Below are 57,383 nucleotides of genomic sequence, written 5' to 3' on the forward strand. Positions count from 1 at the left end.
ATGCTGGCCGGGATCGCCCTTCGGCCCTTGAGGCCCGGCGGGACCCACCGGCCCTTGCTGGCCGGGATCGCCCTTCGGCCCTTGAGGCCCGGCGGGACCCACCGGCCCTTGCTGGCCGGGATCGCCCTTCGGCCCTTGAGGCCCGGCGGGGCCCTGCGGCCCGGCGGGGCCCTGCGGGCCGGGAGGTCCAGGCGGACCGGGGCGACCAGGGCGGCCGTGGTGGCCGGAGCAGTATCCGGGAAGCCCCGGGATGAAGAAGCACGGGTCGCCGGAACTGTTCTGGGCGCCGGGTTTCGCGACGTCAGCGTGGCCACCGTCCGCATACGCCGCACCCGTCACTGCGCAGGACGCCAGGGCCACGCTCGCGGCCACCGTCCACGCCCGCATACGGCCTTGGCGCCGCCGTGTAGACGCCTGAGGCTCGGCTATTCGGGACAACACGTCACCTCCAGGGAGGGGTTCGCGATCGCGGCCGACCCCGTTTCCAGGGAGCGGCGCTGTCATGGGCAGCAGCGAACCCAACGCAAGAATCGCCCAGCGTGGCGACTCAGGCACGCTCGGTAGCCGAATGGGTGATGCTCGGTCCTCACGGCAGCGAGCGGCTGGTCCTCGGTGAGGGTCATGCGGGCCGCGACCGCCGGCCATGTCACGGCGGGCACGGTCCAGGCGCGGGCCGTGGGCACCCTCACCCCACTGGCGGGCGACCGGTACCGGCGCGGTTACCGCGACGGCCGGGACGACGAACGCCACGACGCCCGCTCACGCCCGCGCTGCCGGAACCAATGGGACTCCTACCGCCCCCAGAGCTGGAACTCCTACTGCTGAGCCCGACCTATCATGATCCCCTCAGAACCTGGGCGCGGGGGGACGAGAGTTGACCACTGGGGACAACGACCGGGTCTTCACCGGGAGCTGGGTCATCGAGACCAACCTGCGGCCCCTGTGCGAGTCGGTGGCGCACTTCACGGGGTACGGGTTCGACGACCGGGACTGGCAGGCGATCGACGCGGCCCTCCCGCCGACGGACGTCGAGCGGCACGACGGCTGGTACGCGTACCCGCTGTCGGGCCGTGTGCCGCTGACGCTGCTCGTCGCGGGCGACCCCGGTTCCTCCGTGGTGTTCGTGCGGTTCGCGGGCGAGCCCGGCGAGGGCGAGAGGGCCCGGATCGAGGCGGCGCTCCACATCTTCGCGACCTGGGCCGTGCGATGACGGCCGCTACTGGCACACGCGCTTGAAGTCGTCCGCCCCCACCCGTGCGCGGAAGCGCACCTCGTGGCCCGCGGAGTCGGTGAAGACCGCCGACGTCGGTGACAGCAGCGTCATCGTGCCCCGCTGCGTGGGGTTGTCCCAGTCCGGCGGGGGGTTGAAGGCGCCGCCGGAGAGCGGGGTCTCCGCCTCGAAGTACGTCGAGCCGATGAGGGCCTCGTCGATCCCGCAGTGGGTGTACAGCTCGTAGGGGATGGAGGTCGGGGCCGGGGCGGTCGGGAACCGGACGGACGGAGCAGGGGCAGTGGGGAGCGCCACGCGGGGGGCGTCCCGGTCGGCGCAGCCCGCGAGGGCGGCGGCGAGGGCGGCGGCAGCGGCCGCGAGGGCGGCGGTGCGTGCGAAGTGCCTGGTGGTCATGGCGGTTGGACGTGGTTGCCGCAGGGTGGGTTCCGTCGGCGCCGCCCGTTCAGGGCGCCGCCGCCCGCGGGCTGCCGCGCCCGACCGGGACGCAGGTCGCGGCGACCAGGAGCGCGGCCGCGACGCCCGTCACGAGGACCGGGGCAGGGGTGAACGTGGCGGCGAGGATCGCCGCCGCGGCGAGCGCGTGCACCACGTCGGGCGCGGTGGGGTGCACGGCGGTCCGGCGGTGCAGGAGCCACACGGACAGGACGAACCCGGCGACGGGCACCGTGTAGGCGGCCGCCGCGCCGTGGGCGCCCAGATGGCCGTGCCCGGTCGCCTGGGCGACGTTGACGGCGAGTCCGGCACCCACCGCCGCGGCGCAGGCGAAGACCGCGTAGTGGCCGTAGCCCCACAACGTGGCCGTGGTGAAGCTGTTGAGGCGGCGGGAGGCATTCTGGGCGAAGTACAGCCACCACAGGGCGCAGACGGTGAGGGTGCCGCCCAGCACCAGCGTGGCGATGTCGCCGAACGTGGCGTCGGTGTCGAGGGCGGTACGTACCGCCCCGGCGGCGGCCGTGATGGACTCGCCCAGCACGATGAGGGTGAACAGGCCAAAGCGCTCGGCGATGTGGCGCGGGTGCCAGGTGGTGTGGGCCGCCCGCTCGGCCCACACGGGAACGGCGAGTTCGGCCAGGGCGAGTACGGCGTGCGCCGGGAGGCGGATGTCGCCCGGCACCACCAGGTGCGCCAGCCAGCCGGTCTGCACCACCAGGATCCCCGCGGCGTACCGCAGACAGCACCGGCGCCGCTCGGGGTCGGAGCCGGCGGCCCGCAGCCACTGGCTGACCATGGCGAGCCGCATGACGACGTAGCCCCAGGTGATGACGGTGTAGTCGCCGTGCTGCAGGGCGGCCGCCGTGCCCGCGGACATGACGAGGGCGCCGCTGATCTGCACGACGGTGAGCAGGCGGTACGGGACGTCGTCCGTGTCGTAGGCGGAGGCGAACCAGGTGAAGTTCATCCACGCCCACCAGATCGCGAAGAACACCAGCGCGTAGCCGAGGACACCGCGCCCGACGTGCCCTCCGGCCAGTTCCTCCTCGAACGCGGCGGACGTCTGCGCGACGGCCACCACGAAGCAGAGGTCGAAGAAGAGCTCCAGCGCGGTGGCGGTGCGGTGCTTCTCGTCGGCGACGCGGGCGACCATCCGCCGCCGCCACGCCGTGGCGGTGTTCTGCGGCGCGCTCACGCCGCTCCCGTCCCCGCAGCGCACGCCGTGCCGCGCCGTCCGGGAACCGCTTCCTCGCTCACGGCACGCTTCCTCACATTCCCGGGGACAGGGCTCTGCTTCCTCCACTGAGACCGGACGTCCTGCGCGCGTGTGACACACCCCGGGGAACGGGGCGTCACCGGGCGCGCCGCCCCGTCCCGCGGTGCCGGGGTTGTCACACTTCGCGGGCGGCGCCGGTCGGAAGCGGTGGATGCCCGGTCGTCCTCGCGTGACCGCCTCCGGTTCCCGAGGCCGTCTCCCGTTCACCCCCGAAAGGTTTCTCATGGCAGGCCATGGCGTTCCCGAACCTGTCGGCGACGATCCCCTGGCGCGGTCGTCCACCGCCGGGGAACCGGCTCCCGCGACGGGCGCCAGTCGTACGAGCGTCGACAAGTACGGGGTGCTCGTCGGGTACAGCGGCTCAGCCCCCAGCAGGCGGGCGCTGTCGTACGCGGCCGGAATGGCGCGGCGCACCGGCGCGGCGCTCCTCATCGTCCACGTCGCGAAGGAGAACCCCGTCGCGTCGCTGCTCGGCTACGAGAACCCGGGTGGCGGCTGCGGGCCGCACGCCGGCGGCACGCACACGCTGCTGGGGCAGCTCGCCTGCGAGGACCATCTGTCGGGGCTGCCGTGGACGCTCATCCACCGCAGGGGCGCCGTCGCGCAGGAGCTGGAGAAGGCCGGCCGAAAGTACCGGGCGAACGCCATCATCGTCGGCCGCAGGCGCGGGGCCGGCATCCGGCTCTTCCGCCCGATCTCCGACCGGCTGGCGCGCAGCGCCCAGCGGCCGGTCATCGTCGTCCCCTGACGGCGGCCCCCGGAACCCTCTGCGCGGCCGCCCGGCCGGGGGCCGGCCTTCCTTCGGGAAGGCCGGCCCCCGGCTCGGCATGGAACGGTCGGCACCTCGGTCTGCGGTCAGCGGGAACTGATCAGCAGGCCGGGTACGACGGTTCGGCCGGTGCGGAACTCGGTGTACGCCCACTGCTCGACGTCGGGCTGCGGACCCACGGGGTTCAGTGTCACCTGCGCGTTCCCGCCCCGCTGCACCGCGGACGGTGTGGTCAAGGTGGCGTTGCGCCGGTCGGCCTTCTCAGGGATGACGGTCACCCCGAGCCGGTAGGGAATGTCGGGTGACGTGGCCGTCTGGGCGTGCACGTAGGCGGTGTAGACGCCGGGTTCGGGGAAGAACCGGACGCTGCGCTCGTTGCTGTGCCACGACGCCCAGCTCCGGTCGACCAGCTTGCCGTCCTTGTAGAGGTACAGGTCGAGATTGGTGTTGGGGTCGTCCGAGGCCGTCTGCACGACGAGTCCGGCCGCGCCGCGCGGCACGGTGATCTTCGTGCCTTGGGTGCCCACCCCGCCGGGGGAGAAGACGCCGCCGCTGACGGAGGTCGTGAGCTTCTTGTCCGTCCAGGTCACGGGGGTGTACCCGGTGGTGCGGCCGGCCAGCGGGCCGGTGAAGCCCGGTTCCAGGAAGCCTTGGCCCTGGCCGCCGGTGCGGCCGAACTCGATTCCCGTGTCGTCGTACGGCCGCGGCGTGAAGCCCCACGGACGGCCGGCGACCGTCAGGCGCACGCGGTGCTTGGCGCTGCTGAAGACCAGTGAGCCGGTGGTGTAGCGGTCCCAGGTCGCGGTGCCGCGCTCCAGGGTGATGGTCACCGTGGCGGTGGCACCGGGCTTCACCGAGATCGTCCGGGGGCTGACCGTCACCTTCATACCGGCCAGTCCCTCGACGCGCGCCGTGTACGTCTCGGTTCGCGTGCCGACGTTGGTCAGCCGACGCGTGAGGCGCACCGGCTTCGTCCCGTCGTACTCGCGCAGCGCGATCGAGGGCAGGTTGATCTCCTTGCCGTCCGGAGTCGCCGCGGAAGCGAAGGCGGTCAGTTCGGCTGCGGAAGGCTCGATCACCAGGCCCGGGTCGTCGGCGGACGAGGTACGGGGCATGCCGGAGCCCTGCTGCAGCGGGCTGGCCGTGCCCTTGGTGTCGGTGGCGGTGGTGCGCAGGGCCGAGGCGGTCGCGCCGGGCGACCACTTCGGGTGCCGGGTGCGCAGCAGCGCGGCCATGCCGGCCACGTGCGGGGCCGCCATGGAGGTACCCGAGTACGCGTCGAAGAGACGCCCGCCGTCCATCGGCGACACCGCCGCCACCACGTCGATGCCGTCCGCGACGAGGTCGGGCTTCTGCAGTCCGGTGTGGACCTGGTCGGGGCCGTACGACGAGAGGCCGGCCACGCTCGGCAGTCCCACGAGGCTGCTGCCGTCGCCGCCCTCGACCAGCGACGCGGTCCCGTCCGTACGGTGCGCCCACAGGTAGTTGAAGAGCTTGCCCGCCTGTTCGGCGCTCCATAGGTAGACGGTCGGGAAGTCGTAGATCACGTTGAGCCGGGTGTTGCCGGTCGACTGGAACAGCACCACGCCGACACCGCCGGCGGCCTTGACCGTCGCCACCGCGTCGACGGGGTCGATGAAGTCGCAGGCCACGATCTTGCCCTTGACCTTGGCGGGGTCGAGACTTCCGGACCAGCAGTACTGCGCGCCGTCGTCGAGCGATCCGGCCTGGTCGGCGAAGACGATGGGGGTGCTGCGACGGGACGGCAGCTGGTCCATCGACGTGCCGACGATGCGGGTGCCGTCGCCGAGCCGCACGGTCGCCTCGTGGGAACGCTCCACCGTCGCGCCCACCGTGGTCACCCACGGTTCGGCGTTGCTGACCATTCCGGACATGCCGTCGTTGCCGGCCGCCGCGGCGACGAAGACGCCGGCGAGGTAGGCGTTGAGGAAGGCGTCCCCGATCGGGCTGTTGGGCTGGTAGTCGCCCATCGAGTTGCCGATCGAGTAGTTGATGACCTGGACACCGTCGGCCACGGCCGCGTCGATCGCCGCGATGATGTCTGCGTCCGTGCCCGAGCCGCCCCAAAGGGCCTTGTACACGGCGATCCGCGCGTCGGGCGCCACTCCGGAGATCGCGCCGTAGTCATGCCCGAGGACCATCGCGTGCTTGACGGGAAGACCCGCCGCGGTGGAGGCGGTGTGGGTGCCGTGTCCGTTCATGTCTCGCGCCGAGAGGGTCTCCCCGTCGGGGAGCGAGCCGTAGGCGCTGAGCCACCCGTCGGCGAAGTACCGGGCGCCGACGATCTTGCCGTTGCAGGCGCCGGCGGGGAAGCCCTCACCGGTCTGGCAGGTGCCGTGCCAGCCCGCCGGCCGCGGCATGGTGGCAGCGAAGGAGGCGCTCTCCGGCCAGATGCCGGTGTCGATCACGCCGATGACCACATCGGAGCCGTGAGCCGGCTTGGTCTGCGTCGCGGTCTGCGGAGCCCTACCCGTCGGCGCCTGTGCCGGGGGCTGCGCCGCCTGCGTTGTCCCGGTCGTCGCCGCGTCGGCCTTCACGAGACGGGCCGGGGTGACCGCCGCGACGCGCGGGTCCTTGGACAGCTTGCCGGCCTGCGCGCCGGTCAGTTTGACGGCGAAGCCGTTGAAGGCGGTCGTGTAGGTCCGCTGAGCCCGCACACCGAAGTCGCCGAGTACGTCACGCTGCGCTTCGCCCAGGTGCTGCCGGTACTTCTCGGCCGCGGCCGAATGGGGCTGGAGTTCCTGCCCGGCCACCGGCCTCGTCGCCGCGAGGCCCTTGACGCCGCCCGTGTACGAAGTGACGGGCGCTTCCCGCAGCCGCACGACGTACTGCCCCTTGATGGTGCCGGGCTGCGCGGCGGTGTGCAGGGCGCCACCGCCCGTGAGGGCGGCTCGGGAGTGGTCGTACTGGCCCAGCCTCAGGTCCGGCAGCGGAGCGCCGGTCTGTGCCGCGGCCGGCCCGATGTTCCCCAAGCCGCTGAATATGGTGGCGAAAACGGTGATTGCCGACGCCGCGACGATGCGGCGTCGTCGTCGTCGAAGGCTCGCGCTCGTGACCACGAGTCTCCTCCCATGAAGTGAACGGTGTGAATGTCCGTCACACCCAACCTCCGACCGATTACGAGAAGATCACGTTCGAATGACGATCCGTCCCGCCCGGCGTTGCCACGCCCGCCTGTTGGGGGCATTTCACCGCCGCGGGCGCGGTGGGTTCCCCGCGACGGGAACGGCGCCCGGTCGCTCGCCGAAGTGCGGGTGACCGAGCCTCGCAAAGCCCTGAGCAGCGCGAACTCGGATACGGGTGGTGGCGGTTCGGTCCGCGCTCCTGGGTGCTGATCGCGGGGTTCCCGGGAGGCGGCACGTTGCCGCGGCCCTGAGCGACGTCCGCACCCAACTGCCTGTCGTTTTGCAGACAGGTGTCGGGATGCCGACACCGCGAGCACCTTCACGGGTGACCGAGTGAACCAGCAGAGCGCCTGATCTAGCTCATCTGACGCCGGACCAGCTCGTGCAGCCGGCCGCCGGGGTCCGCCAGCAGGTCGGAGGGGCGGCCCTCCTCGACGACGCGGCCGTCCTCCATGACGACGACGCGGTCGGCGTCCATGACGGTGGAGAGCCGGTGGGCGATCACGACACGGCTGGCGCGCAGCCGCCGGGTGCTGTCGATGACGGTGCGCTGGGTCTCGTTGTCGAGGGCGCTGGTGGCCTCGTCGAGGAAGAGGATGCGGGGCCGCCGGATCAGGGCCTGGGCGATCATCAGGCGCTGGCGCTGGCCGCCGGAGATGGTGCTGCCGCCCGCGATCATGGTGTGCAGGCCCATGGGCATGCGCTTGATGTCCTCGGCGAGACCGGCCATGGCGGCGGCCTCCATCGCCTCCTCCTGGGTGTGGACCTCGGCGCCGCAGATGCAGTCGAGGATCGAGCCGGTGAACGGCTGGGCGTTCTGCAGCACCACGCCGCACTGCCGGCGGACCGCGCCCTGGTCGAGCGCGGCCAGGTCCTGGCCGTCGTAGAGGACGCTGCCGGACGCGGGTCGGTCGAAGCCGATGAGCAGGCGCAGCAGGGTGGACTTGCCGCAGCCGCTGGGGCCGACGATCGCCACGAACTCGCCGGGCCCGACCCGCAGGGAGACGTCGTCGAGGACGAGCGGGCCGTCGCCGGAGTAGCGGAAGGAGAGGTTGCGGGCCTCGATCGCGCCGGACAGGACGCCCGGCTGGGTGCTGCCGCCGCGCACCTCGGGGGTCTCGTCGAGGATCGGTTTGACCTGCTCGTACATCGGCAGCACCGCCGCGGCCGACAGCAGCGCCCCGGTGAGCTGGGTGACCGAGGTCAGCAGCATCGTCATGGCGGTGCTGAAGGTGAGGAAGCCGGACGCGGACAGCGAGCCCCGGGCCGGGCCGGCCAGCAGCATGAACATGATGAGGGAGCACAGCGGCAGGTAGACCGCGTTGAGCACGGTGGTGATGTTCTTGATGCGGCCCGCGCGCTGCTGGAGTTCGCGGCTGCGGGCGAAGCGGCGGGCCCAGGCGGCGTAGGCGAAGCTCTCGGCGGCGGCGACGCGGAGCTTGGGCAGGCCGCGCAGGGTCTGGAAGGCCTCGTTGTTCAGCTTGTTGCCGAGCACCACCAGCCGTCGCTGCCAGCGCAGTTCCCACAGCCCGAGGCCGAGGAGCAGGGCCCCGATGACGACGAGCATGCCGAGGGCGGCGAGCGCGAGCGGGACGCTGTACAGGAGCAGGAGGACGAGGTTCATCGCGCCGACCGTCGTCGCCTGGACGGCGACCGGGCCCACCCCGGCGAGCACCCGGCGGATGGCGCTGATGCCCATCGCGGCACTGGCGAGCTCGCCGGTCGAGCGGCCGGCGAAGAACCCGGTCGGCAGGCGCAGCAGACGGTCCCACACGGCGGGCTGCAAGGTGGCCTCGATGCGGCCCTCGATGCGCAGCACGGTGAGGTTCTGCATCAGCATGAAGACGGCGCAGACCAGGCCGGTGACGACGACGGCCAGGGCGGCCTGGACGATCAGCCCGGTCTCCGCGTCGGGTACGTACGTGCCCAGCACCTGCCCGGTCGCGATGGGCACGAACGCACCGAGGCCCACGGTGACCAGACTGCTCAGGACGAGGTTGCGCAGATCGCCCGCCGAGCCCCGAAGGCTGAAGCGCAGCAGCCGCGTCAGCCCGGTGCCCCGTTCGGGGAGCGGCCGGTAGAGCATGACCGCGCGCTCATCGAAGTCCTCCGCGTTGTGGTCGGCGACCCGCACGCGGCTGCTGCCGCCGGGCCCCACCGCCTCGTAGCCGCCGCGCCGCCACAGCAGGGCCACCGGCGCGCCGGACGCGGCGCGCCGGCCGACCAGGGGGCCGGTGTTCTCCCGCCACCAGGCGCCGTCGAGGCGTACCGGGCGGGTGCGGATGCCGGAGGTGACGGCGACCCGCTCGACCGGGTCCATGCGGTCGCTGACCGCGCCGCTGCGCGACGGCGGGGTGAGGGTGATCCCGGCGGCCTCGGCGACCTGCCGGCAGACGGCGTACGTCGTGTCGTCGGAGGCCTCGGCGGTACGCGCGGGGGCCTTGCGGGAGGTGGCGATGGAGGCCAGCAGATCGCGGTCGGCCTGCTCGCGGACGGCCTCCCCGGCCCTGATGCCCGCGGCCGTGCGGTCCTCGTGGGCGCGCTCCAGGCCCTCGATCCAGCCGTCCAGCGTCGACAGCAGCCGGTACTGCTGGTTGACCATGCTCTGCCACATCGCGCCGTCGAGGAGCAGGTCGCCCGCCGCCTCCGCGGAGTACGCGGCGCCGTACTGCACGCTGCCCGGCAGGACCGGCAGCCACAGGATGTCGTCGTCGGCGACGTGCTCGCCGTCCGTGGTGCGGCCGGTCAGCGGGGCCTCGTAGAGCACCCGCTGGCTGCGCCCGACACCGAGTGCGAAGGCGTGCTCGAGGAGGCTGAGGGCGAGCTCCTGGGTGTCGTGGCCGGCGCCGTACGGGCCCTGCTGCGCCCAGCCGTCGCCGTGCGCCGTGTGGTGCGGGTGGGGCGGCCGATACAGCTCGCGCAGCGGGACGCGGCGCAGGAAGCAGCCCTGCAGCGGGCGTCCGACGAGGGTGTGCCGGGGCCCCTCGACCGGGCCGAGGAGGAGGGTGCCGGGTTCCAGGCGGCCCAGGTAGTGCCAGTGGCCCTGCTGGGCGGCGTCGACCGCGAACAGGTCGAGGGCGCCGGCCACCACGAGCCACAGCACGTGCGGGCCCTCCAGGGGCAGGCTGCGCAGGCCGGTGCAGTCGACGGGGCCGCCGAGCCCGCCGAGGGCGGTCAGGACCGGATCGCCGGCGGCGGTGCCGGGCTGTACGGGGATCACCTCAGTGCTCCTTGACCAGGGCGGCGTACGCGCCGCCCGCCGCTATCAGCTCCTCGTGACGTCCGCGCTCGACGACCGTGCCGTGGTCGAGGACCACGATCTCGTCGCTGTCGCGGACCGTGCTGAGCCGGTGCGCGATCACCACGCAGGCGCAGCCGCGGCGCCGCAGGTTGTCGATGATGACCTGCTCGGTCTCCGCGTCGAGGGCGCTGGTCACCTCGTCGAGCACCAGCACGCTGGGCCGCCGGACCAGGGCCCGGGCGATCTCCAGCCGCTGCCGCTGCCCGCCGGAGAAGTTGCGGCCGTCCTGCTCGACGTGGCTGTGGACGCCGCCGGGGCGGCGGGCGACGACCTCGTACAGGCAGGCGTCGCGCAGCGCGGCCTCGACGTCCCCGTCGGGGATGGAGGGGTCCCACAGCGCGACGTTGTCGCGCACCGTGCCCTCGAAGAGGAAGACGTCCTGGTCGACGAAGGAGACGGAGGCGGCCAGGGACCCGCGCGGGATGTCCTCCAGGCGCTGCCCGTCGATGCGGATCGTGCCCTCCCAGGGGATGTAGAGACCTGCGATCAGCCGGGAGACGGTGGACTTGCCGCTGCCGGAGCCGCCGACGAGCGCGACCTGGCGGCCGGGCGCGACGGACAGTGAGAACCCGGACAGCAGCGGCTTGTCGAGGGGGCTGTAGCCGAAGGTGACGTCCTCCAGCGTGACGTGGCCCTTCAGCCGGCGGGTGCTCGCCCCGGACTCGGGGCGCGCGTACAGCGAGTCGACGGGGAAGTTCTCGACGTCCTTGAGCCGCACCACGTCGGCGGCGAAGTCCTGGATGCGGCCGGCGACGCCGTTGAGCCGGGTGATGGGCGCGGTGAACCGGACGACCAGGGACTGGAAGGCGACGAGCAGGCCGATCGAGATGTGCCCCTCCACCGCCCGCAGCCCGCCGATCCACAGGATGAGCGCGCTGTTGAGCGTCGCGAGGGTCGGGGCGACGACCGACAGCCAGGCGCTGGGCACGCCGAGGCGCTGCTGCTCCTCCAGCGTGGCGGCGTGCTGCCCGGCCCAGCGGCGGAAGTAGCCGTTCTCGCCGCCGGTGGCCTTCATCGTCTCGATCAACTGCAGGCCGGTGTACGAGGTGTTGGTGAGCCGGGCGCTGTCGGCGCGCAGCTTCTGCGTCCGGGTGGCCCGCAGCCGTGTCACCACGCGCATGGCGACGGCGTTGAGCAGGGCGATCCCCACCCCGAGGACGGTGAGTTGCGGGTCGTACGTCCACATCAGCAGCGCGTAGAGCACGACGACGACGCCGTCGACGGCCGCGGCGGCCAGGTCGCGGGCGAGGGTCTCGGCGACCGCGTCGTTGGACTGCAGGCGCTGTACGAGGTCGGCCGGATTGCGCTGGGTGAAGAAGGTGACCGGCAGCCGCAGCAGGTGGCGCAGGAAGCGGGCGCTGCCGAGGGTGGAGGAGATGATGCGGCCGCGCAGCAGGTTGGACTGCTGGACCGCGGTGAGCGCGGCGGTGAGCGCCACCATCGCGGCCATCGACGCGAACAGCGTGCCCAGCAATGAGGTCTGGTCGCCGATCAGGAACAGGTCGATGTACGTGCGGCTGAGCGCGGGCAGCGCGGCCCCGACCGCGACCAGCAGGAGGCTGGCCACCAGCGCGGCGAGCATGGTGCCGCTGGTCCCGCGCAGCCGGGCCGGGAGGGCGCCGAGCACGCCGGGCCTGCGGCCGCCGCGGTGGAAGTCCTGGCCCGGCTCGAAGGTCAGCACGACTCCGGTGAAGCTGGTGTCGAAGTCCTCCAGGGGCACGAACCGCCGTCCCTTGTCGGGGTCGTTGACGTGGACGCCGCGCCGGCCGAGGCGGCGGCCCATGCCGTCGTAGACGACGTAGTGGTTGAACTCCCAGAAGAGGACGGCCGGGGCGCGCACCTCGGCGAGGGCCGCGGTCTCCATCTGCATGCCCTTGGCCTGCAGGCCGTAGCCGCGGGCCGCCTTCAGCAGGTTGCTGGCGCGGGAGCCGTCGCGGGAGACGCCGCAGGCGATGCGCAGTTCCTCCAGCGGTACGTGCCGGCCGTAGTGGCCCAGCACCATCGCCAGGGAGGCCGCGCCGCACTCCACGGCCTCCATCTGCAGCACGGTGGGGGTGCGGACGCTCCGGGGCCTGCGGCCCGGCCGCTGCCGGCGGGTGCGTGCGGGCTCGGGGCGGTGTCTGCGGCGGCCGGCGGGCGGCAGCGGCCGCTGCTGGGGCCGGGCGGGCGCGGTCAAGGGAGCAGCCAATCGATCGGGCGCTGTGCGGCCAGGTGGACGGCGCCGGTGGCCAGGGTCATGGAGTCCAGCTCGTACGAGGGGCCGTCGCCCTTGGACCAGCGGTAGCCGGTCGGAGTGCGGGAGGAGGCGTCGAGCGTCACGACGACGGCCACCGGGCGTCCCGCTCGGGTGAGTTGCGCGGCGAGTTGCGGGTCGCCGAGGTCGGCGGCGATCTGCCGGGTGGTGCGCGAGGTGCGGCCGACGGCCCGCACATGGCCGCGCAGCACCCCGTACCGGGCCTGGGGCGCGGACTCGACGGCGAGGTCCACCGCGGCGCCCACCGGCACCGAGGAGGCGCCGGTCGCCGGGACGTAGAGGGTCGCCACGAGCGGGTCGCCGGTGCGGGCGGCGCGTTCGACGGTCGCCACGTCCGCGCCGACGGTGACGACGGTGCCGATGGAGGCCACCAGGGCGCTGACCCGGCCCGCGGCCACGGTGCGGACGACGGTGTCGCCGCGCGGGGTGCGCACGCTGAGCAACGGGGCGTCGGCGGGCAGGCGCTCCCCTTCCTCGGCGAGGACCCGGGTGACCTGTCCGGCGACCGGACTCTGCAGGACGTAACTGCCCTGCCCGTAGCCGATGATTCCGGGTGCGCTCAATTTCGAGGACACGGAACCGTTTACCGCCCAGGAACTCGCGGCGGCCATCACGAGAATGGCGACGGAGAGCACGAGACGGCCCTGCGGGCGCGCGAATCGCACCGGGAGATCGAGTTCTTCCGGTGACTGGAGCTTGGCAAGGGCCTTTTGGCGAAACTGCATGGAACTCTTCCCTCAGCCGCATCCCTCGCCATTGGGACACAAGGCCGCAATGGCGTCCGCGGGTCCCGGAAGGGAGGCCTCCGGGACCCGCGGATCCATCAGTCTCAGAGACCCGCGATCAGGCCGGTGGCCAGGCCGGTCACGGCGCCGGTGTTGACGCCGGAGATGCCCTCGACGGTGCCGACGACACCGGACACGGTGCCGGCGACCGGGGCGATCGACTCGACGGTGCCGGTGGCGTTGGCCACGAGGCCGCCCACGAGACCGCCGGAGACGTTGTCCAGGTCCGCGTCGGAGATCTCGCGGGTCTCAACCTGGGGGGTGAAGTCCATGGGGGGTTTCCCTTCGTGTGAACACATTTCATGTGGCGAATCATCAGGGGGGCAACCTCTTCGCCACGGCACGGGATACAAGCATGGGGGCAGGTGGGACGGCCAATTGGAGATTGCCGCGTTCGAATTTGGTTCGGATCCGCGGCTTCACCGGTGTACCGTATTTCCCACGCCCCGGTGGCAATTCCTTCACAGACGCGCTTCCCGTCGGGGCTGCGGAACCGGGCACTCCGGATCAAACCGTGCGCACCGGCGGGGGATGTCCCGTGCGTATGTGCGGGCGTATGTCGCTCGCGTGTGCGGTGTGCAGATTTACCGAAGGTAATGTTCAGCCCTGCGCTTGAGCCGCTCCGCCGAGCCCGTGACCAGGGCGGATCCACGGCGCGCGGAGCGTCGGGGCCGGTGGCCGGAAGGACTCAGCCGGTGGCGTCGCCGGTGGCGGCCGACAGGCCGAAGTCGCAGAGCCTGCCGATGAGTTCCAGGGCGGTGTCCGTGAGGCCGGCGGCCTCGCGCGGGTCGTCGCAGGCGACGAGTTCCCGTCCGATCTCGGCGATCGTCGTCGTGAGCGAGATCAGCAGGGCGCGGTCGCCCGGCCGCTCCTGCGTGATGCCGAGCAGGGTCGCGTTGTGGCTGATCCAGGTCCGGAGGTTCTGCCGGCCCAGCAGGTCGAAGCCCGGCGGGGTGTCCCCGGTGTAGAAGAGCCTGGCCATCTCCCGCCGCGCCCAGGTGTGCTCCAGGTACGCACGGGTGCCGGTGAGGAAGAGCGCGCGGGGCCGGCTCTCCCCGCTCTCGCGGAGCCGGGCCACCGCGCGGGCCGTGGTGTGGACCTGGGCGGTGCGGAACTCCTCCCACAGGGCCAGGAAGAGGTCCACCTTGCCGTCGAAGTGGTGGTAGAGCCCGCCGACGCTGGCGTCCGCGCGGCGGACCACCTCGGCGATGCCGGCCGCCGCGTACCCCGACTCCCCGAAGACCTCGCGGGCCGCCGTGAGCAGCGCCTGCCGGGTGGTCGCCGCCCGGCCGGGCGTCCGGGCCGGGGCCGGCCCGGACGCCCCACCGGTGGTGGGGAGGTCCGCGGGATCGCCGATGAGCAGCTCGTCACCGCGTCTGTCGCCCATCCCGGGACCTTCCGTCCGTCACGGTCGCGTCGCGCCGTGGACCCACTGCCTGGCGGGGCAGCACACTACCCCTCGCCCCTCAGGACGCCGGGATGCCGTCGGCCGGGGCCTGCGGCTGTGCCGTGGTGTACGGCGTGATGGCGCCCTGCTCGTCGTCCGTCACCAGCGGCGTGCCCTGCAGGGTGACCTCGGTGCTGCCCTTCAGGATGCCGATCTGGACCCCGGTGTAGCCCGCGTGCGAGTCCGCGCTGAACCGGAACGGCACCAGTCCGGGCCCGGTGAAGCCGCCCTTCTCCACGGCCTTCACCAGCGACTCCCGCGTCGGGTTCTCCCCGGCGCCCTGCAGTGCCTGGACGAAGGTGTAGGCCATGGACATCCCGAACTCGACGTTGCCGTCGAAGGGCAGCTTGGGGATGTACTTGTCGTGGACCTCGCGGAACAGCTTGATCCAGCTGTTGGACGTGTCGGTCGTCGGCGGCATGTAGGTGTCGGTGATGATGCCGTTCATCAGCGCGGCGGGGTCGGCCGTGCCGCCCGCCTGCTTCGCGAAGGACTCCAGCAGGCCCGCCAGGGTGGTCGGGTCGGAACCGACGTTGGTCACCACCATCTGCGGGTTGTACTGGAGCTTGAGCGAGGTGAGCTTGAACAGCGCGGTGTACGTCGGGATGGTGAACAGCACCACCACGTCCGCCTTGGACTGGGCGATGGCCGTGACCTGCGGGGCGATGTCGGTGCCGCCGGGCTGGTAGCTCTGCCGGCTGACCACCGACTCCTTGGGGATGTACTGGTCCAGGCCCTCGACGCCGTCCTTGCCGAAGTCGTCGCCCTGGTAGAAGTAGGCGACCTTCTTGCCGACGAAGTTCTCCTTGATGTACTGGCCGAGGATCTTGCCCTCGACGAGGTAGTCCGGCTGCCAGCCGAAGGTCTGCGGGTGCTTGTCGGGCTCGTCCCAGCAGCGGCAGCCGGAGGAGACGAACAGGTCCGGCACGCGGCGGCTGTTGAGGTAGTCGACCACCTTGGTGTGGGTCGGCGTGCCGAGACCGCCCACCATCGCGAAGATCTTGTCCTCCAGGACGAGTTCCTTGGTGACCTTCACCGTCTGGGTCGGGTTGTACGCGTCGTCCTTGTACTTGAACTCGATCTTCCGGCCGTTGACCCCGCCCTTGGCGTTGACGTGGTCGAAGTACGCCTTCGCGCCCGCCGAGACGTTGCTGTACCCCGGCGCCGCCGGGCCGGTGAGCGGCTGGTGGCTGCCGATGACGATGCTGTCCTTGGTGACGCCCGGCGCGGCGGAACCGCTGCCGGAGCCGTCGGAACAGGCGGTGAGCACCAAGGCCAGCACGGCCAGCGCGGCGCCGCCGCGAAGGCGCAGGCCGTGTCGGTGACTTCTTCTCATGACCCCTCCTGGAACCGAATCGGATTCGGTGGGTGTTGGACGGATTTCAGGTGACGTGCCGGTGGCCGGGGGAACGGGATACCGGCGGTCAGGTACCGGAGCCCCGCGTTCGGAGCCGCCGGACCAGACGGATGAGGGCCCCGTGGATCCCCTGCGGGAACAGGAGCATCGACAGGACGAGGGCGAGGCCGTACAGGGCGAGCGGCAGGTTCGCGTAGAAGCCCCGGGACAGGTGCAGGGCGTCCGCCACGTCGCCCGTCCAGTTGGGCAGCAGGACCAGGAGCACCGAGCCGTACACGGCGCCCGCCAGGCTGCCGAGCCCGCCGAGCACCGCCGCCGTCAGCAGGGACAGGGAGAGCGCCAGCGGGAACGCCCCGGGCGCGGCCAGCGAGCTGACCACCGCGAGGAGCCCGCCGCCCAGCCCCGCGCAGGCCGCGCTGACCACGAAGGCGAGCACCCGCAGGCGCGCCACGTGGATGCCGGCCAGCGCCGCGGAGACCTCGTCGTCCCGGATCGCCCGCCACGACCGGCCGACGCGGCTGCGCCCGAGGTCGGCGAGGAGCACCAGCACGACCACCGCGCACAGCACGCAGACCCAGGCCTGCCAGCGCTCCAGCGGGAAGTACGGGCCCAGTGCCTCGGGCGGCGGGGGCGAGGCCACCACGAGCCCGTTCTCGCCGCCCAGCAGATCGGTCAGATGACGGTAGTTCGCGAGCGCCGGCAGCCCGACGGCCAGGGTGAGGGTCGCGCCCGCGAGGTACGGGCCCTGCAGCCGCGCCGCCGCGGCGCCCACCAGCGCGCCCAGGGCGGCCGTCACCGCCGTGCCCGCCAGCAGCGAGACGGCCAGCGACCACCCCAGTTCGGTGAGGAACAGACCGGTCCCGTAGGCGCCGACCGCCATCAGCGCGCCGTGCCCCAGCGAGATCTGGCCGTTGGTCCCGGTCAGGACGGTCAGCCCGGCGACCGCGCACACATAGGTGGCGACGCCGGCGACCTCCAGGTTCTGGTACGGCGACAGCAGGGCGCTGACGGCGCAGACCACCAGCAGCCCGAGCAGCGCGGGCACCAGGTGCCGCACCGCGGTGCGGTCCATCGGACCCCTCAGCCGGGCGCTCAGGCCGGTCGCGGCCGGGCCCCCGAGCGGGGACCGCAGGTCCTTCGTGTCGGTCGTCTCGGTCATGAGCCCCTCACACCCGTCGCACGGAGGTCCGCGAGAACAGGCCGTTGGGCCTGATCATCAGCACCGTCATCAACACCGCCAGCGCGCCCAGCAGCGCGACCTCGGACCCCAGGTACCCCGAGACGTAGGAGAGGGTGAGCCCGACCACGAGCCCGCCGACCACCGCACCCGGCGGGCTGTCCAGCCCCCCGACGACGGCTGCGGCGAAGCCGAACACCAGTACCGCGTCGAACTGGTTGGGCCCGACGAACGTCGCCGGCGCCACGAGGACCCCGGCGAGCGCCCCGACCGCCCCCGCCAGCGCCCAGCCCAGCGTGAGCACCCGCCCGACCCGCACCCCGAACATCCGGGCCACCTCGGGGGAGAACGCCGCCGCCCGCATCCGCAGCCCCACCGGGGTGACCCGGAAGAGCAGCACGAGCAACGCCATCACCACGAGCACGGCCCCGATGACGAACAGGTCCGAGGGCGACAGCAGCAGCCTCGCACCGCCCACCGTGAAGCCCTTGATGCCGAGCAGCGGCGGGAAGGAGCGCGGCGAGCCGCCCCACACCATCCCGGCCACCGCCTGCAGGAACAGCAGCAGTCCGAGCGTGACGATGACCGCGTTCATCGGCGGCCCGTTCTCGACCGGCCGGACCAGCACCCGTTCCACGACCGCCCCCAGGACGAACCCCGAGGCGAGGGCGGCCAGCAGGCCGAGCCAGTACGAACCGGTCGCGTGGATCACGCCGAGGGCGACGAAGGTCGTGATCATCAGCATGCCGCCCTGGGCGAAGTTGACGATCCGGGTCGCCCGCCAGATGAGCACCAGGGCCAGCGCGACCGCCGCGTAGACGATGCCGCTGCTCACCCCGCCCAGTGTCAGATTGATGAAGTACATTCAGAACCCCAGGTAGGCGTGGCGGAGGTCTTCCGCAGTGGCGAGGCGCGCGGCCGCGTCGGCCGCGACCACCCGCCCCAGGTTCAGCACGACGCCGTGGTCCGCGACGGACAGGGCGCTGCGCGCGTTCTGCTCCACCAGGAGCACGGTGAGCCCCTGCCGCTCCCGCAGGTCCCGCAGGACGGCCAGGATCTGGGCGGTGACCCGGGGCGCGAGCCCCAGCGACGGTTCGTCGAGCAGCAACAGCCGCGGCCGGGTCATCAGCGCCCTGCCGATGGCGAGCATCTGCCGCTCGCCGCCGGAGAGGGTCTCCGCGGGCCGCGCGCGCCGCTCGGCCAGGGCGGGGAAGAGGGCGTAGACCTCCTCCAGGCCGGCGGACTGCAGCGCCCTGCGCTCGCGCCGGCCCCGCCACAGCCCGCCCAGCCGGAGGTTGTCGTGGACGGTCAGCTCGGTGATGACCCCACGGCCCTCGGGTACGTGGGACAGGCCCAGCCGCACGACCTCTTCGACGGGCAGCCGGGAGATGTCGGTGCCGTCGAGCAGGACGCTGCCGGAGCGCGGCCGGACGAGTCCGTTGACCGTGCGCAGCAGCGTGGTCTTGCCGGCGCCGTTGGCCCCGAGCACGGCGGTGATGCTGCCCTGGTCCACGGTGAGGGACACCTCGTCCAGGGCCCGCACCATGCCGTAGGAGACGACGAGTTCGCGGACCTCAAGCACGGGAGGACTCCTCTCGGGACCCGGGTGCCCCCGGCGCGGCGGTGTCGGCAGGCGCCGCGGCCGCTCCCGCGGTGACCTCGTCGCCGAGGTACGCCTCCGTCACCAGCGGGTCGTCGCGCACCTCGTCCGGGGTGCCGTGGGCGATGACCTTGCCGAAGTCCAGGACGAGGACCCGGTCGCAGACCCTCATGACCAGGTCCATGTGGTGCTCGACGAGGATGACCGCCATCCGTTCGCGCAGTCCCGAGATGACCTCGCCCAGGTCGCGCATGCCGTCCTCGGACAGCCCCGAGGCCGGTTCGTCGAGCAGCAGCAGCCGCGGTTCACCGGCGAGCGCCCGGGCGAGCGCCACCTGCTTCTGCACCCCGTAGGGGAGTTCGCCGGGGAGCCGGCCGGCGGCGTCCTCCGCGCCGAGCTCGCGCAGGACGGCCAGCGAACGGTGGCGCAGCAGCCGCTCGTCGCGGTCCGAACGCGGCAGGCCCAGCAGCGCGGAGGTGAAGCCCGCCCGCGCGTGCCGGGTCGCCCCGACCATGACGTTCTCCAGCACGGTCAGCCGGGGGAACAGCCCCAGACCCTGCAGGGTCCTGGCGATGCCGAGCCGGGCCAGCTGGTGCGGCCGGGGCCAGGGCCGTGCCCGGTCCTGCCAGTGCAGCGTCCCGGCGGCCGGGGGTACGAAGCCGCACACCGCGTTGAACAGGGTCGTCTTTCCGGCCCCGTTGGGCCCGATGACGCCGAGCACTTCGCCCGGCCGGACCGACAGGGACACCGCATCGAGCGCGGACAGGCCTCCGAAGGAGACCTCGAGTCCGTCGATGCGCAGGAGGCTTTCCACCAGTCACCCTTCCTTGGGAGTTCGGCGGGGTGGTACGGGACGAGGGGGCGGGGGTCGGGGGAACGGGGGTCGGGGGAACGGGGGTCGGGGAACGGGGATCGTGGATCGGATCGCGCGGTCGGCCCGGCGCTCCGGCGGCGGGGCGGCCTGCCGTCCGGGAGGGCTCCTCCCGGCCCGACCGAATCAGAATCGGATTCGGTTCCGACTGAGGGTGACCCCTGTCCGAAGCGCTGACAAGCCCCCGGTGACGGGGAGTTGGACTAGCCGGCGCCCGCCAGCAGCCGTGCCTCGCCCGCCTCGTAGCGCCGCCTGCTCTCGGCGGCCGTCCCGTCGCGGCGCCGCCGGTCGTAGCGGCTGCCGAGCCAGCCGGCGAGGAAGCCGAAGGGGATGGACACCAATCCGGCGGTCCGCAGCGGGAACCAGTGGAAGTCACGGTCCGGGAAGAGCGCCGTGGGACCGCCGGACACCGCCGTGGAGAACACCGTCAGCAGCAGGACGCACCCTGTGCCGCCGTACAGCGCGGCCAGCAGGCCGGTGCGGCCGAAGCCCCGCCAGAACAACGAGTACGTGAGGGCCGGCGCCACCGCGGAGGCGCCGATCGCCAGCGCGGTCGTCGTCATGACGGCGACGTTCCAGTCCTGAACCAGCGCGGCCAGGGCCACCGCCGCCGCGCCGACACCCACGGCCGCCCAGCGGGCCACCGCCAGTTCGGTGCGCGGGGCGGCCCGTCCGTCGCGCATCGCGTGCCCGAACAGGTCGTGCGCCAGTGACGAGGCCGCGGCGAGGGTAAGTCCCGACACCGACGACAACAGCGTCACGAACACCGTCCCGCAGACGGCGGCGTACAGCAGCGTCTCGCCGATCGACGGCGCGGCCTCCCCGAACGCCCGGGCCAGCATCAGCACCGACGTACGGCCCTCGGGGTCGGCCCCCGTGATCAGCCGGGCGCCGACCATGGCGGCCGCGCCCGCCCCCATGACCGTGCCCAGCAGGCAGAACGTGGTGACCGCGCCGACCGCCCAGGACATCGAGCGGCGCACGGCAGGGGCGTCGGGCGCCGAGTACAGACGCATCGTCACGTGCGGCAGGCAGGCCACCCCGAGGACGACCGTGAGCTGCAGCCCGATGAAGTCGAGCTTCCCCTCGGTGGTCCGCCCCAGCTCCAGGCCCTGCCGCAGGTACGCCTCGCCGGCCCCGCTGCCCGCCTGCGCGGCGCGCAGCAGGGCGTCCGCGCTCCAGCCGAAGCGGCTCATGACGAGCGCGGCGACCACGGCGCTGCTGCCCAGCAGCATCACGATCTTGATGATCTGGATCAGCGCCGTGCCCCGCATCCCGCCCATCGCCGCGTAGACGACCATCAGGGTGCCGATCATGGCGATGGAGACCGTGCGTGCACCGTCGAGGTGGATGTCCAGGATGGCGGTGAGCAGCGAACCCGCCCCCGAAAGCTGCACGATGAGGAACGGCAGGCACGCGGCCAGGGTGACCACGCTGGCGGCGATCCGCACGGACCGGCCGCGCATCGTACGGGCGAGGACGTCGCCCATGGTGAACCGCCCCGCGTTGCGCAGGGGTTCGGCGAGCAGGAACATCAGCACCACCAGCGACATGCCGGTGCTGGTCGCCAGCACGAAGCCGTCGTAGCCGAAGAGCGCGATGATGCCGGTGGTGCTGAGGACGGTCGCGGCGGAGATGTAGTCGCCCGCGATGGCCAGGCCGTTCTTGAACGGGGTGAGGGTGCGGTAGCCCGTGTAGAACTCCGCGAGGTCGTCCCGTTCCGGCCCGGCGAAGACGCTGAGCAGCAGCGTGCAGGTCACCAGGAACGTGAAGAAGAGCAGGACGACGGTCTGCGTCCCCGAGTCGTATGCGGCCGCGAACCGGTTCACCGGGCGGCCCCGTCGGCCGTCTCCCGCTGCCGCACGCGCAGCGCCAGCGGGTCCACCGACCGCCGCGCGCTGCGCTCGTACCAGCGGATCGCCGCGAACGTGACGGCGAGCTGCGACAGCCCCATCAGCGTGCCGAGCGTCAGCTGTCCGGCGACCCTCGTGCCCATCGTGTCCCGCGCGAGCACGGAGAGCAGGAGGAAGGCCAGGAAGTAGCCGAGCGCGGTGAGCGCCGAGACCCGCCGCAGCAGCCGGTAGGCCGAACGCAGCCGCCTGAGCTCGACGGGCCGCACGGGTGGTCGCGGTGGTGGTGCCGGTGCGGGCGGCGGTGGTTGCCGGTGGTGCCAGGTGTCGCCGTAGTACGTCATCGCGCGGTCTCCAAGCGGCTTGCGTGGCGAGGGTGTGCGGGCGCGGTGGGGGGACGGGCAGGTTCGACCGGTACGCCCCTGGGCGTCGGTGCCCCGGGGTGGCCGCACGATACCGACTGGTCGGCATGTCGGGAAGAGGTGCTGCAGGTCACGGTTGGAGCACCAAGCCGACCGGCCCCTCGCGGACCCGCTGCCGGCGCCCGGCCAGGCGGCAACGTGCCTGCGTGCGGGGCGGGTTCGGAGCGATGGTGTGGTGCCCGCGTGAGGGCGCGGGTGCTTCTCGGTGTGGCGACGCGGGGCCCTGTGCCCGGGCGGGCGAAGGACCGGCGTGACGGGGTTGCCGCGGCTGGGCCGTCGCGCGGACCGGCAGGGGCACCTCGCGGCGCGGGCGCGCGCCCGCCCGTCCGGGCCTGTGTGCCGGAAGCGACTCCCGCCCGGCGCCGTGCTGCCTCAGCGTGGACGGTCGGAGGGGCCCGTGCGACCGCCACGCCGGGGTCCGGGCGTTGCCTTCGCGACACCCGGGCCGCCGGAACTGTTCCTTGCCCCAGCGGAGTTCACGGTGCCGGCCGGCGCGGGCACCGCCTCGCCGGTGGGACCCCGCCGGGCGCGGGAACAGCGCGCGGCGCGGGCGCGCGCCGCCCAGCCAGGGCTGCGCCGCATGTTCGCGCGGACGCAACTGCCCCCGGCGAGCCGGGGACTGCTGCACTCGGCAGGCTCCCCACGCTCGTGTCCGGCGCGCGGGCCCACACGGACGGCCTGAGGGGTCCGGGCGAAGGGGCACGCCAGGCGTGGCATCGAGTCCTTTGACCCGCAGCAGAGGCTGCTCGCGCAGGCGGCGACTGCGCGTCACCAGCGTCCCGTGCGCGAGGACCCACGGGATCCGGCCGGCGGCGCCTCGTGGCGGGGACGCGTGCCGTCGCCCCAGGCCGCGTCAGGCGCCGGGCGCAACTGCCGCCCGTGCAACCGGTCCCTCGCGCGCACCCCCGGCAGCTCGCGTCAGCTGCCGCTGCCCGGCTCGACGTGCGGGGGGTGGACGGGGATCTCGCACCACACCTGCTTGCCGCCGCTGAGCGGCATCGTGCCCCAGGCCGCCGACATCGCCTCGACGAGGAGGATGCCGCGGCCGCCGGTGTCGTGCCAGTTGATGATCGCCGGCTTGACCGGCGTCCGCGGCGAGCCGTCGCCCACGGCGATCCGCAGCCGGTCGCCGGTGAGCGTGATGTCCAGGCGGACCTGGCCCTCGGTGTGCACCAGGGCGTTGGTGACCAGCTCGGAGACGACCAGCAGCACCGTGTCGGCCGCCTCGCCGAGCCCCCACGCACGCAGGGTGCGGGCGGTGAACCGGCGGGCGTGCGAGGCGGCGTCGGGGAGCCGCCACACCGTCCAGCTCTCGCGCACGGGCTTGACGGCCATGCCGTCGTAACGCATCAGCAGCAGTGCGATGTCGTCGCTGCGGGTGGCGTTGCTCAGCAGGGCGTCCGCCATGCGGCCCAGGTGGGAGGGGTCGGCCTCGGACAGCTCGCGCGACATCCGCGCGATGCCGTCGTCCATCGGGAGCTCGGCGGACTCGACCAGGCCGTCGGTGGTCAGGGCGAGGACGGTGCCGATCTGCAGCCGCAGCGGGATCAGCGGGAAGTCCGCGTCGTCGACGACGCCCAGCGGGGGCCCGCCGTCGCCCTCCACGGTCAGGGTGGTGCCGTCCGGGAGCCGTAGCACCGGGGGCAGGTGACCGGCGCGCACGCACCAGGCACTGCCCTCCTCCATGTCGATGCTGACGTAGCAGCAGGTTGCGAAGAGGTCGGTCTCCATGCCCATGAGCAGGCGGTTGGCGTGCGACACCACGACGTCGGGGGAGTGGCCCTCCACGGCGTAGGCGCGGATCGCGGTGCGCATCTGGCCCATGAGCGTGGCGGCCCCGGCGTTGTGCCCCTGGACGTCGCCGATGACGAGGGCGACGTGGTGGTCGTGCAGGGGTATGACGTCGTACCAGTCGCCGCCGACCTCCAGCCCGCCGGTCGTCGGCAGGTACCGGGCGATCGCGACCCCGCCCGGAAGCACCGGGAGCCGGCGCGGCAGCAGGGTGCGCTGGAGGGTGCCGACCAGTTCGTGCTCGGCGTCGAAGGCCCGTACGCGGACCAGCGCCTGGCCGACCAGCCCGGCCGCGGCGGTCAGCACGGCGCGTTCGTCCGCGCCGAACTCGTGGGGCTCGTCCCAGCCGATGAGGCAGCAGCCGACGACCCGTCCGGCCGCGGGGAGCGGCAGCACCGCGAGTCCGCCGGGGCCCACCCCGGCCAGCGTGGACTCCAGCGGTGCCCCGGCCGGCCAGAAGGCGACCCGGCCCTCGCGCAGCGCGGTCGCCAGCGTGGGCATGGCCCGGGTCGGTGCGTCCGGCCATTCCGAACGCCATTCGGTGCGCCACACCTCGGGCCACGCGGAGGGGTCCGCAGGGTCGAGGACGGTGACCACCAGCCGGTCGTTCTCCAGTTCGGCGAGCGCGACCCGGTCGGCGTTCAGCGGGCGGCGCAGCGCCGCCACCACCACCGCGCTGACGTCCCGTACCGTCGCGGCGTTGGCCAGGTCGGCGGCGAGTTGCTGCACCCGGCCCACGTCGTTGACCCCGGCGCGCATCCGTGAGGCGTCCCCGACCGTGCCCAGCAGCCGTACGGGGCGGCCGTCCGGGGCGAAGAGCACCCGCCCGCGCAGCCGTAGCCAGCGCAGCTCCCCGGAGGGCCGGCGGATGCGGAACTCCAGCTCGCGGTCGCCGGTGGCCATGTGCCCGGCCTCCACCACCGACATCAGCGCGGGCAGGTCCTCGGGGAGGGTCAGCGCGAGCAGGGTCTCCACCCGGCCGTCGAACCCCGAGGGCTCCAGGCCGAACAGGGCGAGCACGTCGTCGCCCACGTTGATCCAGCCGGTGTCCATGTCGAGGGTGAACCCGGTGCCCCGGGACTCCGCCCCGGCCATCGGGTCGGCGTCGCCGCACGCGTCGCCGGGCGTCGGGCCGGGGTGGCCGATCGCGGTGGCGAACAGTTCGAGGCGCTGCCGGTCCTCCGTGTCGAAGCCGCCGGGCTGGTCCGTGACCGCCACCAGGCAGCCGACGCTCACATGGTCCGCCCGCAGCGGCAGGGCGGTCAGCGAGACCTCCAGCGGCTCCGGGGTCCCGTTCCCCGTCAGCCGGGCGACCTCCGCGGGCCCCGCGGACACCACGCGGTCCTGGCGCACGGAGACGGCCATGGGGGAACCGCCGTCCGTCGCGTAGCTCTGGCGCAGCCCGTGCAGGGCGCGCGGCACCCCGGCCGAGGCGACCAGGCACAACTCCCCGCCGGTCTCCGAGGGTGCGTACACGGCGACGTGGGTCGCACCGGTGAAGACCAGCGCCTGTTCGATGACGGATCGCAGGCGGGCGGACTGGCCAAGGTCGGATCGGAGCGTTTTGAGCGCGAGCTCGGCGGACAGCGCCCGAACTCTGCGTCCTTTCGCGCCGTCGCTGACCACGTGGTCATTACACCGCCTCCGGGGCCCCGGCGCAGCCCGTGTGCAGGGAATCGTCACGGGGTGTGAGAAGAACGCGGGTCGTGTCCTCCGTTTCCCCCATCCTCGACCAGCTCCGCACGCGGGCGCGCCCCGGCGGGGCCGGGCCCGGGCCGTGGATCTAGCGCTGGGGGAAGGTGTAGGTGTAGCCGGCCGCGTCGAGCCGGTCGAGCAGGGTCTCCAGCGCCTGCACGGTCTGGCTGCGGTCGCCGCCGCCGTCGTGCATGAGCACGATGGCGCCCGGCTTCAGTTCGGAGTTCACGGTCGCGAGGATGGCCTCCGCGCCGGGGCGGCGCCAGTCGTCGGAGTCGACGGTCCAGCCGAGCGGGCGCAGTCCGTGGTCGGCGGCGATGGCGCGGATCGCGGGGGAGAAGTCGCCGCCGGGGGCCCGGTAGTACCACAGCGCGGTGTCGCCGGAGCCTGCGGCGCGGGATATCTCGCTCTGGGCGTCGAGTATCTCGTGGCGGTTGTACTCCTGCGACTTGCGGCTCTGCGCCTCGTCGTGGTGGACGGAGTGGTCGCACAGCCGGTGTCCCGCGGCGGCGATCCGCCGCACCAGGTCGGGGTGGGCCCTGGCGTTGGGGCCTATCTCGCAGAAGGTGGCCTTGGCGTGGTGCCGGGCGAGCACGTCCAGGACCTTGGGGGTCCACACCGGGTCCGGGCCGTCGTCGAAGGTGAGGGCCACCGACCTGCCCGGGGCCTCCACGCCGTGCTGGATCGAGCGCGCGGTCACTGACGTGCCATGGGCGGGGGCCTGGACCGCGGTGCCGTGGGCCCCAGTGCCGCCGCGCTGCGGGTCCGCGCCGTGCGCGGGGGCCTGCGACCGGGCGGTCCCCGGGGCGGCGGCGTCGTGGTGCGCGGTCTCGTGGTGCGGGGCGTCGTGGTGCGCGGTGCCCGCCGGGGGGCGGGCCGCGCCCGGCGTGCCGGACGGAGCCCCGGGTGCCGTGGACGGCGTCGCAGCGGGGGCCGACGAGGACGCGGACGGCGCGGAAGGCGAGGCGGGCGCGGAGGGCGAGGCGGCACGGACGGAGGGCGCCGAGGCGGCGCTGCCCGCGGCCTGCATCATGTGCTCCGTGCCGCAGGCGGCGAGCGTGGCTCCGGCGAGCGTCACCGCCGCGACTGCTCCGAGGGCTCGGGTCGCGCGGGTCGTCAGTGCCACGGTGGTACCTCCTGGGGCCGCTGCGTGCATGCCGGGCATGCGGATCAGCCCCCCACCGTAGGCGGCGCGCGGCGGCGTGCCCTCGGTCTTTCGGTCATCTTCGGGTCCTTCGCCGGCGGGACCTTCGTCCTCTTGGCATGGCCCAGACAAGATGCCAAGCTGTGGGTTAGGAAAGTTTCCTAACGGAAGGAGTCCCTCGTGCGCAAGCGCCTCGCACTGGCCACCGCCGGGGCCGGAGCCACCCTGCTGGCCGCCCTCCTCACCCCCGCCGCCGGCGCCGCCGGTACCGCCGGGTCGTCCCCCCGCAGTCCCCAGGAGGGCTCGGTCACGGCCGCCCAGTTACTGGCCAAGGTCAACGGCTGTACGCAGATCTCCAGCGGCAGGTACCGCACCGACGAGGAGACCTCCGCCACCGTCCCGGTCTGCGGTGCCAACGGCGCCGTGTTCTGGAAGGCCGACATGGACATCGACTGCGACGGCCAGGTCACCGCCCGCTGCAACTGGGACACCGACCCCTGGTTCCAGGACGACACGGCCTTCCACCAGTCGGACGGCCGCCCGCTCAACGCCGAGACGCTCCCCTACGTCGTCGTCCCCAGCCCCAGCGGCACCTGGGACTACCGCGGCGCCGGCATCAAGGGCGGCGGCGTGGTGGCCATCGTGTACGGCGGGCAGGTCGAGTACGCCGTCGTCGGCGACACCGGCCCCACCGCGATCATCGGCGAGGCCTCCTACGCCACCGCGCAGGCCCTCGGGATCGACCCCGACCCGGAGACCGGCGGGACGGAGTCCGGCGTGACGTACATCCTCTTCAAGAACTCCTCCGTCGCGCCGATCGAGAGCCACACCAAGGCGGTCTCCGTCGGCGACGCGCTCGCCCGCCAGTTCGTCGCGAACAACTGATCCGCCCAGGACCCGGACGTACGCCGGGCGGCCGACGTGACGCGGCGGACGCCACCCCCGTGTTGCGCGGCCGCCCCCGGCGCGTGATCGTGGGCGACGGGACCGTCCGGCCCGCTCGAGCTTCCGCACCGTGGTCCACACAGGGGTCGCCGCATGAGCACACACGTTGACGTCGTCGTCCTGGGCGCGGGTCCCGGGGGGTACGTCGCCGCCATCCGGGCCGCCCAGCTGGGCCTGCGCACGGCGATCGTCGAGGAGCGCTACTGGGGCGGGGTGTGCCTCAACGTGGGGTGCATCCCCTCCAAGGCCCTGCTGCGCAACGCCGAACTGGCACACATCTTCACCAAGGAGGCCAGGACCTTCGGCATCCGGGTGAACGGCGAGGTCAGCTTCGACTACCGCGAGGCCTTCGCGCGCAGCCGCAAGGTCGCGGACGGCCGGGTCAAGGGCGTCCACTTCCTGATGAAGAAGAACGACATCACGAAGTTCGAGGGCCACGGCACCTTCACCGACGACCACACCCTCCACGTCGCGCTGGGCTCCGGCGGCAGCGAGACCGTCACCTTCGACCACTGCATCATCGCCACCGGCGCGACCACCAGACTGCTCCCCGGCACCTCGCTCAGCGAGCGGGTCGTGACGTACGAGGAGCAGATCATGACGGACACGCTCCCGCGGAGCATCCTCATCGCGGGCGCCGGCGCGATCGGCGTGGAGTTCGCGTACGTCCTGCACAACTACGGGGTGAAGGTGACCCTCGTGGAGTTCCTCGACCGGATCGTGCCGCTGGAGGACGAGGAGGTGTCGGCCGAACTCGCCCGCCAGTACCGCAAGCTGGGCATCGACGTGCTCACCTCGACCCGGGTGGAGGCGATCAACGACGCCGGCGACTCGGTCAAGGTCATGGTGACCACCGGCGGCCAGCGGCAGACGCTCGAAGCCGACAAGGTGCTCCAGGCGATCGGCTTCCAGCCGCGCATCTCCGGCTACGGCCTGGAGCAGACCGGGGTCCGGCTCACCGAGCGCGGTGCCATCGACATCGACGAGTTCTGCCGCACCAGCGTCCCGCACATCTACGCCATCGGCGACGTCACGGCGAAACTGATGCTCGCCCACGCCGCCGAGGCCATGGGCGTGGTCGCCGCCGAGACCATCGCGGAGGCCGAGACCATGTCCTTGGACTACGTGATGATCCCGCGCGTCACCTTCTGCCAGCCGCAGATCGCCAGCTTCGGGTGGACGGAGGCGCAGGTCCGTGAGCGCGGCCTCGACGTGCGCGTGGCCAAGTTCCCCTTCACCGCCAACGGCAAGGCGCACGGCCTCGGCGACGCGAGCGGCTTCGTGAAGCTCATCAGCGACGCGAAGTACGGCGAACTCCTCGGCGGGCACCTGATCGGCCCCGAGGTCACCGAGCTGCTGCCCGAGCTGACGCTCGCCCAGAAGTGGGACCTCACGGCGGCTGAACTGGCCCGCAACGTCCACGGCCACCCCACCCTCAGCGAGGCCGTCCAGGAAGCGCTCCACGGCCTCGCCGGCCACATGATCAACTTCTGAGCCCGCCCGCACCACGGCCAACGCCCTGCTGCCCAACGGCACCGGCTAGGCGTCGGCCGGGCGCCTCGCCCGCATCCGCATCCGCGTCAGCGGCGGCGGCGTAGCAGGAAGACGACGAGCGCACCGACGGCCGCGGCCAGCAGACCGGCTGCCGCGGCGCGTTTGGCGACCGGGGCGCCGGCGATGCGCAGGAGGTCGATGGGTTCGTCCTCGCGGTTCGCCGGTGCGGCGGGCGCGTCCTCGGCGGCGTCCTCGCCCCCGGCAGGGGGCTGCGGGGCGGCCAGCCGGCCGGCGAGGCAGTCGGCGAACTGGCCGATGATGCGGTCGCCGACCTCCGCCATCACGCCGCGCCCGAACTGCGCGGGCCGGCCGGTCACGGCGAGGTCGGTCGTCACCGAGACGACCGTCGTGCCGTCCTTCTCCGCCAGGGTGCCGGTCACCGTCGCCCGCGCCGTGCCCTGGCCGCGGACCTCCTTGCCACGGGCGGCCAGCACGACGCGGTGCGCGGTCCCGTCCCGCTCCTCGAAGACCGCCGTGCCGCGGTAGGTCACCGTCACCGGGCCCACCTTGACCTTCACCGAGCCCCTCACGGTCTCGCCGTCGTACTCCTCCACCGTCGCGCCCGGCATGCACGGCGCGACGCGCTCGATGTCCAGCAGCGCCCGCCAGGCGTCCGCCACCGGGACGGGGACCTCGAACTCGTGGTGCAGTTCCATTGATCTCCTCCTCGTCACACCGGCCTGAGCACCGGAGGGTGGATCGCGCCGGCCGTGCCCGACAGCGGGGTGCCGCTGCCGCCCCAGCGCAGCGCGATGATCTCGGCGGCGATCGACACGGCGACCTCCTCGGGGGTGCGCGCGCCCAGGTCCAGCCCGATCGGCGAGCGCAGCCGGGTCAGTTCGGCCGGAGCCAGCGTCGTGTCGCGCAGCCGCTTGAGCCGGTCGTCGTGCGTCCGCCGGCTGCCCATGACGCCGATGTACGCGGCCGGGCGGCGCAGCGCGACCTCCAGGAGCGGCACGTCGAACTTGGGGTCGTGGGTGAGGACGCACACCACCGTGCGGTCGTCGGTCTCCGTGCCGCCCAGGTAGCGGTGCGGCCAGTCCACGACGACCTCCACGCCCTCGGGGAAGCGCTTGGGGGTCGCGAACACCGGACGGGCGTCGCAGACGGTCACCCGGTAGCCCAGGAACAGCCCGATCCGCGCCACCGCCGCCGCGAAGTCGATCGCGCCGAACACCAGCATCCGCGGCGGCGGGGCGAAGGACTGCAGGAACACCGTCACGTCGTCCTCGCGCCGTTCGCCGTGCCGCCCGTAGTGGCGCTGCCCGGTCGCGCCCTGGGCCAGCTCACCGCGGGCGTCGTCGGTGACCGCCGCGTCCAGGCCCTCCGCTCCGAGGGTGCCCGCGACCCGGTCCGGCCACACCGTGAGCGTGGCGCCGCGCGGCGCGGGACCGTCCAGCACCGTCGCGGTGACCACGGGGCGGTGCGCGGCGACGGAGGCCGCCACCTCGCCGAAGCCCGGGTCCGTGGCCGGGGACACCGGACGGACCAGCAGGGTGATCTCACCGCCGCAGGTCAGGCCGACCTCGAAGGCGTCGGCGTCGCTGTAGCCGAAGGTGTGCAGCCGGGCCTCGCCCGACTCGACGACCTCCTTGGCCAGTTCGAAGACCGCGCCCTCCACGCAGCCCCCGGAGACGCTGCCGACGACCTCGTCGTCCGGTCCCACCGCCATGGCCGCGCCCGGTCCGCGCGGCGCGCTGCGGCTCACCGCCACGACCGTGGCCAGCCCGAAGGGGGTTCCCGAGGCGTACCAGTCGTTCAGCGCCGGAAGGATCTCACGCACCGTCGGCTCCTCTCACCACGGCGGCCAGACGTTCCAGCGCGCCCAGACTGTGCCCCTCCACGAAGGCGTCGACGCTCGGCAGCGCCGCCGCCATCCCCGCCGCCAGCGGCGCGTACCCGGGCCTGGCCTTGCGCGGGTTGGCCCACACCACGCGGTGCGCCAGCCGTGCCAGCCGCCGCATCTGCGCGGCCAGCAGGTCGGGGTCGCCGCGCTCCCAGCCGTCCGACAGCAGCACGACGACCGCGCCGCGCGCCGTACCCCGTGCCCCCCAGCGGTCCAGGAACGCCCGCAGCGTCTCCCCGAGCCGGGTCCCGCCGCTCCAGTCGGGCACCGCCGCCCCGACAGCGGCCATCGCGGCGTCCGGGTCCCGGCGCGCCATCTCGCGGGTGACCCGGGTGAGCCGGGTGCCGAGGGTGAAGACCTCGGTGGGCGTGCGGCCGCGCGAACCGTGCGCGGCGGCGTGCGCGAACCGCAGCAGCGCGTCCGCGTACGGGGCCATCGACCCGCTGACGTCCAGCAGCAGCACCACCCGGCGCGGCTTGCGGGCCGGGGCCCGCCGCGGGAGCGCGGCAGGCTCGCCGCCCCGGCGCAGCAACTCCCGTACGGTACGCCGCGGATCCACGTCCCCGCGGCGCGCCGGACGGCGCCGGGGGGTACGGCGCGGTTCGCCGTCCAGGGCGAACACCGCCAGCAGCCGGTGCAGTTGGGCCCGCTCCGGTGCGGTCATGGCGGCGACGTCACGGTGCCGCAGCACCTCCGTCGCGCTGGCGAGCGCGGTCGCGGTGGGCCCGTCACCCGCCTCCTCACCGGTGGTGCGGTCCCCGGGCACGGCACGCGGCACCGCCGGCGGGCGCACCGGGCGGACCGCCGGCCGCACCCGGCGGTGCGGCGGCCGCCCGCCGTCGAAGAAGGCCGCGAAGACCCGGTCGTAGCGCTCCAGGTCGTCCGGGCCGCCGCAGAGCGTCAGCCGTCCCGCCCAGTACACGTCGCGGCGCCGCGACGGGTCGAGCCGGCCGAGCGCGGCCAGGAACGCCGCCACCCGGTCCGGGCCGGCCGGCACCCCGGCGGCCCGCAGGGCGCGGGCGAAGCCCACCACCCCCGCCGTGCCGTCCGCCGTGACCGTGCGCATGGTGCTCACCGCGACCCGCCCGCCCGCGCGGCGAGGATCTCCGACAGGTCGAGCGAACGCGCCCGCTCCGCGTCCTCGCGGTACTTCAGCACCGAGCCGAGGGTGGTCATCGCCAGGTCCGCGTCGAGTTCCGTCGCCCCCAGCGCGGCCAGTGCCTCCGCCCAGTCGATGGTCTCCGCCACCCCGGGCGGCCGCACCAGGTCCTGCTCCCGCAGGCGCTGCACCACGGCCGTCACCTGCGCCGCGAGCCGGGCCGCCACGTGCGGCTGCCTGCGCCGTACGATCGCCAGCTCCCGCTCGAAGCCGGGATGGTCGAACCAGTGGTAGAGGCAGCGCCGCTTGAGGGCGTCGTGCACCTCGCGCGTGCGGTTGGAGGTGAGCACCACCACGGGCGGCGACTGCGCGCGCAGGGTGCCCAGTTCGGGGACGGTGACGGAGTACTCCGACAGCAGTTCCAGCAGGAAGGCCTCGAACTCGTCGTCCGCGCGGTCGATCTCGTCGACCAGCAGCACCGAGGGGCTGGTCTCCAGGGCCCGCAGCAGCGGCCGCGCCAGCAGGAACCGCCGGCTGTAGAGCTCGCCCTCCAGGGTCTCCGGATCGCTGACGCCCGCCGCCTCGGCCGCCCGCAGGTGCAGCAGCTGCCGGGGGAAGTCCCAGTCGTACAGCGCCTGCGACGCGTCGATGCCCTCGTAGCACTGCAGCCGGATCAGCGGCGCGCCGAGCGCCTCGGCGAGCGCGTGCGCCAGTGCGGTCTTGCCGACGCCCGCGTCACCCTCGCAGAAGATCGGGCGGTGCAGCGTCAGCGCCAGGTAGCAGGCGACGGCGAGGCCGTCGTCGACCAGGTAGCCGGTCTCCTCCAGCCGGGCCCGCATCTGCTCGGGGCCCGCGATCCCCGGGAGCGGGCCGGTCGTGTGCGCCGGGGGCCCGGCAGTGGCGGCGAAGGGAGGGCGGGCATCGCGGGGCGCGGCGGCGGGCGGCGCGGCGGCGAACGGGCCTGGCGCGCCGGGGCCTGGGGCGCCGGGGCCGTGGGGCCCCACCGCCCCGGCGCGTGCCGTCGTCGCGGCAAGCGGCCCGCAGGAGGATCCCGCCGGGGCGGTCCACCCCGGCGGAATCCCGTGCGCCGGCCAGGTCATGCGCTGCGTCCGCTCCTCATGTCAGGTCCGCCGCGGCGAGGACGGCCCTGCGGGTCAGCACCCTCACCAGGTGCTCCCGGTAGTCCGCGGACGCCGACAGGTCGGACGCCGGACGGGTGCCCTCCGCCGCGCTGTCGGCGGCCGAGGTCACCGCCTCCGGTACGGCGTCGGCACCGGCGAGGGCCGCCTCGCAGGCGGTGGCGCGCACCGGGGTGGGCCCCATGTTCGTCAGCCCGACACGGGACTCGACGATGCGGCCGTCGTCCCTCCGCACCAGCGCGGCCACCCCCACCACCGCCCAGGCCTGGGCGCTGAGCTGGAACTTCTCGTAGTGGAAGCCCCAGGCGTCCGTCTTGGGCACCCGTACCTCCACCAGCAGTTCGTCGGGCCGCAGCACCGTCTGCAGGTAGTCGGTGAAGAACTCCCGCGCCGGGACGGTCCGCCGCCCGTCCGGCCCCTGGACGACCAGCTCGGCGTCCAGGGCGAGGACGGCCGCGGGCACGTCCCCCGCGGGGTCGGCATGGGCGAGGGCGCCGCCGATCGTGCCGCGGTGACGCACGGCCGGATCGGCCACCGTGGCCGTGGCGGCGGCCAGCAGCCCGGCGTGCCGCCGCACCAGCGGGTCGTGCACGACGTCGTGGTGCGAGGTCAGGGCGCCGATGACGAGGGTGTCCCCGTCGGCCCGCACCCCGCGCAGGCCGGGGATCCGGCCGACGTCCACGAGGAGTTCGGGGAAGGCGAGCCGCATCCGCAGGATCGGCAGCAGGCTCTGACCGCCCGCCAGCACCTTCGCCTCCTCCCCGGCGAGCGCGAGCTGCCCCACCGCCTCCTCCACGGAGCGGGGCCTGGCATAGTCGAACGACGCGGGAATCATGAGCCGTCCTCCTCCGGCCGGGCGGACCGCGCGTCCCGCAGGGCCCGCCAGACCCGTTCCGGTGTGCACGGCATCGGCACGTCCATGACGCCCAGCGGCCGCAGGGCGTCGACCACGGCGTTGACCACCGCGGGGGTCGAGGCGATCGTCCCGGCCTCGCCGACGCCCTTGACGCCCAGCGGGTTGGTGGTCGCCGGCGTCTCGGTGCGGTCGGTGAGGAAGTCGGGCAGGTCGGCCGCGCAGGGCACCAGGTAGTCGGCCATGGTGCCCGAGACCAGGTTGCCCTCCGCGTCGTACACGGCCTCTTCGAACAGGGCCTGGGCGATGCCCTGGGCGAGACCGCCGTGCACCTGGCCCTCCACGATCATCGGGTTGACGACCTTTCCGACGTCGTCCACGCACACGTAACTGCGGATCCGGACCCGGCCGGTCTCGGTGTCGACCTCCACCGCGCACAGGTGCGTGCCGTGCGGGTAGGAGAAGGCCTCCGGGTCCTCCACGTGCTCGGCGTTGATCGTCGGTTCCAGCCCGTCGGGCAGGTCGTGCGAGGTGAACGTCGCGAACGCCACCTCCTGGATGGTCCTGCGCGCCTCCGGCGAGCCCTTCACCGAGAAGACGCCGTTCGTGAAGTCCAGGTCGTCCTCGCTCGCCTCCAGCAGGTGCGCGGCGACCTTGCGGGCCTTGTCCACCACCTTCCGCGCGGCGCGGTGCACGGCCACGCCGCCGACGACCAGCGAGCGCGAGCCGTAGGTGTCCATGCCCTGCGGCACCGTGCGCGTGTCGCCGTGCAGCACCTCGACGTCCTCGAAGGGCACGCCCAGCACGTCCGCCGCGATCTGGCTCCAGCTCGTCACATGGCCCTGCCCGTGCGGGCTGGTGCCGGTCAGCACCTCCACCTTGCCGGTGGGCAGCATGCGGATCGACGCCGCCTCCCAGCCGCCCGCGCCGTAGCGCAGGTCGCGCAGGATCCGGCTGGGCGCGAGCCCGCACATCTCCGTGTACGTCGACACCCCGATGCCGAGCCGCGTCCGGTCGCCGCGCTCCTCCCGCTTGCGCTGCTCGGAACGCAGGTCGTCGTAGCCGAAGAGGGCGAGCGCCTTGTCCGTCGCCGACTCGTAGTTGCCGCTGTCGTAGGTCAGTCCGCCGATGGTGGTGTACGGGAACTCGTCGTGACCGATCCAGTTGCGGCGGCGCACCGCGACCGGGTCCATGCCGAGTTCGGCGGCGAGCTCGTCCATCATGCGCTCGATGGCGAAGGTGGCCTCGGGGCGGCCCGCGCCGCGGTACGCGTCGGTGGGGGTCTTGGTGGTGAAGACGCCCGTGCAGGTGAAGTCGTAGGCGTCCATCTTGTAGATGCCGGGGAACATGAACGCCCCGAGCAGCGGGACGCCCGGCGTCACGATCATCAGGTACGCGCCCATGTCGGCGAGCAGGTCGACCTTCAGGCCGAGCAGCTTCCCCTCGCGCGTCGCGGCGAGTTCGAGGTCCTGGATCTGGTCGCGGCCGTGGTGGGTGGCCAGGTAGCCCTCCGAGCGGGACTCCGTCCACTTCACGGGGCGGCCCAGCTTGCGGGCGACGGCCAGGCCGAGCGCCTCCTCGCCGTACACCTGGAGCTTGGAGCCGAAGCCGCCGCCGACGTCCGGCGCGACCACCCGGAGCCGGTGCTCGGGGATGCCGGTGACGACGGCCATCATCACGCGCACGATGTGCGGGATCTGCGTCGCGGAGTACAGGGTGTACTGGTCCGAGGTGTCCGGCGGCACCGCCACGACGGCCCGCGGTTCCATGGCGTTGGGGATGAGCCGCTGCTGGACGAAGCGCCGGCGCAGCACGACGTCGGCCCGCTCGCGCACGGTCGCGTAGTCCTCGCCGGTGGCCAGCGGCCAGGTGTAGCAGCGGTTGGTGCCCTTGTCGGCGTGGACCAGCGGGGAGCCCTCGGCGAGCGCCGCCTCCATGTCCAGGACCGGAGGCAGCGGCTCGTAGTCGACGTCGATCGCCTCCAGCGCGTCGGCGGCCGCGTAGCGGTCCCGGGCGACGACGACGGCGACCGGGTCGCCGGTGTGGCGGACCTCGTCGACGGCGACGGGCGGGTGCTCGGGCAGCACGATGTCCTCGGTGACGGGCCAGGCGCACGGCAGCGACCCGAGCCCCTCGGCCAGGTCGCGGCCGCTGTACGCGGCGACGACCCCCGGCCGCTCCAGGGCGGGTGTGACGTCGATCCGCTCGATGCGGGCGTGCGCCATGGGGCTGCGCAGGATCGCCATGTGCAGCAGGCCCGGGACGGTGATGTTGTCGGTCCAGTTGGTCCGGCCGGTCACCAGCCGGGCGTCCTCCTTGCGGACCCGGGCGCGGCCGACCTCGGGCTCGCGTCCGGTGAGCTGGTCGGTCATACCGGTGCCCCGCTTCCCGCCGTGCTGGGCTGGGCGTGCTCGGCCACGGCGCCGGGCTCGGGCGCCTGGTGCCAGCGTTCCTCTGCGGCGGCGGCCAGCACGGCGCGCACGATGTTCATGTAGCCCGTGCACCGGCAGAGGTTGCCCTCCAGGCCCTCGCGGACCTCCTCGGGCGTGGGGTCGGGGTTCTCCCGCAGCAGGTCGCGGGCGGCCATGATCATGCCCGGCGTGCAGAACCCGCACTGCAGGGCGTGCTGCTCGTGGAACGCCCTCTGCAGCGGGTGCCACTCGCCGTCGGCGGAGGCCAGCCCCTGGATCGTCGTCACCTCGCCGCCGTCGGCCTGGACGGCGAGCACCGAGCAGCTCTTCACGCTCTTCCCGTCGAGGTCCACCGTGCAGGCACCGCAGTTCGTGGTGTCGCACCCGACGGGGGTACCGGTCAGACCGAGCCGGTCCCGCAGGTAATGGACGAGCAGGAGGCGGGGCTCCACCTCGTCCTCGTAGGCCGTGCCGTCCACCTTCACCGAGATGCGGGTCATATGCCCTCCCAGAGGCGCCGCGTGGCGAATCCCCCGTTCTGCTCCGATACGCGCAACTGTAAGTCGCGCCCGGGGACAACGCGACGCCTCGGACGCGAGTTTCAGGGGGCTCTTGCGCTCGGAAATCCGAGGCGTAATGTTGATTACATGATTACCAGCGAACAGAAGGAAGCGCTGCGCGGCTGGCTCGCCGGGCGGCTCCCCGACGGACTGTTCGAGGCGCTCGTGGACGTGGCCGTCGACCGCGAGGAGATCACCGTCGTCGGCCGCATCCCCGAACCCGCGGTCGGCGCCGGCGCGTCACCGGTGGAACGCGAGGCCGCGCTCGACGGACGGATCGCCGAGTTCCGGGAACGCACCCGCGAGGACCGCGTCGCCGTCGCCCGCGAGGCGGAGCACCGCTTCGGCCGCAAGGTCTCCTGGGGCGTGGAGTGCGGCGGGCGCCGGGCCATGTACACCACCGTCTCCGTGCCCGTCATGACCCGGCTCCGCCAGCCCGAGCGCCAGGTCCTCGACACCCTCGTCGCGGGCGGCGTCGCCCGCAGCCGCAGCGAGGCCCTCGCCTGGTGCGTCCGCCTCGTCCGCGGCAACACCGACACTTGGCTCGGCGACCTGCGCGCATCCCTGGAACACGTCCAGCGCGTCCGCGCGCAGGGACCCGACCGCGACACCCCGGCGTCCGCCGAGGACGACTGACGGTCCCCGCTCGCCCGGCCCGGGTGCCCCGGCGCTCAGGCCCAGCCGCGGCGGGCGGCGTGCCAGCCGAGCTGGATGCGGCTGTCGACGCCGGCCTTGGTCATGAGTTCGGCGATGCGGCGCTGGACGGTGCGCCGGGAGACCCCGAGGCGGCTCGCGGCCGCCTCGTCGGTGAGCCCGGCGAGCACCAGCGCGAGCAGGCGGGCGTCGAACTCCTCGATGCCGTCCGGGCGCTCCTCGGCGACGCCGTCCCCCGCCGCCCGCGGCGACAGCGGATAGGCCTGTTCCCAGGCCAGTTCGAAGTATGCGACCAGTGCGTCGAGCAGCCCGCCCGCGTGCACCAGCACCGACGCCGCGGCGGTGTTCCGGCCGCTGAGCAGCGGCAGCATCGCCAGGTCCCGGTCGGCGATCATGAATTTCACCGGGACGACGTCGGTGACGCCGATCCGCTGGCCCGCCGCGAGGTCCGCGAGCGCCCGCGTGACCATGCCCGGCTCGTTGAGGGCGTCACGTTGCACGATCGTGCGGTAGAGGACCCCGCGGCGGACCCCGGCGCTCTCGGCCGCGTTGTCGTCCGGCCGCACCACGGCGAGCTCGGGCACCATCATCGACCGCACCTCGTGCCGGGCGGACTCCTGGAGCTGCCGGAACCGGTGCCGTACGGCGCCGACCTCGCTGATCACCTCGACGACGCCGCTCCCGGCGGAGGTCCGGTGCTGCTCGGCCAGTGCCAGCACCGCGTGCTCCGCCGCGCCGAGCTCGTCGCGCCGTCGCCGCAGTTCGCCGCCGAGGGCGACCGTGGGGGGTGCCGCCGTGAACCTGGCCGCCGTGCCCGTCACGGCCTCGTGCACGGCGAGGCCGCGCCCGGTCAGGGCCGTCAGCAGTTCCCGTACCTCCCCGGTGGCCCGGCCGCTTTCGGCCGCGAGTTCGTGGACGGCGGCACGGCCGCGCGCCACCAGGAGACGGTAGATCTCCTCTTCGGCCGGGCTGAGACCGAGCGCGGCGAGCATGGGACTCCTCGGAGCGGTGGGGGCACCGGGCGGGCCCCGGCCTGTGGATGCCCGGGGCCCGCCGTTGACGCGGATGCGGAAAGTTACTTCAGTCCGTAGGCCCGCGTCACCTCCTGCGTGAGGCTGTTGCCCGCGTCGTCCCAGGTCCGGGCCTTCAGCGACACGAACCCGCGGTGCGGGGCGTCGAAACGGGCCGTCCAGTGGCCCGTCGCCGTACGGTCCAGGCGGACCGGACGCCAGTGGCGCCCGTCGTCGTAACTGACGGCCAGCGTCGCGCCCGTGACCCGGCCCGCCCCCGCCGCGTGCGGCAGGTGGCTGCCGGTCAGGCGCAGGGTCTGCCGGCCGCCGCGCGCGTTCCCCGAGAGGTCGGTGGCGATCCCGTAGTCCAGTTGCATGAGCGCCATCCGGTCGATCCCCAGTGGGTCGGTGACCGGCTCGGACCTGACCCGCCACACGCTGTGCGTCCGGGGGGAGAGGCGGTAGGCGGCCGCGTCGCGCTCCGCGCGCAGGTCCAGGGTGTACGTGGAGGGCACGGTCGGGATCGGCCAGAGCGTCGCCGACGCGTACGCCGAGGTCTTCACCAGCTCACCGTCCTGGTACACCTTGAGGTCCAGGCCGGCGGTGCCGTCCTGCATGGTGCCGCCATGGCCGCTCCCGCTGTCCGTCCAGGGCTGGACGTTGAAGGACAGGAAGCCCTGCTGACGCTCGGACCACCAGTAGCCGCCGCCGTTGCGCGGATGCGCGACGGGGGCGAACCAGTCGCTCGCCACCCGGGTGCCCGCCCGGTACGTGGTGAGGGCGCCGTTCGACTCGAGGGCCAGACCGGGCCCCGTGATCGCGTCCTCGGCCCACGACGTGCCGGGCTGCGCGGAGAGGTAGTCGGTCCGCGTCCCGGGCATGTCCATCCTCAGCGGGAACCCGACCGCGTAGGTGCGGTAGGGCCGGTAGTCCCAGCGGTACTCGCCACTGGGGTACCCGGTGGTGCCGTGGAAGCGCATGTCCACGACGGCCAGTTCCGAGGCGCGCGGCCGGTAGGTCAGGCCCGTCGCCGGGATCCGGCCCGGGTGCGGGTCGACCAGGTCGTAGACGTACGGCGAGTCGGGCACGCCCTCCACGTCCAGGCGCAGCGTCCCGTGCCGGGCCCGTTCGATCAGCGGCCCGCCCTCGCGGGTGGTCACCGAGGCCACCGGGACGCTGCTGTAGCCGCCCTCGTCGGTGCCGACGTACTCCAGGAGCTTGCCCGGTCCGTCGTTGACGACGATCAGCAGGGCCGCGCCGGCGTCGGCCGCCGCCTCGGCCCGCTGCGAGCCGGTGAGCGCGTCCGAGCGGTCCACCAGCACGGCCTTGCCCTTGACGCGCAGCCCGGCGTAGTCGGCGGGTGCGCCGGAACCGGCGTACACCACGCCCATGCGCTGCCGGCCCTCGTAGAAGCCGGTCCCGGCCTGGCCCAGGACGGTGACGGGCCTGCCGTCCCGGGACACGGACAGCAGCGGGTAGGCCTTGCGCCAACGGGTCTCGTACTCGAAGGCGCCGCGGGTCACCTGCCGGGTGGGCAGGACGAACATGCTGTCGTACGTCGACGGCAGGAGGTACTGCGAGTCCACGGTGCTGGTACCGCCGTCCGAGCGGTACCAGTTCATGTAGAGCATCCGGTCCTCGGTCCTGCGCGGTACCTCGGCGGTGACCTCGCGGGTGCTGCTCGCGTCCAGGACGAGCGTGCGGCCCCGGTCCATGACGAGTTCCGGGTCACCCATCAGGGCCATGCCGAGGGAGTCGGGGCCGTGGCTGCCGGCCACGGCGAGGTAGCTCAGCGCGCTGTAGGTGCCGGCCCGCAGTCGCACGGTCGCGCGGCCGGTCCCGTCCACGGGGACGATCTGCGGGTCCGCGTCGGTGCCGAAGCGCTGCAACTGGACGAAGCCCGGGGCGGGCTTGCCTGACCGGTCCTTCAGCGTGACGTCGAGGGGGTGACGCTCCTCCTCCCGGTAGAGACCGACCTGGGTGCGCGCCCGCACGGCGCCGGACGCGTCGCTCGCGGAGATCTGCCCGAGGTAGCGGCGGCCGTCGGCGCCGAGCCCCGGCCGGGCGGTGGCGGTGACGGAGGCCGTCCCGTGCGCCGGGACGGTCACCGAGTCCGCGGAGAGGGTGAACATCCCCTCGGGTGCGGGGGTCCCGGCGTCGGCGCCCGGATCGACGTCGTACGGGCCGCCGGCCACGGATGCGGTCATGCCGAGGGAGAGGGTGACGGGGGAGTCGCCCGCGTTGCGGTAGGTGACCGTGCGGCCGACCGCGGCCGGGCCGCCGTGCGGCCAGGCGTCGAAGCCGAAGTACGCCGAGCCGGTGGCGGTGACCGTGGCCGCGGTGGAGGCGGCCAGGTCGGCCCGGCCCGCCCCGACCTGATAGGCCGTCAGGTCAGGGAGCGGCTTGGCCGTGCTCATCAGTGCGTCCTTGAGCTGCGGGGCACTCCAGTCGGGGTGCTCCTGGGCCAGGATCGCCGCGGCGCCCGCGACGTGCGGCGTGGCCATCGAGGTGCCGCTCATCGTCTGGTACCAGCCGCCGTCGGCGCTGCCCCCGGCCTTCGCGGCCAGGATGTCCACGCCGGGGGCGGCGATGTCCGGCTTGAGCGCGTAGTCGCCGTACCGCGGGCCCGTGGTCGAGAAGTACGCGAGCTCGTCCTCGGAGTCCACCGCGGCCACGGTCAGCGCGGAGCCCGCGGTTCCCGGGGCGCTCATCGACGCCTCGTGGCCGGTGTTGCCGGCGGCCACGACGAACAGCGCGCCGCTGTTCTCGCTGAGCCGGTCCAGGGCCTGACTCATCGGGTCCGTGCCGTCCGTGGGCTCGGACCCGCCGAGGCTCATGCTGACCACCTTGGCGCCCTGACCGACCGCCCACTCCATGCCCGCGATGACCCAGGAGTCCTCGCCGTACCCCTCGTCGGCGAGCACCTTGCCGATCAGCAGGTCGGCGCCGGGGGCCACGCCCTTCTCGGCGCCTTCGGAAGCGGCGCCGCTGCCGCCCACGGTGGAGGCGGTGTGCGTGCCGTGCCCGTTGCCGTCCTCGGCGGACTCGCCGGGCACGAAGCTGACCGCGGCCCTCACCCGGCCCGCCAGGTCGGGGTGGTGGGTGTCGGCCCCGGTGTCCAGCACGGCGACCTTGACGCCCTTGCCGTCGAGGCCGGAGCGCCAGGCGGCGGGCGCGCCGATCTGCGTGGTGCTGTCGTGGAGCGTGGCGCGGACCCGGCCGTCCAGCCAGATCCTGGACAGGCCGCCGCGCAGGGCGGGCCGGTCGGCGGGGGCGTCCGTGGCCACCGAGGTCCACAATTTCCTGACCTGCTTCTTGGCCGCCCTGACGGAGGCCCCGTTGACGCTCCTGAGCGACCGCACCTTGGTGGTGCCTGCGGGTGCCGTGGCCGCGACCTCGCCGCGGTAGCCGAGGATCAGCGGGATGCCGGTGCTGTGCTGGTCGTCGTAGCCCTGCTCGATCAACGAGGTGACGTCGAACAGCCTCCGGTCCAGGCGGTTCGCGGCGAGGTAGGGCAGGGCCTCGTCCGGGTAGACGTACAGGTCGCCGCCGACGGTCTCGGTCCGTACGCCTCCGGTGGAGCCGTGCGGGCGCCGCACGTCGACGGACTTCTTGCCGCCTCCGACGTCCGTCACCCGGACGACATGGCCGGTGATCAGCGTGACCGTGCGGGTGGCTGCGGAGGGACGGGGCGCGGCCGGTGCCGGCGGCGTGCCGTTCGCCGCCGCGGGCCCAGCCGGGCCGGTCAGGGTCGTGAGGACGGCGACGACGCCGACGGCGGCCGCGAGGGCCCGTCCGCCTCGTGGGCGACGGGGTATGAGGGAGATCATGGCCTGGTCCTACCGGCCCCGCCCGGACCGGGGGAACGGCCGGCGACTGGCGTCAAAGCGCCACGTCTCACATGTGCCAGCGGGCCGGCCCCGCACCGGCGACACCGTCCGGGCCCGCCCGGCGGACGGCACGCCGCCGTCGCACCGGGGCGCACCGCGCCGGGCGGCCGGAGTCCTCCGGCCCGCACGGCACTGCGCGTACGTCCGCGTGCCGGCGGTCCGGCCGGGCCCGCCGGGCGGCGCGTCGTCCCCCTTGCGCCCGAGCGCCCTGCGAGACCCCGTCACCCGGTGCGGGCACCTGCGCCGGTGAGCCGTACGGGTTAGATTCGGAGGCGTGTTGCGCATCGTGGACGGCAGGAGCGGCGAGTTTGTGGAACTGGACCCGGGGCGGCGCTTTCCGCTGCGGGTGCTGGCCCACACAGGTGCCGTGGGCGGGACGACCGCGCTGCGGGTGCTGCTGCTGGCGGACGTCCTGGCGCGTACGGCGGAGACCCACGGCGGGCAGGTGCTGGTGGCCTCGGTGGGCCCGGCCGACCCCGCCCTGGACGCGGCCGCGGCGGCACTGGGCATCAAGCCCGGCGCGGCACGCGGCGACGACGTGCGCGAGGCCGAGGAGGCGCTCGCCGGACCCGCCCGGGTGCACGTCGCACCGGCGGGCACCGAGACCGGCGGCCCCCGCCTGGACGTCGGACCGGTTCACCCGGACGAGGTAACCGCGGGGCCCGGCGTACGGCTGGCGCTGCTCCGCCTGGACCGCCGGGCCCCGGCGCAACTGACCCCGCGGACCCTTGAGGCGGCGGACGCGGGGCTCCGGCACTGGCGCGGTGCCGTGGCCCGCTGGGCCGAATCGCCGTCCAGACCGATGTGCGCCGCGTACGTGGAGCGCCTCCAGGCGGCCCTGAGCGCGGACCTCGACACCGCCGCCTACCTGGCCGCCCTCGACCGGCTGGAGACGGAGACCACCCTGCCGGACGGCTCCCGCTTCGAGACCTTCGCCCAGGCGGACCGCGTGCTCGCCCTCGAACTGACCGGCGAGGTCGGCGGGGTGAGGTCGTGAGGCGCCGCACGGAAGGACCGCGTCGGCTCGTCGTGCTGCGGCACGCCAAGTCCGCCTGGCCGCCGGACGTCCCCGACCACGACCGGCCGCTCGGCCCCCGCGGCCGGCGTGACGCCCCGGCCGTCGGCCGCTGGCTGCGCGAGGGCAAGCACACCCCCGACCTGGTGATCTGCTCGACCTCCCGGCGCACCCGGGAGACCTGGGAACTCGCCGCCGAGGCCCTGGGCGCCACGCCGCCCCCGCCGGTGCGCCTCGACGAGCGGGTCTACGCGGCCACCGCCCGCGCCCTCCTCGACGTCCTGCGCGAGGCCCCCGACGACGCCGCGTCGCTCCTGCTGGTCGGCCACAACCCGGGGGTCCAGGACCTCGTCCTGCGCCTGACGGGCGAGGCCCGCGCCGACGCCCTGCTCCGCGCCGCCGACAAGTTCCCGACCTCCGCCCTAGCCGTCCTCACCTGGCCCGGCCCCTGGTCCGCCCTCACCCCGGAACGCGCCCGCCTCGACGACTTCGCCGTGCCCCGGGGCTGAAGCGCGGCACCAGCACCGGCACCGGCGCCGCCCGCGTCAGGCCGAACGCCGGTCGAACCCCGGGGTGTTGTCGGCGCGCGCGGGAGCGCCACCGCGGCCGCCGGCGTCCCGCCGTGCCGCCGGTTCCCGGGCGCTCCAGCTGGCGAGGAGCTTCCAGGCGTCCTGCGAGGCCTGTTCCTGCGCCGGCAGGTACATGAACAGGGTCTGGTCGGGCTCGCCCGGCATCGTGAACGCCTGGTAGTCGACGGTCAGATCGCCGATGACGGGGTGGTGGTGACGCTTGGTCCCGTGGGTGCGGTCGTAGACCTTGTGGTCGGCCCACCAGCGGCGGAAGTGCTCGCTCTTCATGGCCAGTTCGCCCACCAGCTCGGCGGTGCGGGTGTCCTCGGGGTGACGGCCGGCGTCGAGGCGCAAGGTGGCGGTCATCTCGGCGGCGACCTGCTCCCAGTCCGGGTACAGGGCGTGGGCGGCCTCGTCCAGCAGGATCCAGCGGGTGAGGTTGCGCTCGCGTACCGGCATGGCGTCGAAATCGGCCATCAGCGCGCGGGCCAGGTGGTTGGTGGCCAGCACGTCGGTGCGGCGCCCGAGGACGAAGGCGGCCTGGTCGACGAAGGAGTCCATGAGCCGCCGCATCCCGGGCCTGACGCGCTGGACGGTCGGCGCCGAGCGGCGGCGGGCGGTGCCGGGCTTGGGCCCGGCGAGGTCGAACAGGTGGGCACGTTCCGCGTCGTCGAGCCGCAGCGCGGCGGCCACCGCCTCCAGCACACCGGCCGAGGGGCTGATCTGCCGCCCCTGCTCCAGCCGCGTGTAGTAGTCGGTGCTCACTCCGGCCAGTTGGGCGACCTCCTCACGGCGCAGCCCCGGCACCCGCCGGTAGGCACCCCGTTCGGGCAGCCCGGCCGATTCGGGGCAGATGCGGGCGCGTGATCGACGCAGGAACTCGCTGAGCTCGACGTTTCGGGCCATGCGTCCATTCTCGCTCGCCAGGTGGCGCGGGCGACCCGGGAAGGGGGGTCGCCGAGTCCTACGCAACCGGTTCCCCGGCAGGTCAGGGCCGGGAAGCGGCCCCTGCGGCCCGGTTCCCGCGTGGTGTCCTGGATTGCGGAGGCCCACCGGGCAGGCACGGATCCAGCCGAGCCCCCGTTCCCGGTCCTCCTCCCCTCCCGCAGACGGCATCCCCGAGCGCATCGAGGCTGCCGCCACCTGCCGCGATCACCGAACGTGATGGCACCGATCCTTGAGGAGACCACGGACATGACCAGCACCACCCACGCGTACGCCGCTCACGCTCCCAAGTCCCCGCTGGAGCGCACCACCATCGAGCGTCGCGAGGTCGGCGAGTTCGACGTCCTGATCGACGTCAAGTACGCCGGCATCTGTCACTCCGACATCCACCAGGTCGACGAGGGCTGGGGAGAGGCGATCTTCCCGATGGTCCCCGGCCACGAGATCGCCGGCGTCGTCTCCGAAATCGGCCCCGGCGTCACGAGGTTCCAGGTCGGCGACCGGGTGGGCGTCGGCTGCATGGTCGACTCGTGCCGCACCTGCGACAACTGCAAGGCGGGCCTGGAGCAGTACTGCACGGGCGGCGGCATGATCTTCACGTACAACGCGGTCGGCAGGGACGGCGAGCCCACCTACGGCGGCTACTCCCGGGCCATCGTCGTCGACGAGAACTACGTCCTGCGCATCCCCGACGGCCTCTCCCTGGAGGTGGCCGCGCCCCTGCTCTGCGCCGGCATCACCACCTACTCCCCGCTCCGGCACTTCGGCGCCGGACCGGGCAGGAAGGTGGCGGTCCTGGGCATGGGCGGCCTCGGTCACCTGGCCGTGAAGATCGCCCATGCGCTCGGCGCCGAGGTGACGGTGCTCTCGCAGTCCCTGCGCAAGAAGGAGGACGGACTGCGGCTGGGCGCCGACCACTACCGCGCCACCGGCGACCCGAGGACGTTCGAGGAGCTCGAGGGCACCTTCGACATCATCCTGTCCACCGTCTCGGCCCCGCTCGACTTCGGCGCCTACCTCAAGCTGCTGAAGACCGACGGCGCCCTGGTGAACGTCGGCCTGCCCGAGGAGCCGATCTCCCTGGACCTCTTCTCCGTGATCACCGGCCGCAGGACCATCGCCGGTTCCCTGATCGGCGGCATCGCGGAGACGCAGGAAATGCTGGACTTCTGCGCGGAGCACGGCTTCGGCGCGGAGATCGAGCTGATCCCCGCCGACCGGATCAACGAGGCCTTCCGGCGCATCCTCGCCAGCGACGTGCGCTACCGCTTCGTGATCGACGCGTCCACGATCTGACCGGGCCGCGGCCCGCACGGGACGCGACCGCCACGGGGCCGCCCGCCGACCGCACCGGACCGGCGGGCGGCCCCGGCCGGTCACCACCCCCGGTGGCCGACCGATCCAGGGGAGCAGAAGGCATGCACACCACCATCGACCGGCAGCACCCGGCCGGCCCCGCGACCTGCGCGGACCAGTGGCTCGTGGGCCTGCGCCGCCACGCTGCCCGCAGCGGCGAGACCTGGCACTACTACGTCGTCGACGACACCCAGGAAGGAGCCGACGCCGCCGTGGCCGCCGCGATGGGGCGAGCCGCGGCCCGCGACCGGGCCGACCGGGCCGACCGGGCCGACCAGGATCCGGCCGCGTCGATCACGGACCTCGAGGTCCGGCGGCTGCGCCACAGCCCCCTGGGCCAGGTCTACCTGGTGCCCGGCACGCGCGGGCGTCAGGCCGACGCCGCCAGGGCCGCGGCCGTGGCGGCGGCGAGACGGTCGAGGTAGCGGGGGGTGAGGGGGGAGCGGAGGACCGCGAGGCGCCAGTAGAGGGGGCCGGCCATGAGGTCGAGCGCGAGGTCGCAGTCCGTGCCGGCGGGGAGCTCGCCGCGTTCGACCGCGGCCTCGACGATGGCGGTGGCGATGCCGCGCTGGGTGTCGCGCAGCGCCGTCTGCAGGGTCTCGGCGATCTCCGGGTTGCGCGAGGCCTCCGCCAGCAGGTCGGGGATGATCTGCGAGGCGACGGGGTGCCGCAGCGCCCGCGCCGTCACCTCCAGCAGCATCCGGATGTCACCCGGCAGGCTGCCCGTGGCGGGCGCCGGCACGCCGAGCGCGGCGACGGCGGAGACCACGTCGAGGACGAGCGGCAGCTTGGAACGCCAGCGCCGGTAGACCGCGGCCTTGCCCACGCCCGCACGCCGTGCGATGCCCTCGATGGACATCCGGCCGTACCCGACCGCGGCGAGCTCCTCGAAGACGGCCGCCCGGATCGCCTCCGTGACATCGTCTCGGAGCACAGCCGCCCCGGCGGGGGCGCGTCGTGGGGGTGCGGTGTCCGGTGCCATGTCCGGCAGCCTACGCGACGACGGGACGGAACGGTTGCGTTCCAACGCTCGTGTGGTCTAACGTCCTGGTAACGACGATACGGTCTCGTTCCGTCGGCGCACAACCACCCCCCTGCGCCTCACCCCCCGAACGGAAGCGCCCCCCTCGTGAGCCTTGACATCGAGTCCTCCTCAGCGGCGCCCGCGCCGCCCGGCGCTCCGGCGCCGTCCCCCGCACAGCTGGCGGCCACGTACGGCCTCACGGTGAGCGGGGCCCGTCCCGGTCTGGGCGCCTACGTGCGGCAGCTGTGGGGACGCCGGCACTTCATCACCTCGTACGCCACCGCCCGCGTGGCGGCGCAGTACACGCGGGCGCGCCTGGGTCAACTGTGGCAGGTGCTGACCCCGCTGCTCAATGCGGCGGTGTACTACCTGATCTTCGGCCTGCTCCTGGGCACCGACCGCGGCGTGGACAACTACATCGCGTTCCTGGTCACCGGCATCTTCGTCTACACCTTCACCCAGTCCTCGGTGATGGCGGGCGTGCGGGCGATCTCGGGCAACCTCGGCCTGGTACGGGCCCTGCACTTCCCCCGTGCCAGCCTGCCGATCGCGCAGACGATCATGCAGCTGCAGCAGTTGCTGATGTCGATGCTCGTGCTCTTCGCCATCGTGCTGATGACCGGCGAGGTGCCGAGGCCGTCCTGGCTGCTCGCGATCCCGGCGCTGATCCTGCAGTCGGTGTTCAACGCGGGCCTGGCGCTGGTGATGGCGCGGCTCGGCAGCAAGATGACCGACCTCGCGCAGCTGATGCCGTTCATCCTGCGGACCTGGATGTACACCTCCGGCGTGATGTACAGCATCAGCCACGTGGCGGCGCACGCGCCGCAGGCCGTGAAGATCCTGCTCGGACTGAACCCCGCGGCGGTCTACATCGACCTGATGCGCTTCGCTCTGATCGACAGCTTCACCTCCGAGCAGCTGCCGCCGCACGTGTGGGCGGTCGCCCTGGGCTGGGCCCTGGTCATGGGCATCGGGGGCTTCGTGTGGTTCTGGAAGGCTGAGGAGAGGTACGGCCGTGGCTGAGCGCATCCCCACCGTGATCGTGGACGACCTGCACATCGTGTACCGGGTGCACGGTGCGGGGTCGGGCCGCGGCACCGCGGTCAACGCCCTGTCGCGGCTGGTCCGCCGCAAGGGAGGCAACCCGAACGTCCGCAAGGTGCACGCCGTGCGCGGCGTCAGCTTCACCGCCTACCGGGGCGAGTCGATCGGGCTGATCGGCTCCAACGGCTCGGGCAAGTCGACCCTCCTCAAGGCGGTCGCGGGGCTGCTGCCCGCGGAGAGCGGCAAGGTGTACACCCAGGGGCAGCCCTCCCTGCTCGGCGTGAACGCCGCCCTGATGAACGACCTGACCGGCGAGCGCAACATCATGCTCGGCGGCCTCGCGATGGGGATGTCGCAGGACGAGGTGCGGGAGCGCTACGAGTCGATCGTGGAGTTCTCCGGCATCAACGAGAAGGGCGACTTCATCTCCCTCCCGATGCGGACCTACTCCTCCGGCATGGCGGCCCGGCTGCGCTTCTCGATCGCCGCGGCCAGGAGCCACGACGTGCTGATGATCGACGAGGCGCTCGCCACCGGCGACAACCGGTTCCGCAAGCGCTCCGAGGCGCGGATCCGCGAGCTGCGCAAGGAGGCCGGCACCGTCTTCCTGGTCAGCCACAACAACAAGTCGATCCGGGACACCTGCGACCGCGCCATCTGGCTGGAGCACGGCACGCTGCGGATGGACGGCCCCACGGACGACGTGCTCAAGGCCTACGACGCGTTCACCCAGGGGAAGTGACGCCGCCCGGCGCGAGCCGGGCACCGGTGCCAGACTGAGGACGGACACCGGGACCACGGCAGCACCGGGCACGCACGCAGGCCAAGGAGACCGCCATGCTCACCACCCAGTACGTCAACGGCGCCCCGAACTGGATCGACCTGGGCAGCCCGGACCTCGGGGCGGCGGTCTCCTTCTACACCGGGCTCTTCGCCTGGGACGCGCAGTCGCTCGGGCCCGAGGCCGGCGGCTACGGCTTCTTCCGTCTCGGCGGGAAGACCGTGGCCGCGTTCGGGCCGCTCAGCGAGGAGGGCATGCGGTCCTCCTGGACGCTGTACTTCCAGACGGCCGACGCCGACGCCACCGCCAAGGCGGTCGAGCAGGCCGGCGGCACGGTCCGCTTCGCGCCCTTCGACGTCTTCAGCAACGGCCGGATGGCCGGCTTCACCGACCCCGGGGGAGCGGAGTTCGCCGTGTGGCAGCCCCGCGACATCAAGGGCCTCGACGTGGTCACCGAGCCGGGCAGCCTCGGGTGGGCTGAGCTGTACGCGCCGGACGCCGCCGCAGCCGGCGCCTTCTACGGCGCGGTCTTCGAGTGGCAGGCGCAGGACGTGCCGCTGGGCACCACCCGCTACGCCGTGCTGTCGACCTCGGGCGGCGGCCGGGAGGCGTCCCTGGGCGGCATCGTGGAGATCACCGAGGAGATGAGGGCCGCCGGCGTCACCCCGCGGTGGCTGCCCTACTTCGAGGTCGAGGACGCCGACGCGGTCGTCGCCAAGGCCGGGCAGCTCGGCGGGACGGTCGTCATGGCGCCGCAGCACGCCGAGGGCGTCGGGCGCTTCGCGCACCTAGCGGACCCCTTCGGCGCGCTGTTCGCGGTCATCGCCAGCCAGCCGGGGCAGGGCTGACGGAGCGGTACGGGGCCACTGTCAGTGCCCGCTGCAAGACTGTGAGCGACCAGGGCACAGCACCCCCGTCGAAGGAGCACACCATGCTCAGCACCAACTACGTTCCCGGCGCCCCCAACTGGCTCGACCTGGGGACCCCCGACGTCGAGGCCTCGGTGGCCTACTACCGCGAGGTCTTCGGCTGGGACTTCCTCTCGGCCGGACCGGAGGCCGGCGGCTACGGCATGTTCCGCACCGGTGACCGGACCGTCGCGGGCATCGGCCCCAACAACGAACCCGGCGTCACCACCGCGGCCTGGGAGCCGTTCTTCCAGACGGCCGACGCCGACGCCACCACCAAGTCCGTCGAACAGGCGGGCGGCGGCGTGCGGTTCTCCCCCATGGACGTCTTCGACCTAGGGCGGATGGCGGCGTACGCCGACCCGACCGGGGCCCGGTTCTGCGTGTGGCAGCCGGGCGCCAACAAGGGCCTGGACGTCGTCAACGAGCCCGGCTCCCTGTACTGGACCGAGCTCTACACCACCGACGCGCCCGCGGCGCTGGCCTTCTACCGCTCGGTCTTCGAGTGGAAGACCGAGGACTCCCAGATGCCCGGCAACGTCTACACCATGGTCTCCCCGGCGGGCGGCGGCGAGAGCGACGCCCACGGCGGCGTCATGCAGCTCGACGAGGAGATGCTGGCCGCGGGCGCCGGCGGGCACTGGCTGCCGTACTTCGCGGTGGCCGACTGCGACGCCACGCTCGCCAAGGCCGTCCAGGCCGGCGGCACGATCCGCGTCCCCGCGATGGACATGCCGCAGGTCGGGCGCTTCGGCCAGGTCGTCGACCCGCAGGGCGCGGCCTTCGCCGTCATCACACCGGTGCCCTCCGCGGGCTGAGGGCGCGCGCGGCGGCTACTCCGGTGGCGTCGGGGTGTCGTGGCTGGAGAACATGGCCTGGACGTCGAGTTCCAGCTTGACGGTCGGGCCCACCACCGCGATGCCCCGCGCCAGCATGCTCCGCCAGTTGAGGGTGTAGTCGTCGCGGTGCAGTTCGGCGGTGGCGAGGGCGGCGCAGCGCAGCTCCTCGCCGTAGCCGCCGGTCGCCATGCCCAGGTAGTCGGTGTCCAGGGTCACCGAGCGGCTGGTGCCGTGCATGCTGAGGTGGCCGTGGACGGCCCACCGCGAACCGCCCTGGTGCACGAAGCGGTCGCTCGCGAACCGGATCCAGGGATGGGCGGCCACGTCCAGGAAGTCACCGGAGCGCAGGTGGTCGTCCCGGGTCCGGTTGCCGGTGTTGATGCTCGCGGCGTCGATGGTGATCTCGACATGGGAGTCCTCCATGCGTTCCGCGACGCGTATGCCGCCCTCGAAGCGGTCGAACCGGCCGTGCACATGGGCCATGCCGACGTGCTTGGCGATGAACCGGACGGCCGTGTGCGGCGGGTCGAAGAACCAGGTGCCCGGCGGCGGCAGTTCGAGCCCCGGTGCGGGGGCCAACCGCACCGTGCCGATGGGGGACTGGAGTCCCGCCGCGATCTCCACCGTGCCCCGGTAGGGCCGCATGCCGTCCGCGCTGATCATCACCGAGTGGTGCCCGGGCGGCAGGGTGGCGAGGAACGTCCCGTACGGGTCGCTAATCGCCCTCACCTGCGTGCGCTGGGTGCGGGCGTCGGACACGGTGACCTCGGCTCCGCCCATCGGCCGGCCCGCGGGGTCGAGCACCTGACAGCTGATCAGTCCCGCGCCCCTGGCGATCGGTGGCAACAGAGCGGGATCCGCGGTGCCGTTGGCCGTCCGATTGCGCCGAAAGAGTGCGAAAGCCATGCGACCACCCTAGATGGTGGATCCACGCAAGTGTCAATTCGCCCTCAGGCGTCCAGCCAGTGCCGACGTCCCAGGTGGATCAGGTAGAGCTCCTTGCGGGCCCGCTCCGCGATGTGCTCCTCGGTCGCGGCGTCATCGGCCGGCGCCTCCATGAAGGCGATCGCCGTCATCAGCATGCGGTCCACGTACAACTCGGCGAGCATGCGCACGTCCTCGGCCGTCCAGCCCTGCGAGACGGGCTGCGCGCCGAGCGCCTCGGCCACTTCGTCTGCGAAGAGCGAGAGTTCGGCGGCGATGGCCTCGCGGACGGCCTGCACCCCGCCGTGCCGCTCGCGGGCGATGAAGCGGATGTGCGACCGGTGGTCGCGCACGTGCAGGGTGATGACGCGGACGGAGCGGGCGATGACCTCCTCGGCGTCGTCCTGCTCGGCCAGGATCGCCCGGATCATCGCGTGCAGACTGCCCAGCGACTCGGCGACCAGGGCCACTCCGAGATCGCCCATGTCGCGGAAGTGCCGGTAGAACCCGGCGGGCGCGACGCCCACTTCACGGGTGACCTCGCGCAGCCCCAGGCTGCTCAAGCTCTGGTTCTCCAGCAGGCGCAGGCCCGCGTCGAGGAGGGCCCGCCGGGTCTGCTGCTTCTGGGCCTCACGGACCCCGAGGGTGTGACTCATGTCATCCAGTAAACAGCCGTTCGCCGAGTTGCGCGAGAGTAGAGTACCGACTCAGTGAACAACTGTTATTCCAGTTGTTCACTGAGCTGTGACGTCGTCCGCAGCCCGCAGTGCCATCCGGCAACCGAGAAAGGCACACGCCGTGACCCTCCTCGTCGTCCTGGTCGCCATGGGGATCCTCCTGGGCACCGTCTCGTACACCTCGTCCTCCGTCTTCTTCGTCGCCGCGGGCGTGGTCGGTGTCTGGCTGCTCACGTTCTACGTCCGCGAGCGCGTCGGGCACCACCGCCACCACCGCTGACCCCACGTCTCCCAGGGGGGAACCCACCCATGGACTCCTACGTACCTGCCCGTGAGCGCGAACTGCGCGCCATGGAAGCCCGGTCGGGCTCGGACGGCTCCGACGGCATGGCCGTCGCCTCGTTCGTGCTGGGCCTGGTCGGCCTGCTGGCCTTCAACATCGTGCTCGGCCCCTTCGCCCTGATCCTCGGCGGCGTCGCGCTCGTCCGGGGCACCCGGCGTCCGGTCCGGGCGATCCTCGGCCTGGTGCTCGGCGCGGCCGACCTGATGGTGCTGGTCGTGCTCATCACCATGAACAAGGGCCTCATCTGGCCGTTCGGCCTCTGACCGCGAGGGACGCGGCCGACGGGAAACGGGGGAGCGGGTCCCCACCCTTCACGGGGGGGGTGGGGACCTTCCGCACGTCCCGGCGCGGGCGACGCGGCACGGGGACGGGGCGTCGGGACGGGGCGCGGAGCCTAGTTGCGGGTCCAGCCCCCGGAGGACCAGTAACCGTACTCGGGGCGGCCCTTGACGCCGCTGGTGCGGAAGGGGCGCCCGCCGTCGTCGATGCGGACCGTGTCCGTCAGGCCGCCGGCGCTCCACTCCAGTTCGAGGAACCAGTCGCAGTCGCAGCGCACCGTGCGGGCGTGCACCCTGAGCACCAGCGGATCCTGTGCGGAGACCTGGTACGGGAGGCGGACCGCGGGAAGGACGTGCTCGCTGTCGGAGCCGTCCCGCGGCCGCGGCTGCGGACGCGCGGCGTCGAGGTCCACCGCGTACTCCGCGGGGGTCAGCGCTCCACCGCAGCCGTTGTCCATCGAGTACGACGACCAGCGCAGCGGGTCGCGTCGTTCGACGACGCGGACGTGCAGGGCCTGCACCACCACCGGCGTCGACCCGCGCCCCCGGATCGTGGCCTCGACGATGGTCGTACCGCCGTGCACGGCGCCGAGCGCGGCGGCCCAGGCGCGCGCGTCCTGGGAGACCGGCGGGGGAGGGACGTCCGCGGGGGGCCGGTCGATGAGGTAGTCGTGACCGCAGCCGTTCTCCCAGACGTGCGAGCGCACGCTCCAGACCAGAGGCCGCGCGGGCACCGGGGCGTGGGAAGCCGTGCTGCCGCCGGGGGAGCGCGCAGCGGTGTCGGTGCCGTTCGCCGACGGCGTCGTGGACGAGGCCTGCCCGGAGGGGGACGTGCCGGGCGAGGCCGGGACCGTGCCCGTCCCACCCGGCGAGGGGGGTGTGCCTCCCGCCCCGCCGGGGCGCGCGGAGGGCGAGGACGCGGCGTGGGCCGGCGGACCCTCGCCGCCCGTGCCGTCGGTCATCGCCAGTGCGGCGCCGGTGAGCACGAGCGCCGCCACCGATCCGGCGACGGCGGGCCGCGACAGACGCCGGCGCCAGGAGCGCGGCGGGCGCGGCGCCGGGACAGTGCCGATCGGGTCGAGTTCGGCGGGCGCCTGCGGGGCCGCCTCGGGGCCGGGTGGAGGCGCGTTTCCGACGGGGGCGTTCCCGGCGGCGTTCCCGGCGGCGTCGTCGTCGCCGTTCGCGTCGGCCTCTCCGTCTCCGCTCCCGTTGCCGCTCTCGTCGCGCTCGGCCACCGCACCGCCGCCGCCGCGGTTGCCGACCCGCCGGACGGCGTCCGCGAGCACCCATCGGCGGTGCAGCTCGACCAGTTCCTCCGGTCCCGCGCCGCACAACCGCGCCAGGCGCTCCACGACCGCGTAGTCGGCCGGTACGGCGTCGCCGTTGCAATAACGGTGCAGGGTCGACGTGCTGACGTGGAGCCGGGTCGCCAGCTGCCCGTAGCTCAGCCCCGAACGGTCCTTCAGGTCACGTAAATACCGGGCGAAGTGCTCGCTGCCCGCTGCCGTACCACCCATGTCCCGCGCCCCCGACGTCTTCCCGTGTCCCGGCCGCCCGTTCCAGGGCGCTCACGTCTCCCCAGGCCAGGGTACGCGCAACCGTTCCGGCGTCCCGGAACCGGCCGCTGCTGTTGCCGGGTCGTGACGGCGCCGCGCAGGCTGAGGTGCAGTACCGGCGCCGTTCGGCGACGGTCCTCGTCCACGACCTGACCACGGGGGAAGCACCTTGAACCGCACACCCACCCGCCGCGCCGCCGTGACCGCGCTGGCCGCGGTCGCCGCCACCTCTCTGCTCGCCGCCGGCTCCGCCGAGGCCGGGGCCGCCGCGCCCACCGCGGCGCCGAGGTTCCTCGCGCCGAAGGAACTGCCGCCGTACCCCCTCTCGCCCTGGTACGCCGACCGGGTCACCGGCGGCCTGCCCGAGGGCGGCACCGCCTGCGCCCTGCGCGGCCTGCCCCGCAAGGGCGTCTCGCACCGCTCGTTCTGGACCGAACTGGACACCAACGCCCAGCAGGTCACCTTCACGACCAAGAACACCAAGGCGGCGCGTGACCTGGCCGCCAAGCTCCGCGCGTCCGTGCGGGGCTGCGCCGGCCGCTTCCTGGAGCAGAACCCGGGCTCGGAGGCCGACTGGAAGGACTTCGGCGCCCTCGACGTGGAGGAGGGCGCGCACGTCTACGGCGTGCACGTCGCGCCCCCCGAGTCCGAGCACAACGTCCGGCTCTACGGGATCGGCCGCGACGGCCGCACCGTCACCGTCGTCGAGTGGGGCCAGATGGGGACCCTCGACCAGATCCCGCTGAAGGCCTTCAAGAAGACCACGCGGACCGCCGTGAACAAGCTGTACCGCTGACGACCGCTGACGACCGCTGACGACCGCTGACGCGGAAGCGCGGCCCACGGACACCGGCGGCGGGGCCCCGGGGGGAGCCCCGCCGCCGGAGCGGCACCATGTCCGTCACAGCGGCTCGACGCGGGTGAGCCCGCAGGCGTCGAGCCGCAGCCAGCGCGTGACGCCGATGCCCCGCAGGAACGGCAGGTCGTGGCTCGCCACGACCAGTGCCCCCTCGTAGGAGGCCAGCGCCGTCGTCAACTGCCGTACGCTCGCCATGTCCAGGCTGTTCGTCGGCTCGTCGAGCAGCAGCAGCTGCGGCGAGGGCTGGGCGAGCATCAGCGCCGCGAGCGAGGCCCGGAACCGCTCCCCGCCCGACAGCGAACCGGCCGCCTGGTCGGCCCGTCCGCCACGGAAGAGGAAGCGGGCCAGCGACGCGCGGATGCGGTTGCCCGTCGCCTCCGGGGCGAACCGCGCCACGTTGGCCACGACCGACAGCTCGTCGTCCAGGACGTCCAGCCGCTGCGGCAGGAAGCGCAGCGGCACATGCACCTGCGCCTCGCCCGCCGCCGGCGGCAGTTCGCCGGTGATCGTCCGCAGCAGCGTCGTCTTCCCGGCGCCGTTCCGGCCGACCAGCGCGATCCGTTCCGGGCCGCGCAGCTCCAGGTCCCCGGCAGGCGCCCCGTACGCCGTCCGCAGGGAACGCAGCGTCAGCACGTTCCGGCCGGCGGGCACCGCGGTGTGCGGCAGGTCGACGCGGATCTCGTCGTCGTCCCGCACCGCCTCCACGGCCTCGTCCAGCCGCTCCTTCGCCTCCGCCAGCCGCTCGGTGTGCAGCACGCGGTGCTTGCCCGCCGACACCTGGGCGCTGCGCTTGCGCAGTTTCATCACGGCGCGCGGCTCCCGCTTGTTGTCGTACATCTTCTGCCCGTACCGCACACGGCGGGCCAGTTTGACGTTGGCGTCGGCCAACTCCCGCTTCTGGCGCCGCACATCGGACTCCGCGACGCGCAGCATGCGCTCGGCGGCCTCCTGCTCGACGGCCAGGGCCTCCTCGCAGACGGCGATGTCGCCCCCGTACCAGCGGACCCCGCCGTCGCGCAGCTCGGCGATCCGGTCCACGTGCCGGAGCAGTTCGCGGTCGTGGGAGACGACCACCAGCACGCCGTTCCAGGCCGCGACCGCCTCGTGGAGCCGCTGCCTGGCCGCCAGGTCCAGGTTGTTGGTCGGCTCGTCGAGCAGCAGCACGTCCGGACGGCGCAGCAGCAGGGCCGCCAGCCGCAGCAGGACGCACTCGCCGCCCGACAGTTCGCCGACGACCCGGTCGAGGCCGACGTGGCCCAGTCCGAGGCCGTCCAGTCCGGCGCGGGCCCGCTCCTCCACGTCCCAGTCGTCGCCGACCGCCGCGAAGTTCTCCTCGCGTACGTCGCCGGCCTCGACGGCGTGCAGTGCGGCCCGCGCGTCCGCGATGCCCAGGGCCTCGTCCACCCGCAGCGCGGTGTCCAGGACGACGTCCTGCGGCAGGTAGCCGACCTCGCCGACGACGCGAACCGTCCCTTCGGCGGGGGTCAGTTCGCCCGCGAGGAGCCGCAACAGGGTGGACTTCCCGGAGCCGTTGAGCCCGATGAGGCCGGTGCGGCCGGGGCCGACGGCGAGCTGGAAACCGTCCAGGACGGGAGTGCCGTCCGGCCAGGCGAAGGAGAGGTCGGTGCAGGTGATGGAGATCGTGGGATGTCCCATGTGGTCCTCCGGGGTGCTCGTGAATGACGACGGGTCGGCACACGGGGACACCGGAAGGCGGGCGCTGCACACAGGCGGCTGCTCACGGCCGAGGTCGCAC

49 protein-coding genes are annotated in these 57,383 nt (G+C 73.4%); 17 read left to right on the plus strand and 32 right to left on the minus strand.

Annotated features, from left to right (window positions below; all coding sequences use genetic code 11):
* Window positions 1-621: 621 nt before the first annotated feature.
* Together ABZ312_RS17940 and ABZ312_RS17945 are read left to right on the plus strand one after the other, a co-directional pair.
* On the plus strand, window positions 622-825 hold the full coding sequence (locus ABZ312_RS17940; RefSeq protein ID WP_500438143.1) for a hypothetical protein: 204 nt from the start codon (window positions 622-624) through the stop codon (window positions 823-825).
* A 49-nt stretch (window positions 826-874) separates the two neighbouring features.
* Window positions 875-1,210, plus strand: a complete 336-nt coding sequence (locus ABZ312_RS17945) for a hypothetical protein (RefSeq protein WP_500438144.1) — start codon at window positions 875-877, stop codon at window positions 1,208-1,210.
* 6 nt (window positions 1,211-1,216) lie between these two features.
* Here the strand turns inward: ABZ312_RS17945 and ABZ312_RS17950 are convergent, their stop codons facing one another.
* On the minus strand, window positions 1,217-1,624 hold the full coding sequence (locus ABZ312_RS17950) for a hypothetical protein (protein WP_500359804.1): 408 nt from the start codon (window positions 1,622-1,624) through the stop codon (window positions 1,217-1,219).
* 49 nt (window positions 1,625-1,673) lie between these two features.
* A complete protein-coding gene (locus tag ABZ312_RS17955) occupies window positions 1,674-2,858 on the minus strand; it encodes a low temperature requirement protein A (RefSeq protein ID WP_500323766.1) in 1,185 nt (394 codons plus the stop codon).
* Between the two features lie 304 nt (window positions 2,859-3,162).
* Between ABZ312_RS17955 and ABZ312_RS17960 the strand changes: the two genes are divergently transcribed.
* Window positions 3,163-3,687: a universal stress protein gene (locus ABZ312_RS17960; protein WP_500323767.1), complete on the plus strand. Its 525-nt coding sequence runs from the start codon at window positions 3,163-3,165 to the stop codon at window positions 3,685-3,687.
* Window positions 3,688-3,794: 107 nt separating this feature from the next.
* Here ABZ312_RS17960 and ABZ312_RS17965 read toward each other — a convergent pair whose 3' ends face one another.
* From ABZ312_RS17965 to ABZ312_RS18035, 15 genes are all read right to left on the minus strand, one after another.
* Window positions 3,795-6,701 (minus strand): S8 family serine peptidase, encoded by a 2,907-nt coding sequence (locus ABZ312_RS17965; protein WP_500323768.1) that lies wholly within the window; start codon window positions 6,699-6,701, stop codon window positions 3,795-3,797.
* Window positions 6,702-7,209: 508 nt separating this feature from the next.
* Window positions 7,210-10,074 carry an NHLP bacteriocin export ABC transporter permease/ATPase subunit gene (locus ABZ312_RS17970; protein WP_500323769.1) on the minus strand — a complete coding sequence of 955 codons (2,865 nt, stop codon included), beginning with the start codon at window positions 10,072-10,074 and terminating at the stop codon, window positions 7,210-7,212.
* Window position 10,075: 1 nt separating this feature from the next.
* Entirely contained in the window at window positions 10,076-12,331 is a 2,256-nt protein-coding gene (locus ABZ312_RS17975) for an NHLP family bacteriocin export ABC transporter peptidase/permease/ATPase subunit (protein WP_500438146.1), read from the minus strand.
* Window positions 12,328-13,134, minus strand: coding sequence for a hypothetical protein (locus ABZ312_RS17980; RefSeq protein ID WP_500359799.1), 807 nt, complete (start codon window positions 13,132-13,134; stop codon window positions 12,328-12,330). Before ABZ312_RS17980 ends, ABZ312_RS17975 begins: the two co-directional genes overlap by 4 nt.
* A 104-nt stretch (window positions 13,135-13,238) precedes the next feature.
* Window positions 13,239-13,466 carry a type A2 lantipeptide gene (locus ABZ312_RS17985; protein WP_500323772.1) on the minus strand — a complete coding sequence of 76 codons (228 nt, stop codon included), beginning with the start codon at window positions 13,464-13,466 and terminating at the stop codon, window positions 13,239-13,241.
* Window positions 13,467-13,882: 416 nt separating this feature from the next.
* Window positions 13,883-14,581, minus strand: a complete 699-nt coding sequence (locus tag ABZ312_RS17990; RefSeq protein ID WP_500359798.1) for a TetR family transcriptional regulator — start codon at window positions 14,579-14,581, stop codon at window positions 13,883-13,885.
* Window positions 14,582-14,660: 79 nt separating this feature from the next.
* Window positions 14,661-15,977, minus strand: coding sequence for an ABC transporter substrate-binding protein (locus tag ABZ312_RS17995; RefSeq protein ID WP_500438147.1), 1,317 nt, complete (start codon window positions 15,975-15,977; stop codon window positions 14,661-14,663).
* 88 nt (window positions 15,978-16,065) lie between these two features.
* Entirely contained in the window at window positions 16,066-17,157 is a 1,092-nt protein-coding gene (locus tag ABZ312_RS18000) for a branched-chain amino acid ABC transporter permease (RefSeq protein ID WP_500323775.1), read from the minus strand.
* Between the two features lie 7 nt (window positions 17,158-17,164).
* Window positions 17,165-18,010, minus strand: a complete 846-nt coding sequence (locus tag ABZ312_RS18005; protein ID WP_500323776.1) for a branched-chain amino acid ABC transporter permease — start codon at window positions 18,008-18,010, stop codon at window positions 17,165-17,167.
* Window positions 18,011-18,040: 30 nt separating this feature from the next.
* Window positions 18,041-18,757 carry an ABC transporter ATP-binding protein gene (locus tag ABZ312_RS18010; protein ID WP_500323777.1) on the minus strand — a complete coding sequence of 239 codons (717 nt, stop codon included), beginning with the start codon at window positions 18,755-18,757 and terminating at the stop codon, window positions 18,041-18,043.
* Window positions 18,750-19,589, minus strand: coding sequence for an ABC transporter ATP-binding protein (locus ABZ312_RS18015; protein WP_500323778.1), 840 nt, complete (start codon window positions 19,587-19,589; stop codon window positions 18,750-18,752). The genes ABZ312_RS18010 and ABZ312_RS18015 overlap by 8 nt, the downstream gene beginning before the upstream one ends.
* A 260-nt stretch (window positions 19,590-19,849) precedes the next feature.
* Window positions 19,850-21,475, minus strand: a complete 1,626-nt coding sequence (locus ABZ312_RS18020; protein WP_500438149.1) for a sodium/solute symporter — start codon at window positions 21,473-21,475, stop codon at window positions 19,850-19,852.
* Window positions 21,472-21,840: a DUF485 domain-containing protein gene (locus ABZ312_RS18025; RefSeq protein WP_500323779.1), complete on the minus strand. Its 369-nt coding sequence runs from the start codon at window positions 21,838-21,840 to the stop codon at window positions 21,472-21,474. The genes ABZ312_RS18020 and ABZ312_RS18025 overlap by 4 nt, the downstream gene beginning before the upstream one ends.
* Before the next feature lie 996 nt (window positions 21,841-22,836).
* On the minus strand, window positions 22,837-25,335 hold the full coding sequence (locus ABZ312_RS18030) for a SpoIIE family protein phosphatase (RefSeq protein ID WP_500323780.1): 2,499 nt from the start codon (window positions 25,333-25,335) through the stop codon (window positions 22,837-22,839).
* A gap of 157 nt (window positions 25,336-25,492) precedes the next feature.
* Window positions 25,493-26,530, minus strand: a complete 1,038-nt coding sequence (locus tag ABZ312_RS18035; RefSeq protein ID WP_500323781.1) for a polysaccharide deacetylase family protein — start codon at window positions 26,528-26,530, stop codon at window positions 25,493-25,495.
* A 198-nt stretch (window positions 26,531-26,728) separates the two neighbouring features.
* Between ABZ312_RS18035 and ABZ312_RS18040 the strand changes: the two genes are divergently transcribed.
* Window positions 26,729-27,433, plus strand: a complete 705-nt coding sequence (locus tag ABZ312_RS18040) for a glycoside hydrolase family 75 protein (protein WP_500323782.1) — start codon at window positions 26,729-26,731, stop codon at window positions 27,431-27,433.
* 153 nt (window positions 27,434-27,586) lie between these two features.
* Entirely contained in the window at window positions 27,587-28,987 is a 1,401-nt protein-coding gene (gene lpdA / locus ABZ312_RS18045; protein WP_500323783.1) for a dihydrolipoyl dehydrogenase, read from the plus strand.
* A gap of 86 nt (window positions 28,988-29,073) precedes the next feature.
* On the opposite strand, the gene ABZ312_RS18050 is transcribed toward lpdA, so the two are convergent.
* The 7 genes from ABZ312_RS18050 to ABZ312_RS18080 are packed head-to-tail and all read right to left on the minus strand — an operon-like array spanning window position 29,074 to window position 36,895.
* Window positions 29,074-29,703 (minus strand): SRPBCC family protein, encoded by a 630-nt coding sequence (locus ABZ312_RS18050; protein ID WP_500438150.1) that lies wholly within the window; start codon window positions 29,701-29,703, stop codon window positions 29,074-29,076.
* 14 nt (window positions 29,704-29,717) lie between these two features.
* Window positions 29,718-30,830: an XdhC family protein gene (locus ABZ312_RS18055; protein WP_500323785.1), complete on the minus strand. Its 1,113-nt coding sequence runs from the start codon at window positions 30,828-30,830 to the stop codon at window positions 29,718-29,720.
* Complete coding sequence (locus tag ABZ312_RS18060; protein WP_500438152.1) at window positions 30,823-31,959, minus strand: vWA domain-containing protein; 1,137 nt, start codon at window positions 31,957-31,959, stop codon at window positions 30,823-30,825. Before ABZ312_RS18060 ends, ABZ312_RS18055 begins: the two co-directional genes overlap by 8 nt.
* Before the next feature lie 5 nt (window positions 31,960-31,964).
* The gene (locus ABZ312_RS18065) at window positions 31,965-33,092 is read right to left on the minus strand and encodes an AAA family ATPase (RefSeq protein ID WP_500438153.1); all 1,128 of its coding nucleotides are present in this window, start codon (window positions 33,090-33,092) and stop codon (window positions 31,965-31,967) included.
* A gap of 16 nt (window positions 33,093-33,108) precedes the next feature.
* Window positions 33,109-33,966 carry an FAD binding domain-containing protein gene (locus ABZ312_RS18070; protein WP_500438154.1) on the minus strand — a complete coding sequence of 286 codons (858 nt, stop codon included), beginning with the start codon at window positions 33,964-33,966 and terminating at the stop codon, window positions 33,109-33,111.
* Window positions 33,963-36,356: a xanthine dehydrogenase family protein molybdopterin-binding subunit gene (locus ABZ312_RS18075; RefSeq protein WP_500438156.1), complete on the minus strand. Its 2,394-nt coding sequence runs from the start codon at window positions 36,354-36,356 to the stop codon at window positions 33,963-33,965. Before ABZ312_RS18075 ends, ABZ312_RS18070 begins: the two co-directional genes overlap by 4 nt.
* Window positions 36,353-36,895, minus strand: a complete 543-nt coding sequence (locus tag ABZ312_RS18080) for a (2Fe-2S)-binding protein (protein ID WP_500438158.1) — start codon at window positions 36,893-36,895, stop codon at window positions 36,353-36,355. Before ABZ312_RS18080 ends, ABZ312_RS18075 begins: the two co-directional genes overlap by 4 nt.
* Before the next feature lie 147 nt (window positions 36,896-37,042).
* Here ABZ312_RS18080 and abmR point away from each other — a divergent pair, with 147 nt between their 5' ends.
* Window positions 37,043-37,591: an ATP-binding transcription factor AbmR gene (gene abmR / locus ABZ312_RS18085; protein WP_500323791.1), complete on the plus strand. Its 549-nt coding sequence runs from the start codon at window positions 37,043-37,045 to the stop codon at window positions 37,589-37,591.
* A 35-nt stretch (window positions 37,592-37,626) separates the two neighbouring features.
* Here abmR and ABZ312_RS18090 read toward each other — a convergent pair whose 3' ends face one another.
* Window positions 37,627-38,601 (minus strand): helix-turn-helix domain-containing protein, encoded by a 975-nt coding sequence (locus ABZ312_RS18090; RefSeq protein WP_500323792.1) that lies wholly within the window; start codon window positions 38,599-38,601, stop codon window positions 37,627-37,629.
* A gap of 83 nt (window positions 38,602-38,684) precedes the next feature.
* Window positions 38,685-42,449 (minus strand): S8 family serine peptidase, encoded by a 3,765-nt coding sequence (locus ABZ312_RS18095; protein WP_500323793.1) that lies wholly within the window; start codon window positions 42,447-42,449, stop codon window positions 38,685-38,687.
* 334 nt (window positions 42,450-42,783) lie between these two features.
* On the opposite strand from ABZ312_RS18095, the gene ABZ312_RS18100 reads away from it, so the two are divergent.
* Complete coding sequence (locus ABZ312_RS18100; protein WP_500438159.1) at window positions 42,784-43,506, plus strand: hypothetical protein; 723 nt, start codon at window positions 42,784-42,786, stop codon at window positions 43,504-43,506.
* The gene (locus tag ABZ312_RS18105; protein ID WP_500323795.1) at window positions 43,503-44,033 is read left to right on the plus strand and encodes a SixA phosphatase family protein; all 531 of its coding nucleotides are present in this window, start codon (window positions 43,503-43,505) and stop codon (window positions 44,031-44,033) included. The genes ABZ312_RS18100 and ABZ312_RS18105 overlap by 4 nt, the downstream gene beginning before the upstream one ends.
* A gap of 36 nt (window positions 44,034-44,069) precedes the next feature.
* Here ABZ312_RS18105 and ABZ312_RS18110 read toward each other — a convergent pair whose 3' ends face one another.
* Window positions 44,070-44,999, minus strand: a complete 930-nt coding sequence (locus tag ABZ312_RS18110; RefSeq protein ID WP_500323796.1) for a helix-turn-helix transcriptional regulator — start codon at window positions 44,997-44,999, stop codon at window positions 44,070-44,072.
* Window positions 45,000-45,287: 288 nt separating this feature from the next.
* Between ABZ312_RS18110 and ABZ312_RS18115 the strand changes: the two genes are divergently transcribed.
* Together ABZ312_RS18115 and ABZ312_RS18120 are read left to right on the plus strand one after the other, a co-directional pair.
* Entirely contained in the window at window positions 45,288-46,334 is a 1,047-nt protein-coding gene (locus tag ABZ312_RS18115) for an NAD(P)-dependent alcohol dehydrogenase (protein ID WP_500323797.1), read from the plus strand.
* Between the two features lie 122 nt (window positions 46,335-46,456).
* Window positions 46,457-46,819, plus strand: a complete 363-nt coding sequence (locus ABZ312_RS18120) for a hypothetical protein (protein ID WP_500438161.1) — start codon at window positions 46,457-46,459, stop codon at window positions 46,817-46,819.
* On the opposite strand, the gene ABZ312_RS18125 is transcribed toward ABZ312_RS18120, so the two are convergent.
* Window positions 46,765-47,376: a TetR/AcrR family transcriptional regulator gene (locus ABZ312_RS18125; protein ID WP_499515141.1), complete on the minus strand. Its 612-nt coding sequence runs from the start codon at window positions 47,374-47,376 to the stop codon at window positions 46,765-46,767. The genes ABZ312_RS18120 and ABZ312_RS18125 overlap by 55 nt on opposite strands.
* A 147-nt stretch (window positions 47,377-47,523) precedes the next feature.
* On the opposite strand from ABZ312_RS18125, the gene ABZ312_RS18130 reads away from it, so the two are divergent.
* The 4 genes from ABZ312_RS18130 to ABZ312_RS18145 all read left to right on the plus strand — a co-directional run bounded on the left by ABZ312_RS18130 (window position 47,524) and on the right by ABZ312_RS18145 (window position 50,969).
* Window positions 47,524-48,441 (plus strand): ABC transporter permease, encoded by a 918-nt coding sequence (locus tag ABZ312_RS18130; RefSeq protein WP_500323799.1) that lies wholly within the window; start codon window positions 47,524-47,526, stop codon window positions 48,439-48,441.
* Window positions 48,434-49,204: an ABC transporter ATP-binding protein gene (locus ABZ312_RS18135; RefSeq protein ID WP_500438162.1), complete on the plus strand. Its 771-nt coding sequence runs from the start codon at window positions 48,434-48,436 to the stop codon at window positions 49,202-49,204. Before ABZ312_RS18130 ends, ABZ312_RS18135 begins: the two co-directional genes overlap by 8 nt.
* A gap of 95 nt (window positions 49,205-49,299) precedes the next feature.
* Window positions 49,300-50,091 carry a VOC family protein gene (locus ABZ312_RS18140; RefSeq protein WP_500323801.1) on the plus strand — a complete coding sequence of 264 codons (792 nt, stop codon included), beginning with the start codon at window positions 49,300-49,302 and terminating at the stop codon, window positions 50,089-50,091.
* Window positions 50,092-50,174: 83 nt separating this feature from the next.
* Entirely contained in the window at window positions 50,175-50,969 is a 795-nt protein-coding gene (locus ABZ312_RS18145) for a VOC family protein (RefSeq protein WP_500323802.1), read from the plus strand.
* Window positions 50,970-50,984: 15 nt separating this feature from the next.
* Here the strand turns inward: ABZ312_RS18145 and ABZ312_RS18150 are convergent, their stop codons facing one another.
* A complete protein-coding gene (locus tag ABZ312_RS18150) occupies window positions 50,985-51,896 on the minus strand; it encodes a YceI family protein (protein WP_500323803.1) in 912 nt (303 codons plus the stop codon).
* A gap of 44 nt (window positions 51,897-51,940) precedes the next feature.
* Complete coding sequence (locus tag ABZ312_RS18155; protein ID WP_500323804.1) at window positions 51,941-52,570, minus strand: TetR family transcriptional regulator; 630 nt, start codon at window positions 52,568-52,570, stop codon at window positions 51,941-51,943.
* A 142-nt stretch (window positions 52,571-52,712) separates the two neighbouring features.
* Here ABZ312_RS18155 and ABZ312_RS18160 point away from each other — a divergent pair, with 142 nt between their 5' ends.
* Complete coding sequence (locus ABZ312_RS18160) at window positions 52,713-52,871, plus strand: hypothetical protein (protein WP_500323805.1); 159 nt, start codon at window positions 52,713-52,715, stop codon at window positions 52,869-52,871.
* A 29-nt stretch (window positions 52,872-52,900) separates the two neighbouring features.
* Window positions 52,901-53,197, plus strand: coding sequence for a DUF4190 domain-containing protein (locus ABZ312_RS18165; RefSeq protein ID WP_499515149.1), 297 nt, complete (start codon window positions 52,901-52,903; stop codon window positions 53,195-53,197).
* A gap of 131 nt (window positions 53,198-53,328) precedes the next feature.
* Here the strand turns inward: ABZ312_RS18165 and ABZ312_RS18170 are convergent, their stop codons facing one another.
* Entirely contained in the window at window positions 53,329-54,729 is a 1,401-nt protein-coding gene (locus tag ABZ312_RS18170; RefSeq protein WP_500438164.1) for a helix-turn-helix domain-containing protein, read from the minus strand.
* 208 nt (window positions 54,730-54,937) lie between these two features.
* Between ABZ312_RS18170 and ABZ312_RS18175 the strand changes: the two genes are divergently transcribed.
* A complete protein-coding gene (locus ABZ312_RS18175; protein ID WP_500323807.1) occupies window positions 54,938-55,564 on the plus strand; it encodes a hypothetical protein in 627 nt (208 codons plus the stop codon).
* 105 nt (window positions 55,565-55,669) lie between these two features.
* Here ABZ312_RS18175 and ABZ312_RS18180 read toward each other — a convergent pair whose 3' ends face one another.
* A complete protein-coding gene (locus ABZ312_RS18180; protein WP_500438166.1) occupies window positions 55,670-57,283 on the minus strand; it encodes an ABC-F family ATP-binding cassette domain-containing protein in 1,614 nt (537 codons plus the stop codon).
* Between the last annotated feature and the right edge of the window lie 100 nt (window positions 57,284-57,383).

Origin of the sequence: Streptomyces sp. NPDC006207 (assembly GCF_040613835.1) — a bacterium.
GTDB lineage: Bacteria > Actinomycetota > Actinomycetes > Streptomycetales > Streptomycetaceae > Actinacidiphila.

Bases quoted from the DNA above. Each gene is read 5' to 3' on its own strand.
- abmR (WP_500323791.1), top strand. From the start codon at position 37,043: ATGATTACCAGCGAACAGAAGGAAGCGCTGCGCGGCTGGCTCGCCGGG.
- ABZ312_RS18090 (WP_500323792.1), bottom strand. From the start codon at position 38,601: ATGCTCGCCGCGCTCGGTCTCAGCCCGGCCGAAGAGGAGATCTACCGT.
- ABZ312_RS18095 (WP_500323793.1), bottom strand. From the start codon at position 42,449: ATGATCTCCCTCATACCCCGTCGCCCACGAGGCGGACGGGCCCTCGCG.
- ABZ312_RS18165 (WP_499515149.1), top strand. From the start codon at position 52,901: ATGGACTCCTACGTACCTGCCCGTGAGCGCGAACTGCGCGCCATGGAA.
- ABZ312_RS17940 (WP_500438143.1), top strand. From the start codon at position 622: ATGCGGGCCGCGACCGCCGGCCATGTCACGGCGGGCACGGTCCAGGCG.
- ABZ312_RS18150 (WP_500323803.1), bottom strand. From the start codon at position 51,896: ATGGCTTTCGCACTCTTTCGGCGCAATCGGACGGCCAACGGCACCGCG.
- ABZ312_RS18180 (WP_500438166.1), bottom strand. From the start codon at position 57,283: ATGGGACATCCCACGATCTCCATCACCTGCACCGACCTCTCCTTCGCC.
- ABZ312_RS17950 (WP_500359804.1), bottom strand. From the start codon at position 1,624: ATGACCACCAGGCACTTCGCACGCACCGCCGCCCTCGCGGCCGCTGCC.
- ABZ312_RS18115 (WP_500323797.1), top strand. From the start codon at position 45,288: ATGACCAGCACCACCCACGCGTACGCCGCTCACGCTCCCAAGTCCCCG.
- ABZ312_RS17990 (WP_500359798.1), bottom strand. From the start codon at position 14,581: ATGGGCGACAGACGCGGTGACGAGCTGCTCATCGGCGATCCCGCGGAC.
- ABZ312_RS18170 (WP_500438164.1), bottom strand. From the start codon at position 54,729: ATGGGTGGTACGGCAGCGGGCAGCGAGCACTTCGCCCGGTATTTACGT.
- ABZ312_RS18140 (WP_500323801.1), top strand. From the start codon at position 49,300: ATGCTCACCACCCAGTACGTCAACGGCGCCCCGAACTGGATCGACCTG.
- ABZ312_RS18080 (WP_500438158.1), bottom strand. From the start codon at position 36,895: ATGACCCGCATCTCGGTGAAGGTGGACGGCACGGCCTACGAGGACGAG.
- ABZ312_RS18075 (WP_500438156.1), bottom strand. From the start codon at position 36,356: ATGACCGACCAGCTCACCGGACGCGAGCCCGAGGTCGGCCGCGCCCGG.
- ABZ312_RS18155 (WP_500323804.1), bottom strand. From the start codon at position 52,570: ATGAGTCACACCCTCGGGGTCCGTGAGGCCCAGAAGCAGCAGACCCGG.
- ABZ312_RS18070 (WP_500438154.1), bottom strand. From the start codon at position 33,966: ATGATTCCCGCGTCGTTCGACTATGCCAGGCCCCGCTCCGTGGAGGAG.
- ABZ312_RS18125 (WP_499515141.1), bottom strand. From the start codon at position 47,376: ATGGCACCGGACACCGCACCCCCACGACGCGCCCCCGCCGGGGCGGCT.
- ABZ312_RS17960 (WP_500323767.1), top strand. From the start codon at position 3,163: ATGGCAGGCCATGGCGTTCCCGAACCTGTCGGCGACGATCCCCTGGCG.
- ABZ312_RS18060 (WP_500438152.1), bottom strand. From the start codon at position 31,959: ATGCGCACGGTCACGGCGGACGGCACGGCGGGGGTGGTGGGCTTCGCC.
- ABZ312_RS18120 (WP_500438161.1), top strand. From the start codon at position 46,457: ATGCACACCACCATCGACCGGCAGCACCCGGCCGGCCCCGCGACCTGC.
- ABZ312_RS18000 (WP_500323775.1), bottom strand. From the start codon at position 17,157: ATGACCGAGACGACCGACACGAAGGACCTGCGGTCCCCGCTCGGGGGC.
- lpdA (WP_500323783.1), top strand. From the start codon at position 27,587: ATGAGCACACACGTTGACGTCGTCGTCCTGGGCGCGGGTCCCGGGGGG.
- ABZ312_RS17980 (WP_500359799.1), bottom strand. From the start codon at position 13,134: ATGCAGTTTCGCCAAAAGGCCCTTGCCAAGCTCCAGTCACCGGAAGAA.
- ABZ312_RS18110 (WP_500323796.1), bottom strand. From the start codon at position 44,999: ATGGCCCGAAACGTCGAGCTCAGCGAGTTCCTGCGTCGATCACGCGCC.
- ABZ312_RS17995 (WP_500438147.1), bottom strand. From the start codon at position 15,977: ATGAGAAGAAGTCACCGACACGGCCTGCGCCTTCGCGGCGGCGCCGCG.
- ABZ312_RS17985 (WP_500323772.1), bottom strand. From the start codon at position 13,466: ATGGACTTCACCCCCCAGGTTGAGACCCGCGAGATCTCCGACGCGGAC.
- ABZ312_RS18065 (WP_500438153.1), bottom strand. From the start codon at position 33,092: ATGACCTGGCCGGCGCACGGGATTCCGCCGGGGTGGACCGCCCCGGCG.
- ABZ312_RS18145 (WP_500323802.1), top strand. From the start codon at position 50,175: ATGCTCAGCACCAACTACGTTCCCGGCGCCCCCAACTGGCTCGACCTG.
- ABZ312_RS18050 (WP_500438150.1), bottom strand. From the start codon at position 29,703: ATGGAACTGCACCACGAGTTCGAGGTCCCCGTCCCGGTGGCGGACGCC.
- ABZ312_RS18025 (WP_500323779.1), bottom strand. From the start codon at position 21,840: ATGACGTACTACGGCGACACCTGGCACCACCGGCAACCACCGCCGCCC.